Here is a 53,058-nt window from a genome sequence, read left to right as displayed (position 1 = left end):
CTCATAAAGTGGGGGATAAAAGACCTAAATAAGCTATATGAGCATAGGTACTTAAGTTATTGAACCGCCGTGTACGGAACCGTATGCACGGTGGTGTGAGAGGTCGACTAGCCAATTAATGGCTAGTCTCCTACTCGATTATATACCAATTTAACAAAAGGTTTGCGAATGAATGGAACGTATTGAAATTATTTACGTTGTTTATCTTAAAAGGATAATGTGATTATTATTTCTAATTTTTCCCACGATTTAAAGTAATAATAGGAATGAGACATAGAAACTTGGGAATACTAAGAGATTAGTTGAGAGTTTTATACATATAATTATAATATTAATAGTCATTGTTATTATCGGAGTTATAACAATATTTAAGACTTTAAACAAAGCTTATTTGTTGTAAAAAATTCGGGAGTGAATTAGGATGAATAAATGGAAAGTCGCCTTCTTTGTTTTAGCGGGTGCTATCATAGCTGTAATAACATCGTTAATAATATTGGCGACTTCACCGACTGAAGATGTACCACTTCCTCCTGTCAAAGATGCAAAGGGAAGTGTGCTCTTAGTAGAAACTACAACTAAGGATTTTGAAAAGCTCGCTTTAAAATATTTACGTGAAGCATTAAACACAGAAACTTTACCTGTCGCCATAACAATGGACGATCAGATTTCTATTTTCAGTGAAATTATAGCATTAGGGGTTTCATTTCCTATTCAAATCGATTTTGAACCAATCGTTAATGAAAATGGTAATTTACATTTAAAATATTCTAAAATAAATGTAGGAAAGATTGATTTAAAGCCATCCATGGTTTTAGTATTGTTAGAGGAAACGGTTGAATTTCCAGAATGGGTAGTTATTCGACCTAGTGAAGAAGAGATTTTTGTAGATCTTTCACAGCTAACTGTTGCTGACGGATCAAAAGTTCGTGCGAAAGAAATAGATTTACGGAATGACCGTATTTTACTAGAGGTTATAGTACCGAACGATTAGGAGGGGATAATATGACAAAACAAATTGCTACATTTGCTGGAGGCTGTTTTTGGTGTATGGTAAAGCCTTTTGACCAAATGGAAGGGATTGAAAAAGTGATCTCTGGTTATACAGGTGGACATGTTGAAAACCCTACATATGAACAAGTTTGTTCGGAGACTACTGGTCATTTAGAAGCCGTACAAATCACATTTGATTCTGATATTTATCCATATGAGAGATTAGTGGAGTTATATTGGACTTTAATTGATCCAACAGATCCTGGTGGCCAATTTTATGATCGTGGTGAATCCTATACTACTGCTATCTTTTATCATGATGATGAACAAAAACGAATTGCGGAAGAATCGAAAGAACGATTAGAGAAGTCTGGTAAATTCAATAAACCAATCGCTGTGAAAATACTTCCAGCAAAACCTTTCTATCCAGCAGAAGAATACCATCAACAGTATTATAAAAAAAATCCATTACATTATGATCGATATCATATCGGATCTGGTAGAGCTGCATTCATTCAACAACATTGGGGGAATAACAATGAATAAAGAAGAGCGTTTGAAACAGTTATCACAGATGCAATATTATGTAACACAACAAAATGGCACAGAACCACCATATCAAAATGAATACGACCAACATTTTGAAGAAGGAATTTATGTTGATATCGTATCCGGAAAACCATTATTTAGTTCGAAAGATAAGTTCGATGCAGGGTGCGGATGGCCGAGTTTTGCAAAGCCTATTGAAAACGAAGAAATTGAAGAACGATTCGATACTTCACATGGAATGAGAAGAGTGGAAGTTCGAAGTAAAACTGCAGATTCTCATTTAGGCCACGTATTTCCAGATGGACCACGTGAATTAGGTGGATTACGATACTGTATTAATTCCGCTTCTTTACGTTTTATCCCAAAAGAAAAATTAGAAGAAGAAGGTTACGGTGAATACTTGAAAGTATTTGAATAAATCTAATCGAGTAGGCTGTCAAGAAAGAGTATCTTTCGTGGCGGCCTTTATCTTTCAGTAGTGTTCTTTATGGATTTTATTACAAGGAGAATTGAATATGGAAAAAAGTTTTTATGAATTTGTTCTAACCTTTAGAGGTGGAGATTGGTCAGATCAAAAATCGAGATTTGCAGAAAGTGCTTTTAATGACCACGGCTTTCCAAAAACGAGTACATCCTTCGAAGAATTATCTAGCTACATAGAAATACAAGCAGATGAGTTTTTATCAACCTCTGCTTTTGATGAATTATGGGATATTTACAGATTGAAGTATCAGAAATAAATCCGTTCACAAAATATAATTAGTGCAAATATTAAAATGTTTAGGATTGCACAAACATTTAAAAAAAAGTATATTGTAAAATGAGAGAAAATCTTTCAAATAAGAAAACACTTAGAATTCTATGAAGTCTACAAAAGAAATTTAACAACGAAAGAAAGAGGGATTCAATGAGTATTCATATAAATGCAAAGCAAGGTGAAATTGCAGACATTATCTTATTACCTGGAGATCCATTACGTGCAAAATATATTGCTGAAACATTTTTAGAAGATGTAACGATTTACAATGAAGTTCGAAATATGTTCGGCTATACAGGTACTTATAAAGGAAGACGAGTTTCTGTTCAAGGGACAGGTATGGGTGTTCCATCTATCTCAATTTATGTAACGGAGTTAATGCAAGAATATGGTGTTCAAAAATTAATCCGTGTTGGGACATGCGGTGCCATTCAAAAAGACGTAAAAGTAAGAGACGTTATTTTAGCACAAGGTGCAACAACAGATTCAAAGATGAATGAAATTATCTTTAACGGAATCGACTATGCTCCAATTGCTGATTTTGATTTACTTTTAAAAGCTTACAATGCAGGAGTAGCTGCTGGTCTAAACCTTAAAGTCGGAAATGTTATGACAGCAGATATGTTCTACTCTGATGAAAATCAAAATGAAAAACTAGCCCAATACGGCGTACTTGCTGTTGAAATGGAATCTGCTGCTCTTTATACACTTGCTGCAAAATTTGGACGACAAGCACTTTCTGTTCTTACAGTTTCTGATCATATCATTACTGGAGAAGTTACAACATCTGAAGAAAGACAGACTACATTCAACGATATGATTGTTGTTGCTCTTGAAGCTGCAATCCAAGACTAAAAGTCAATTTCTTTTAATTTCAATATTGAATGTAATGGTGCTAACACTATTGAATAGTCTAGAGTACAAGACTGTCTATTAATTGGCAGTCTTTTCTTTTCGTAATTAAATGAAACTGTTAAGATGAAAATAACGTCTTTGTTGTTAAGTGTAAATGAGAGTGGTGAAGAAAGATGGATGAACAAAATCAACAAAATCAACAAAATCAAAATAGTCAAGTGTCATTAGAGAATGATAGAGAAAAAGTAGAAAAACATGACAAACCTGCGAAAAACTATTTACGTATAAAACCATTCACGTTCATTATGATTATGTTTTTAACGATAATATTTACTGCAGGATTAACTATTTTCGCTTTAACTTTTGGTGAAGAAAAAGTGGTTGAAGTTGTTGAAACAAAACCTCAAGTTGAACGAGAAGAATTTAAGAAATTATATGAAGCATATGATGAATTGAAAGAAAAGTATTATATTGAAGTTGACGATGAAACGATTATTTATGGTGCTATTAACGGAATGTTCGATGCACTAGAAGATCCGTACACAGACTATATGAACAAAGAAGAAGCAGCGCAGTTTAATTCGGACTTATCATCTAGCTTTGAAGGAATTGGCGCTGAAATTCAAGAAAAAAACGGAAATATCGTCGTAGTTTCTCCTATAAAAAATTCACCTGCAGAAAAGGCTGGGATTCTTCCAGAAGATATCATCTTAATGGTTGATGGTGAAAGTATTCAAGGAATGAGTGCTTCTGAGGCTGTATTATTAATTCGAGGAGAAAAAGGTACACCTGTTACATTAACGATTCAACGTGGTGATAGTGAAACGTTGCAAGAAATTACAATTGTTCGAGATGAGATTCCTATTGAAACGGTTTATGGTGAAATGGGTGAAGATAAAATTGCTAAAATCCAACTCACTTCATTTAGTGAAAAAACGTTTGAAGACTTGAAGAAATTACTCGAACAGTTTGAAAAGGATGGAATGAAGAGCATTATATTAGATGTTCGACAAAATCCGGGTGGTTATTTATCCACTGCACTTGATATAGCTAATTTATTTATTGAAAAAGGAAAACCAATCGTTCAAGTACAAGGACGCGAAGGTGAACCTGAGGTAATTTTAGCTGACGGTGGTAAGAAGTATAACCTTCCAATCATTGTATTAATTGATAATGGTAGTGCTTCTTCTTCTGAAATTTTAGCAGGTGCATTAAAAGAATCTGGTAATGCTAAACTTGTTGGTTTAACTTCTTTTGGTAAAGGAACAGTTCAAACAATTAGTACTTTACCGGATGGGTCAAATTTAAAATATACAACAGGTAAATGGTTAACACCAAATGGGAATTGGATCAATGAAACTGGAATTAAGCCAGATTTCGAAATACAATACCCTGAATATGCGAAGTTAACATATATTGACCCTAAAACTGAGTTAACAGTTGGTACTGTTTCTACAACAGTAAGTAATGCTGAAAAAATGTTAGAAGTATTAGGATATACTGTTGGAACAGTTGATAATGAGTTTGATGAAGATACTGAATCTGCTGTAAAAGAATTCCAAGCAGATCAAAAATTAGATCAAACAGGTACAATTGTTGGCGATACAACTTATGCAATTATGGAGGCTTTAAGACAAAAGATTCAAAATGAAGACCCTCATTTATTAAAAGCTAATGAATTGTTACAGCAGCAAACTACTACTGAAACCGAATAATAACTAGTAAATTAAGAGCTGATTTGTTCATATGAACTACATCAGCTCTTTCTTCATAAAAGGAGTTTATTGAAAAATGAAAGATGTATTTTTATTTAGTGGATTTTTAGGAAGCGGTAAAACATCCATGTTAACAGATGTGATTAGACAGTTAAAAGAAAAAGGAATCAAACCAGCTGTTATAATGAATGAATTTGGAAAATTAAATTTTGATTCACAGGCGGTTGATGACGAAGTTCCATTAAAAGAAATGTTAGAAGGTTGCATTTGCTGTTCAGGGAGTGAAAAAACGGAAGCACAAATACAATCATTACTGGCAAATGAACAGTTTGATGTTCTCATAATCGAGACGACTGGCGTTGCCCATCCAGTAGAAGCACTAGATGCTGTTTATTCTCCATTATTCGCAGATCAACTTAACATTAAAGGTATTGTAACTGTAGTTGATAGCAAACTTTGGTTAGACCGAAACACTTTGTCTCCACAAGTAAGAAGCTTATTTTTTGAACAAATTCGACATGCCCATCTATTATTAGCTAATAAAATTGATTTGTTAAATGAGTCCGAACAAGCGAAAATTGTCTACGAAATTCAGCAAGTAAATCCTAATGCGTTTTTATTACAAACAACAAATGGACGTGTTCCACTCAAACTACTAGAACAATTACAATCAACTGTTAGAAAAGAGCAGGGAGACATTCATTCAGCTAAAATAGGTATACATTTACATTTAAGTTCACGTTTAGTTGAATTCAAAGAACATTTTACACAGCAACAATTTGAAGAATGGGTCCGACTCATTGCCAAGTACAGTATACCGTATGAAAGGTTATGTACCGATTAAGGGCATGAAAAATCCGATGTTATTTCAATACGCATACGGTTTAGTTCAATGGTTGCCTGAATATATTAAAATGCAACCTCAGATTGTGATCATTGGTGAAAATATTGATCAAATTTCAATAATCGGCGAAAAAACGATGTAATATTGCTGTAATAATGTTAAAGAGGTTGAATTTTTAATTATCCATTAATGGATGTTGCTGAAGCAAAATCAGCTGATATGGCGAGCAATAATTACTTCTCTCATACAAGTCCTACATATGGAAGTCCTTTCGATCAAATAAAAGCAGCAGGCATTAATTACCGTGCTGCAGGTGAAAATATTGCTCAAGGTCAACGTACACCACAGCAAGTAGTCCAAGCATGGATGCAATCTCCTGGACACCGTCAAAACATCTTAAATGCAAACTACACACATATTGGTGTTGGTTTCGTCGAGGATGGATACTACTGGACACAACAATTTATACAACTATAAAAATGATGTATGCCCTTAAGTAGTTCTTGCTACTGGGGCATTTTTTAGTTGAAGTATTTACCTTCTTTTCTATTTATATCTGCATAAGATATGTTAAAATCGGAAAGAAAGTGGCATCATTTAATGTTGTACTTTCGCATAGATAACTATTGTGGATTTATTAATTATCCAGGAAAACAATCATCCGATAAATTTAAAAAATTGAATGTGTAACTTAAAAATTTAAGTTTTTACATAAGATAGGAGAATAACTGTGAAACAAAAATCGATTATACTAACTGGTGGCGGAACTGCAGGTCATGTTTCGTTAAATCAAGCAATCATTCCTTCCCTATTAAAAGAAGGCTACGATGTGCATTATATAGGCTCTCACGATGGAATAGAGAAAGAATTGATTACAGGAAGTTTCCCAGATGTACCTTACCATGGTATATCAAGTGGTAAGCTTCGCAGATATTTTTCGATGAAAAACTTTACAGATCCATTTAAAGTGTTAGCTGGTATTTTGCAAGCACAGTCAATTATTCGAAAAGTTAAACCGACTATGATTTTTTCAAAAGGTGGATTTGTTTCGGTACCTGTAGTCATTGCGGCAAAAATGGCGAAAATTCCGGTAGTAATTCATGAGTCTGACGTAACACCTGGTTTAGCCAATAAAATTGCATTACCATTTGCTTCACACGTTTTTACAATATTTGAGGATACGCTTAAATATTTACCAAGTGAGAAAGCAACTTGTACTGGGTCCATCGTAAGACAAGAATTATTCGAAGGAAAAAAAGATAGAGGGCTTCGTAAATGCGGATTCGAAGATGATAAACAAGTACTCCTAGTTATGGGAGGAAGTCAAGGATCAGTAGTATTAAATGATGCACTTCGAAGTAACTTACCGGAATTACTTGTGAACTTTAATATTATCCATCTTTGTGGGAAAGGAAACGTAGATCAGACTTTAACGAGTTTAAAAGGTTATAAACAATTTGAGTATGTCACAAATGATCTATCTGACCTGTTACATGCTTCAGATTATATCGTATCTAGAGCGGGGTCTAATTCAATTTATGAATTTTTAGCATTAAAAAAACCAATGTTACTTATTCCATTATCTGCTGCTAAAAGTCGTGGCGATCAAATATTGAATGCCAATATTTTCAAAAAGCAAGGATTTGCTTTAGTTCTAGAAGAGGAAGAGTTAACAAAAAATACATTTTTAAAGTCAATTCAAAGACTTGTAGATCAAAATCCGAAAATTATTCAATCAATGACAAATGCAGAAAGTCCAAAAACTCCAGATGAAATGGTGAAATTAATTTTACAATATGAAAAATAAAAGAAGTCGACAAAACTTATCGTTTTAAGTTTTGTCGACTTTTTATATATGGTTGAATTCATTACATTGCTTGTTCTTCTTCCACATTATTTTCATGGGCAGTAACAAGGTAGAATAAGTCCTTTGGAATTCTAAATAAATCAAACTTTGTCTCACCAGAATTAATCTCTTCATAAAGAGCTTGATGTGTCTCACTTGCTTCAATCACATAAGGTAATTTTAAGGAGGCGCGTTTTGATTTTTCGTTTCCTTTTCGAATTCTTAAAAACACTGTATGAATATTGTGTTGGAAGAAAAGTTCAGTTAAAAATTCCTTTTTAGCAGTTTGGTTGTATCCCATACCTTGATATGGAACACCGATCCAAGTTCCTAAAAACCCTGCACCATCTTCAATATCATATAAATTAATTGTTCCAATTGGCTGACCATAATCATCAATAATTGTTCTCGAAATGGTTAAACCTAATTGTTCCTCTTCTATTAGCTGTTTCGTCATAAATAAATACTCTTCTGCTGATGAAGCCTTTTGTCTTACGTATGGGAATACAGACGGATGACTCATTAGTTGGTATAATTCATGTGTTTCTGATAGATCTCGGTGTTTTAACATGTTTACGCCTCCTTTTAGGGTAGTTGCTATTAAAAGCTTAGTCACAAGGCAACAGTTTCTTAGAAAAAGGACCTAAAAAAAACTAGGCGATCAACTATGGAGCAAATACAGTATCCATCGTTTCCCTAGGTTTTCTAACTTCAGTTAGTATGACATACATAGAAAATAGTAATTGGTATGATATTTTTTATTATTACTAATACCAAATAATTTACATATCAAAGCAGCAAAAATAAGTATTTTGTAGAAGTATCATATAATAAAGAAATATCATCTTGCAATAGTAAAGATATTAAATAAATGTGAAATCTTTGTTAACGTGTGTAAACATTGTAAAATTAAATAATTGCAAGAGTTAGTTGATTCACAGTTTTTTAACAATTATGATAGAAGATATTAATTAGAGGAGTGATGTTGTATGGAAAGAACGTTTTTAAAAGTCCATGGTTCTGGAAATACATTTTATTTATATGAGAGCGAACAGGAAAACGAGTTTGATTGGGTAAAACTTACAAAATGGTTATGCCAAGAATCAAATGAAGGTGGAGCAGACGGATTATTACTCGTTTTACCTTCCAATGTAGCAGATGCAAAAATGAGAGTAATCAATGCAGATGGTTCAGAAGCGTCTATGTGTGGTAATGGATTACGCTGTGTGGCAAGGCATGTTTGTGAAAAGCTAGATAAAGAAGCAGCGGTTATCGAAACTATGAAGGCAAACTTGAATGTAAGGAGAGAAGAACCTATTTATGGTTCAATCCCTACATATGCAGTGGAAATCTCACCAATATCATTCCAATTAGATACTTTGCCAATGGAGTATAAAAATCAAACTGAAATTAGTCATCAGATCATTAATGAGTTTTCAAACGAAATAAAATATACAGCGGTATCAGTTCCTAATCCACATCTAATAGGTATTGTAGATCAGGAGTATATTACAATTAATCAACATCAACTAAAATTAGCTCAGTATTTAAACGGGGAAAATGAATATTGTTCAGATGGCATAAACGTAAGTTATGCATACCCAATGAAAAATGACACTATTTTCGTTAGAACATATGAACGTGGAGTTGGATTTACAAATGCTTGTGGAACTGCTATGACTGCCTCTGCATTAGTAGCAAAAATCTATGGCTATGTGGACAATGAAACGGTGACTGTTTTCAATCCAGGTGGTTTTGTAAAATGTAAAGTCATTGAGAAAAACGGTCAATATGACTTAACTTTAATTGGAAATGCAACAATTACTGCTAAATATAAAATTGATATTTCAAAAAACGATTTCAAATGGATTAGTAAAGAAGAGACCGATGAACAATTACAATATGAAAATTGTATTCAAATTGTTAAAAAGGAGACGGCTTCTTTTATCTCACATTAATAAAGTAGGTTTAGAGGTTTTTAATCGTCAAAAAGTCACATTATAAGTTAAACTTATTCTGTGGCTTTTTTGGTGGATTTCACTTAAAAAGTGCAAAACATAATTTAATCGATCCTAAATGCTTGAAGGTGAGACGATGACGAAAAGAATATTAATAGTAGAAGATGAAAAAACTATTTCACGTTTTATCGAACTAGAATTGCGTCATGAGCAATTTGATGTTGCATTAGCTTTTGACGGAAGAGAAGGACTAAATAAAGCAATAAATGAAAGTTTCGATTGCATTCTTCTAGATGTCATGTTACCGAAATTAAATGGAATTGAAGTTTGTAGAAGAATTCGTGCTCAATCAGATGTGCCAATCATATTATTAACAGCGCGAGATGAAGTAATGGACCGAGTAGCAGGTTTAGATGCAGGAGCAGATGACTATATAGTGAAACCATTTGCAATAGAAGAATTACTTGCTAGAATTCGCTCTATACTAAGAAGAGTAAAGAAAATAGATACACAAGATGACCTTATTCAAGTACGTGATATTTCGATTAATACAAATTCATATGAAGTATTTTTTGAAAGAAATAAGCTCGATCTAACAAAGACTGAATATGATTTATTGAAATTGTTATGTGAGAACAAAAATAGAGTATGCACTCGTGAAATGATTTTACAATCTGTTTGGGGTTATGAATCAGAAGTTGAAACAAATGTAGTAGATGTATATGTTCGACATCTTCGTTCCAAATTGAAAACAGACGGTGAACCAATTATTGAAACTGTGCGCGGTGTCGGCTATGTGGTGAGAGAATGAGGATTCGAGAATATATTCTAAACCTTTCTTTAAAAAAGAAATGGACTTTTTTAACTGCTCTCATTATTTCAATTAGTTATGCCGCTATTTGTAGTGTTATCTATGTTGCACTTAATACCTGGTTATATAATAATGAACAAAATAATGCCATTCGAACTGTAGATGATTTAACATCCTTATTTGAATCACAAGGTGGTTCAATTACAATAAGAGAATTTCAACAAAATACGGGCTTGATGAAATCGATCGTCAATCAGAATCAAACGGTTAGAATCTTTAATATGGACGGCTATGAAGTATTAAGAATTAACGATCAATCTTCAAAAGCAAATATTCCTATAACTAATGAGGATTTAAAAAATACAGCTGTATTTAAAGCGAAAATAGATGGACAATCTAGTATTGTCGTAAGTCGTATTGTTCAAATAGGTTTATTCCAAGGTTATATGCAATTGATTCATCCACTTCAGTCGTTTGAATCCATGATGCAATATATGTTAACAGCTATGTTAATCGCAGGAATTGGTGCCATACTAATAGCTGGCTTAATAAGTTCTTATTTATCAAATTTATTGATGAGACCATTAGAAGATTTGCGTGACTCTATGGTGACGGTGAAGGAAAAAGGGTTTGAGGAACAAATAAAATTCAATTATTCTGCAGATGATGAAATTGGTGATCTACTTAAAATATATTTATCGATGATGGATGAGCTACAACAATCATTTGCTAAGCAACAGCAATTTGTTTCAGATGCTTCCCATGAATTAAGAACTCCAATTCAAGCGATTGAAGGTCATTTATCGCTCATTAAAAGATGGGGAAAAGATGACCCTGAGGTATTTGAAGAATCTTTAAATACATCCATATCTGAAGTACAAAGAATGAAAAAAATGATTGAAGAACTTCTTGATTTAGCTCGAAGAGAAAAACGTGATGAATATGCCTATGCGAATGTGGACAAGGTCCTAAATTCAGTGAAAAATGAAGTTCAAATTGTAAACAGTAATGCTTCAATATTAATACAATATATTGGTGAAGCCAAATTAGCACATATTACTGAAAATGCATTTGCTCAAATAGTTCGCAACATTATTGAAAATGGGATTCGCTATAATATAAATGAGCCAATAATCGATATTAAAGTTAACTACCTACCAGAACATATTATCCTAACGATTAAAGATAATGGAATAGGTATTAAAGAAGAACATCTGAATAAAATTTTCGACCGTTTTTATAGAGTTGATGATTCGAGAGAAAATACAGGGGGAGGTACAGGACTTGGCTTAAGTATTACAAAGATGTTAGCAGAAAAATATCAAGTCAAAATTGATGTTTCAAGTGTATTCGGAGAGGGTACAATTTTTACGTTAAGAATTCCTATTTAATGATTAAACTATTAAAAGGAGCTACTTTTCCTTACTTAGGAAAAAATTATGTAGTTTTTACTAAAAAGAGTTGTATTTTTTTAGAAGAGTAGTAAGATTGAAGTGGAAAATAACGTTCACCATTTTGAAACAATTCCATTTCATTATCAGATTGATAACAATTATAAATTGTTGAGATATGGTGAAATTTGTTATAACTATTAGAGAACAATGGAATTGCCATGTGGCAAATTTGGAGGTTATTCTCATGTCGAACAATGTATTAACATCTAGTTCCCCTTGGTCCATATTTGCCGGACCAAACTTAGGTTATGTAATGGAACAATATGATTTATACCAAACATCACCTGAGCAAGTTGATCCGGAACTAGTTGCTTTATTCCAACAATTTGGTTCGCCGATTGTGGAAGATGGCTATACAGCTACTGAGGGAGTAGTAGCTAACGTACAGCCAGGTAATATGTCAAAAATATTTGCAGCTGTGCAATTAGCAGATGCAATTCGTTCTTTTGGACATTTAGCCGCAGATATTTATCCATTAAAGGATCGTAAATTAGATACGACTAAAATAGAAGCAAGTTATTATGGTCTAACAGAGGCAGATTTAGTAGCAATCCCTGCATCACTATTCTTTACAGTTCCTCCTGTAAACGTTTCCAACGGAAAACAAGCAGTGGATTTTTTACGTTCAATTTATACAGATAAAATCGGATTTGAATTTTCTCATGTTGAAGATAAAAACGAACGTGAATGGATTCAAGCAAAAATTGAATCTGGTTCTTTAAAACAAAGTTTAAATACAGAAGAGAAAAAGGCGATTTTAGAAAGATTAACTCGCGTTGAAAACTTTGAAAAATTTATTCATAAAACATTTGTTGGTCAAAAACGTTTCTCAATTGAAGGGTTAGATACTTTAGTTATACTTCTTGATGAAATCGTTAAAATGGCTGAAAAACAAAAAATGAATCAAGTGCAAATGGGTATGGCCCATCGTGGACGTTTAAACGTGTTAACTCATGTTGTAAATAAACCATATGACATGATGTTCGCTGACTTCGCACACGTACCAAATGATTACTTCTTCCCAGAAGATGGTTCACTTGAAATTACAAAAGGTTGGACTGGTGATGTTAAGTATCATATGGGTGCTACTTATACACATAAATCTGGTCTAAAAGTGAAATTAGCTTATAACCCATCTCACTTAGAGGTTGTTAGTCCAGTAGTAACTGGTGCAACTCGTGCAGCACAAGAAGATACAACATCTAAACCAGGTTACCCAACTTATGATCCAAAGAAAGCATTATCTGTTCTTGTGCATGGTGATGCTGCATTTGCAGGTGAAGGTATCGTACAAGAAACGTTCAACTATGCAAATACAAAAGGCTTTAGTACTGGAGGATCTATTCATATTATCTCTAACAATATGATCGGATTTACAACAGAACATTACGATTCACGTTCGACTCGTTATTCATCTGACTTAGCAAAAGGGTATGGTATCCCTGTTATTCACGTAAATGCAGATGATCCTGAAGCAGTAGCACAAGTTGCTAGATTTGCTTTTGAATATCGTGAAATCTTCGGTAAAGATGTATTAATTGATTTAATCGGTTACCGTCGTTTTGGACACAATGAAACAGATGATCCAACTGTAACAAATCCATTAACTTACTTAATTGTTTCAAAACACCCAACAGTTCGTGCACTTTACGGTGAAAAACTTACAAGTGAAGGTGTTGTAACTTCCGATGAAGTGAAGAAACTTGATGCAGATGTTTATGCTCAAATGCAAGCTTCTTACGATCATGTGAAACAAGTTGGCGAAGAAAAAGGTCACTTTGAAATTTCAATGCCAGAAGAAGTTAAAACTGGATACCCAGCTGTAGATACATCAGTTCCAAAAGAAGATTTACTACAAATTAACAATGAATTATTAGCATGGCCAGAAACTTTCGAGCCACAAAACAAACTTGCTAAAATTCTTAAAAAACGCATAGAAGCTGTTGAGACTGGTAAAATCGATTGGGGGCATGCTGAAACGTTAGCATTTGCTGCTACATTACGTGACGGAAACCCAGTACGAATTACAGGTCAAGATGCAGAACGTGGAACATTCTCACAACGCCATCTAGTATTACATGATAAAACTACTGGTGCAGAATTCGTTCCTTTACACAACGTATCTGGTTCAAAAGCAACATTTGCAGTGCATAACTCACCATTAACTGAAACTGCAATTATTGGATTTGAATATGGTTACAATTTAGAACACAACAAAGCTTTAACAATTTGGGAAGGTCAATTCGGTGACTTCGCTAATATGGCTCAAGTGATGTTTGATAACTTTATTTCTTCATCACGTTCTAAATGGGGTCAAAAATCTGGATTAGTTATTCTTTTACCAACAGGTATGGAAGGTCAAGGTCCAGAACACTCTTCAGCACGTATTGAACGTTATTTACAATCATCTGCTGAAAATAACTGGATCGTTGCGAACTGTTCAAATGCTGGAAACTACTTCCACTTATTACGTCGTCAAGCAAAAATGTTAGGTACTGAAGCAGTGCGTCCATTAGTTGTGGGTACTCCAAAGTCACTTCTTCGTCATCCTTTAGCAGCAGCGACAATTGAAGACCTATCTGAAGGTAGCTTCCAAGAAGTAATTGAGCAACCAGGCTTAGGTAAAAACGTTAAAAAAGTTGAACGTATTCTAATTGGTTCTGGTCGAGTTACAATTGACTTAGCAGAACATGTAAATGATGGAGAAGGTTTCGACGATACACATATTTTACGTGTTGAACAACTATATCCATTCCCATCTGAAAAACTTTCTGAAATTATTTCAAGATACCCTAATGTAAAAGAAATTAGATGGGTACAAGAGGAACCTAAAAACCAAGGTCCTTGGAAATATGCATTAGAATATTTACTAGAAATTGCTGATGGTAAGAAATTAAAATACGTAGGACGTCCAGAAATGGCATCAACTTCTGAAGGTGATGCGGACTCTCACAAAGTAGCTCAAGCTAAAGTAATCCAAGATGCATTTGCAAAATAAATATTTGATTGATAGTCGTGTACTACTATTGATAGTAGTGAAAATGTATGTTTAAAAAACATACATGATATATAAAGGAGGATATGATTGTGGCTGAAATTAAAGTCCCTGAATTAGCAGAATCGATTACAGAAGGAACAATTGCCCAATGGGTTAAAAAAGTTGGAGATCGCGTTGAAAAAGGCGAATTCATCGTTGAACTAGAAACTGATAAAGTAAATGCTGAAATTATCTCAGAAGAAGCAGGGGTACTTACACAAGTTCTTGCAGCTGAAGGTGATACAGTATTAGTAGGTCAAGTAATTGCTGTTGTAGAAGCTGGAGAAGGTGCAGCACCAACACCACAAGCAGCTGAAGCTCCAAAAGCTGAAGCAGCACCAGCAGCTCCTGCAGCATCACAAGCACCTGCTATAACACCAGTTGTTGAAGTAACTTCAAATGACCGCGTAGTAGCTTCACCTGCTGCACGTAAATTAGCACGTGAAAAAGGTATTGACTTAAGTGCTATTTCACCAGTTGACCCACAAGGTCGCGTAAGAGTTCAAGACGTAGCAGCTCATGGAACTGCACCAGTAGCAGTAGCAGCAGCACCAGCAGCTCCAGTGGCTCCTGTTGCAACGACAAATGGTCCAGTTGTATTCACTCCAGCTGCTCAAACAGACCGTGTAACAATTGAAAAAATGAGCCGTCGTCGTCAAACGATTGCAAAACGTTTACTAGAAGTTAAACAATCTACTGCAATGTTAACAACGTTTAATGAAATCGACATGACTAACATTATGGCGTTACGTAAACGTAAACAAGAAGAATTCGTGAAAGCTAACGATATTAAATTAGGATTCATGTCATTCTTCACAAAAGCTGTAGTAGCAGCACTTAAAAAATACCCATATGTTAATGCTCAAATCGTTGGTGATGAAATTCACTTAAACAACTTCTTTGATATCGGTATCGCTGTTTCTACAGAAGAAGGATTAGTTGTTCCAGTTGTACGTGATGCTAATGCTAAAAACTTTGCTGAAATCGAAAAAGATATTGCAAACTTAGCTAAAAAAGCTCGCGATAAAAAATTAGGTTTAAATGACATGGCTGGTGGATCATTCACTATTACAAATGGTGGAGTATTCGGTTCATTAATGTCTACACCAATTATGAACGGTACTCAAGCCGGCATTCTAGGTATGCACTCTATTGTAAACCGTCCAGTTGCTGTTAACGGTGAAGTTCAAATCCGTCCAATGATGTACGTTGCATTATCTTATGACCACAGAATTATCGATGGTAAAGATTCAGTTGGATTCTTAAAAACAGTTAAAGAATTAATCGAAAATCCAGAAGATTTATTATTAAATTCATAATTTTGTTTTAGCTCTAGCAGATTTAATGATCTCGCTAGAGCTTTTCACTTTAGAACTTACTGAAAATTGTGTAATTATATCTATTGAGAATATTCAAACAATATACTATTCTGATATTTTAGATATTTATTTGATAACTTACCTATTGACATAATGTGTGCTCTGACGTAACATTTGATTATAACTAAATATTAACCTCACTTGTTTTCATGTGAGGTAGAGGCGCGATATTTATTAGTTTTTCATTGAGTTCGAGCAAACGATGACATGAAAAAGAAGGAGATATCGCCGAAGTGTAAAGTAAGCTCAATGCTTTATGCTGGGTCTGTAGTGAATAACTGCAGGACTGTCTCAAGTATAGTTTCCCAACGTACTTGAGTTGTGCTATCTCTAAACGGGAATAATTGAGGATTTGGGTATATTACATACACGCGACCTAGAATCTTCTAGGTCGTTTTTTCATATATACCTATAACCATTTAAAAAGGAGAGAAAGAATATGAAAAAAAATCTACTGTTAATGTTAACCACACTTTTTGCAATTCTAGTTTTAGCAGCTTGTGGTTCTGCTGATCAAGGTTCGACTGATGAAACATCTGAAGAGAAAGAAGTTTTTAAAGTTGGTTTAGAAGCTGCATATCCTCCGTTTAACTGGACTCAAAAAGATGATTCAAATGGGGCTGTAAAAATTGAAGGTTCTGACGAATATGCTGGTGGATACGACGTTGAAATTGCAAAACGTGTAGCTGAAGCATTAGGAAAAGAATTAGTTATTGTTAAAACAGATTGGGAAGGTTTAATCCCTGCATTACAAACAAATGTAATCGACGCTGTTATTGCTGGTATGAGTCCAACTGATGAACGTAAGCAAGCAATCGATTTTTCTGATAACTACTACTTAAGTGAATTTGTAATCGTAACAAAAGCAGATGGTAAATATGCAAACGCAAAAACATTAGCTGATTTTGCTGGTGCTAAAGTTACTTCTCAAATGGGTACAACAAATTATAATGTAATTGACCAAATTCCAAATGTACAAAAAGAAGTTGCAATGAACAACTTTACAGAAATGCGCGTTGCATTAGACACTGGTGTAATTGACGCTTATGTTGCTGAAAGACCAGAAGCGATTTCATCAACTGCTGCAAATTCTAAATTTGTATTTATTGAATTAGAAGATGGTTTTGAAATTAGCGAAGCAGATGCTGCTGTTGCAATTGGTCTTCGTAAAGGTGAAACAAATATCGAAAAAATTAATGCTGCATTAGCTGAAATTTCTGAAGAAGAAAGACAACAACTAATGGATGCTGCTATTCAAAACCAACCAGCAGAATAATTTATACTTAAATTATTTGTAGTCTATAGACACTGACTATTTTTTATAGTCAGTGTCCACTTTAATACAACAGTATGTTGTAAGGAGGATATTTATGAGTTTTGAGTCTATACTCTCAATTTTAGAGCATAATTGGCCAGGTTATTTAAAAGGTGCATATATTACATTGTTAATTGCAATCTTTAGTACAATTATTGGTGCTCTCATCGGACTATTTATTGGAGTCATGCATACGATACCATTACGTAAAAAATCCTTTAAATCATTTTTACTAAAAATCGTTAACTTTGTTTTATCGGTTTATGTAGAAATATTCCGTGGTACACCAATGATTGTACAAGCGATGGTTGTATTCTATGGAATTGCTGCATACGGATTTGTTATGGATCGCTTTGTAGCTGCTATTTTAGTAGTTTCATTAAATACTGGTGCATATATGGCTGAATATGTGCGTGGTGGTATTGTTTCGATTGACAAAGGTCAATATGAAGCTGCTGAGACAATTGGTATGAGTCATTTCCAAACAATGGTTCATGTTATATTGCCACAGGTAATAAGAAATATTTTACCTGCTACAGGGAACCAATTAATTATGAACATTAAAGACTCTGCTGTATTAAGTGTAATTAGTGTAACGGAATTATTCTTTGTTACTCAAACAATTGCAAGTATTAACTACAAAACAGCAGAAACTTATTTAATTGCCTGTGTGATTTATTTAATTATGACAATTGCTGCTTCACAATTATTACGTTTATTTGAAAAGAAATTAGATGGTCCAAAAGACTACAATTTCCAACCAGATAAAAGGGTCGCGTAAGGGGGAATTATGAATGGAAAAAGTCATAGATATTAAACACTTAAACAAATCATTTGGAAACCATGAAGTATTACGCGATGTAAATTTTTCAGTTGCTAAAGGAGAAGTAGTTTGCTTAATCGGATCATCTGGTTCTGGTAAATCCACTCTATTACGCTGTATAAATTTACTAGAAACTCCTTCTGGTGGGGAAATTATTTATAAAGGTGAAAACATATTAGACAAAAATCATGATATTAGAAAATACCGTACTCATTTAGGTATGGTGTTCCAAAATTTCAATTTGTTTAATAATCATAATGTGTTAAAAAACTGTGTTGTAGGACAACAAAAGGTATTAAAACGTTCTAAAGCAGACGCAGAACGTAATGCATTAAAATATTTAAAATTAGTAGGTATGGACAAATATACGAATGCAAAGCCAAGTCAATTATCAGGTGGTCAAAAACAACGTGTTGCTATTGCACGTGCACTAGCGATGGACCCTGATGTAATGTTATTCGATGAACCTACATCTGCGTTAGATCCTGAAATGGTTGGCGAGGTACTAAAAGTAATGCGTCAACTAGCTGAAGAAGGGAATACGATGTTAATCGTAACCCACGAAATGGAATTCGCAAAAGAAGTTTCAGATCGAATTGTATTTATGGACAAAGGTGTAATCGTAGAAGAAGGACCACCAAGCCAAGTACTTGTAAATCCACAGCACGATCGTACAAAAGAATTCTTAAAGCGTACATTAAAATAATTGCTTGATTAAGACAAATTCCTAAGAAAATAGGGAATTTGTCTTTTTTTATATTTCTTACACTTTTTAACAACTTCTTCGTCTATAGTATTAGAAAAGGGGGATCTTTGTGGAGGATTTATATATTAAATATAATCGAACGATTCGATAAGTATTTGAAATTATTGGAACCAATAAAAATTGAAAATACGATACCCTATATGAATGATCCGATAATAGCAGAATTATTATTTATGTATGATAATGGTAAAGTAGGGCATTATAAAATGTTCGATGAAGAAACCTTTTATAATATCAATACAAAACAATGGTTTACCATAAATAGTAGAATAGCTGATGACGAGACAAGATTTATTTTTATGAGTTCCTTTGCCTATTCTCCATCAACAATTCAATCATTCCTTTTATTAGCTTTAATAATTGGTATGGTAATATCTAATCCAATAATCAGGAGAATGTATCTAATAAGAAAAATAGTGTATTTTGAAAAAAGTAATGTAGCAAAATACATCTATTATAGTTTAATCATTTCTTTGATTATGTTTACATTATTAATAGGCATTTACAAATGGGTAATTCACATTTTTTGGATTTTATTATTATTTATTCTTATCGGTTTATTTATTATTTATCTTGAAAAGAAATATGGGGATCGTAATGCAAATTTCAATAGTTTATTATTTTCAACAATCTTTTTGATCTGTATATTAATTAATATAATATTAATGATAAAATAAAGGGAATACTATAAATCCTTAACTTCTTGAATTCCATTCAGCGATTACAATAAATACTATGGCAAATACAATTGCAATAATTAATAACCAGGTTGAAATTCCTCCGAAAGACATAAGTTATCACCTCTTTTGGATAATAGTACCATGAAAATTTGCATGTTTCAAAGTTGAAAATATAGATATAAATTCACAAATAATTGAATATCGTATAAAATATAATAGAGAATACATTATACACGTAAATAGTAAAAGTGAGGTAAATTTAATGTTAAATTTAAAGTGGAAAGATGCACCAACGATCCGAACGGTGAAATGTGTTAATACAAATGCTGAAAAATACCTTGTATCAAATGTGTTAACTGTTGGTAAAGAGTATGAAGTGAAAAATGAAACAGAAGAATTTATCTTTGTAGTCGACAACACAGGAAAAGTCGGCGGATATTATAAAGATTACTTTGAATCTGTACAATAATTAATGAACGCGACTGTCAGCTAAAGGCTGATTGTCGTGTTTTTAATTCTATGAGGTTGATGGGGAACTGGAATTACTAGGTAGGGCAATTCTGTCAAAAAGAAGGGTGAATCCGACACATAGTGAGGCCATTCTGTCACAAAGTAGATCCAATCCGCGTACATCACAAAAAAGGGTTATACTGTCACAAAATAGAGCGAATCAAACACAAAGTAGAGTGATTCGGACACAAAGTAGGGCGATTAAGACACAAAGTATCTCTAACACACACAATAAAAAATAGAACAGCATCATCCGAGATACTGTCCCATTTTTGCTTCAATTTCTGCATGTTGTGTATTACTTTCTGCCTGAACTCTTAATGTTTCTTCTATAGATTCAATCAATTGTAGTTGAGTTTGTTTAAACGTATCAATATCTGTATGAGTGATAGATTTATGTCGTTTGGAATCTTTTGCTGTAGCTTCAATCATTTTAGCATTTTTTCTAAGCATATCATCAGAGATATCCATTAATTTTTGACCAGTCATATTTAGTCGTCTTTGATTGTTCATGTTTACTAATATGGAGATTTGCGTTTGCCACAAAGGAATTGTTGTTAAAACGGATGATTGAATTTTTTCCACTAACAATCGATTTGTTTGTTGTATTAATCGAATTTGTGGTGCCGATTGGATAGAAACTTCACGGGATAATTGTAAGTCGTAAATCCGTTTATCTAGCCATTCAATCGCTTGTAAAAAATCATTTAGTTTCTGTTTACTAATAAGGTCATTCTTTTCAAGTGCTTCTTGCTGCAAAGTTGTTAGCTGGTTAATCATATCTTGTTTCTTAAGCTGAGCAGCAGCAATGTAAATATTAATGTTATGGTAGTATTCTTCGTTCAATTTGTATAACTCTTCTAACATAGCAATATCTGAGAGTAATCCTTTTTGTGCATGTAGTAATTGAATACTTAAACGGTCAATTTGTACACTAAGTCTTTTGAAATGAGATATTTGTTCTTGAATAGTAGAATTTGCACGTTTAAACAACTTCGAAAAGAAGCCTTTATTCTCGATCAATGAATCTGGATCTATTTTTTCAAGTTGTTCCATCAGCTTAAAAAGTACATCGCGAATAGGAGATGTATCATTTCGCTGTACTTGAACAAGTAAATTGTTTGTAAAATGTTTTAGTTTATGTTGTGCTTCTATTCCAAATTGCAGTATAGCATTATACTGTGTAGCATTGATCGTACTAGCTAAGTACAATGCATTTTGTTGATTCTCTTCTGATAATGTTGAAAAAATAGAAGGTAATTGATCGTTCGATACAATCTCTCCATTTGCACCATCAAAAAAAGAGCTCGTACTATTCAGTATAGAATTTTGATGTGAGCTCTTCTCTTGTGTCATTCATGGTCACCTCTATAATTAATATGCTTTCGATTTTTTTCATTTTCTAACTTTGCATAATCGATTTCCATTCTTAACTGTTCTAAATCGGATTCTAATGCCGATTTTAAATCATTTTCCATCGTTTCATGAAGATTTTTCAATGTTTTACGTGTATCTTCAAGAGCTAATTGAATTTCCATATCCTTAAGCTGTTGTTGAGTAAGTAGTGTATATTTACTAGTTAACTCTACCGCGGAAGGTAAATGAGAATAAAAGAAATCTTGTACAGAGTAAAATTTATAAGGATTTGTTTGTACAATGTTTAATATTCTACGTGCTAATTTCGTCATTTCATTTAAAATTTTAAAAGAAGTGATTGATCGAACTTTAATATATTGCTGAGTTAAAGAAAAAATATGGCTTCTTGCTAATTTTAGCTGTTTTTCAATATGATTTAGTTCGGATCGCGTTAAACCAAGCTCCTTACTTTTCTTCGATTTTTGGATAAATTTAATCGCTTTATTACTTACATAATATGTCAATATCGTAATGATCGGCACAAGTACTGGGCCTAAATCAAAATTCAACACAGTTAAGGTAAAAACAGTTAAACTTATTAAAAAGCTAAATGCATGACGCGTTACAAAATTCATTGCTCCTAACATAATCGTACCCCCTTAATACTATAGTTTTAAATACGTTTGTCTTGAGGAAAAGTTTCATAAATGGTCTGTTATAATTCATATATATGTTACAACTTTTGGCCGTTCATATGAAATGTTTCGTAACCAATAAAATTTTGGAATTTTTTATGAACAATACAAAATACGAGCAAATCATTTAAAAATAGTTTAGATTATAAACAATATTTTATCAAAACCGTGTGTTGAAATAAAACTATTATGAGTGATTCTAAACGTAATAATGTAATTGAAAAGGGATTGATGATATGAGTAAATATAAAATAATATATATGAAAGCAGATTATGAACCTTGGTGGCAATTTGAAGATTGGCAGGATCATATAGTGTCAACAGACATTTATGATAACCAAGAAACATTTGAAGCAGCATTAGCTGAAAAACTAGAAATATTTCGAGAAAAATATCCTAATGAAAAATTAAAAGATGAAAAATATTATGCCTTCTGGTCAGATGAAGAACGTGAATATTGTGTAGCCTGTGAAGATGATATTCAAGTCTATCATGGTATTATTATTGAAAAGGATAATGAGTGAAATAAAACATTCAATTTGCAGAAAAAATTGAAAATTTAACACAATATTGAATATTTTAGTTTGACAAGGTGTAAAATGATGGTATAATGAGAATAACAATAAAATTGCTTGACCGGATACAAATGATTCACATATTACAAAGAGTGATCGGTGTTATGTCGGTGCTCTGTGTAATATGTGTTTTTTTTATACGGTAAATGGTGAATTATTGTTAACTTTAATTTTTTTTGGAGGTTTTTTCAAATGAAACAAGGTACAGTAAAATGGTTTAACTCAGAAAAAGGTTTTGGATTCATCGAAGTTGAAGGCGAAAACGACGTATTCGTACACTTCTCTGCTATCCAAGGAGAAGGTTTCAAAACTCTTGACGAAGGTCAAAAAGTGGAATTCGAAGTTGTAGATGGCAACCGCGGACCACAAGCTGCTAACGTTGTAAAACTTTAATTTTTATAAATTAAACTTATAATCGTTAATACAGAGGCATTCATATTTGAATGCCTCTTTTACATTTATTTTGTTGAATCGATTTTTTCTAATGTAGAAGTGACAATATAATCATCTTCGCCTTCAATATGCATAATGGCTTCACGTTTTACTTCACCGAATCCCTCTACGAAATACTTTCGATTAATAAAATCTTCTGTCTCTTCCTCTAAAACAAATACATCTTCAAATGTTTGATAAGGTGTTTCAAGGGTCGTTTCAATTTCGGCAATTTTCCATTTCCCTATTTCTGTTCCAACTTCAATTGGTCCATTTAAATAAGATTCGATTAAAGGAAGATTATTAAGTTCATCTACTGAAGGATATTGAACTTCTGAAGGAAGACCTTCAATTGGTTCTTCATACACTTTATCGATTTTATCGTACTCATCCATTACTCTGTAAATTTTTAGCATCGCAAGGCCACCATTATCCTCAACTATTGATACATAACGGTCAGATAACCACTTTGTATAAACTGTGTAAGTTGCAAATTCATTGCCATCACCTAAAAAGTGGGCAGTGGAACCATCAGGCAAAAAGAAGTTTGAATAATCAACATCATTTTCCGTTACTTCATCTGATTCGTCTTCTGATTCATTTGAATTGTTTAATGTTTCAGATGATGATTCGCCTGGTGGGTGGTTTGTATCTGAAGTGTTTACTTGATCATTTGTACAACCTACTAAAAAGAGAAAAGTTAAAATAAATAGTAGTTGTTTCATTTTTCAATACCTCCTTTAATATGACGTATTTTTGAAAAAACGTCGCATTATATTCAAGTGTTTACATAATATTATTATGTAAACTAAAATTTTACAATAATAAAACGGTAGGGGAATTCTACCGTTTTTCATTTATTTAATACCTTGAGCTTCTTTCCACTCTAGGAATTCATCATATGTTAATTGTTTGTCTAAGATTGATCCGTCTTCTTGAATTTCAATTACACGGTTTGCAATCGTTTGGATAAATTGGTGGTCATGAGATGTAAAGATCATTGCGCCTTTGAATCGGATTAAACCTTCGTTTAATGCTTGAATCGATTCTAAGTCTAAATGGTTTGTTGGCTCATCTAATAATAATACGTTTGAGTTTGAAAGCATCATTTTAGATAACATACAACGAACTTTTTCTCCTCCAGATAAAACAGAAGGGGATTTCTTTACTTCTTCACCTGAGAATAACATACGGCCTAAGAATCCACGTAAGAAGCTTTCTGTTTCATCTTCAGGTGAATATTGACGTAGCCAGTCAACTAATGTTTTTTCAGAGCCAGTAAAGTATTTGTCATGATCATTTTCAAAATAACTTTGAGATGTAGTTACACCCCATTTGAATGTACCGCTATCAGCTTCACGTTGACCCATTAAAATATCCATTAAAGCCGTTTTTGCATGAGGATTTCCAAGAAGTACGATTTTATCTTCTTTGTTCATCATGAAACGAATATCTTTGAATAGAATTTCACCTTCTTGTGAAGCCGTTAAGCCATCAACAGTTAGCACGTCATTTCCGATTTCACGTCCAATTTGGAAGTTAATAAACGGATATTTACGGCTAGATGGGCGAATATCATCAAGTTCGATTTTATCAAGCATTTTTTTACGAGAAGTTGCTTGTTTTGATTTCGATGCGTTAGCACTGAAACGAGCAATGAATTCTTGTAATTCTTTAATTTTCTCTTCTTTTTTCTTGTTTTGTTCTGAAGCCATTTTTAATGCTAATTGAGATGACTCATACCAGAAATCGTAGTTACCAACATATAATTGGATTTTACCAAAGTCAAGGTCCGCAATATGCGTACATACTTTGTTTAAGAAGTGACGGTCATGGGATACAACGATTACAGTGTTTTCAAAGTTAATTAAGAACTCTTCTAACCATTGAATTGCTTTTAAATCTAAATGGTTCGTAGGCTCGTCAAGGAGTAATACATCAGGCTTTCCAAATAAAGCTTGAGCAAGTAATACTTTAACTTTCTCAGAACCTTCTAAGTCTTTCATTTGCATATAGTGTAATTCATCACCAATACCAAGACCATTTAATAGGGTAGCAGCTTCTGAATCAGCTTCCCAACCGTTTAAATCTGCAAATTCACCTTCAAGTTCAGCTGCACGCATTCCATCCTCATCAGAGAAATCTTCTTTCATGTAAATTGCATCTTTTTCCGTTTTCACTTCATATAGACGTTTGTTACCCATAATAACTGTATCAAGAACAGTGAATTCATCATATTCAAAGTGATTTTGTTTCAACACTGATAAACGTTCGTCTTTACCCATTGAAACATGACCTTCTTGTGGTTCAATTTCACCAGATAAAATTTTTAAAAAAGTAGATTTACCTGCACCATTTGCGCCGATTAGACCATAACAGTTACCAGGTGTAAATTTAATATTTACATCTTCAAATAGTTTACGATCACCATATCGAAGACCCACATTACTTACTTGAATCATGTAAGTACCTCCTTAAATGTCTATTTCTTATAAGTATAAAAATTCCTAATAATTGGAGTTTCTCTTATATACACATAATTACTATTATATCATGTATTTTGTAGAAATAAAACAATATCAATTGTTACCAAATTGCCCATTAGAATATGTTTCAATGGGTTTTCATAAAATGATTTCTACTTACTTATGAAATAACTTCTATTAAATTTCATAAGTACTAAAACGTAAAAATTGGCGACTTTTCTAAAAGTCGCCATGTTGTTATTTCCAATATTCGTTTATGAATTCATCTCGACCCGAAATTTTACGATCTTCTTTATAATGTTCTGGTTCTTTTTTATAGTAATCTTGATGATAATCTTCTGCTACGTAAAATTCACTTGCTTTTAAAATTTCTGTTACAATTGGTTTATTGAATTTTTTGCTTTCTGCAAGCTTCACTTTCGATTCTTCAGCAATTGCTTTCTGCTCATCAGTATGATAGAAGATAGCTGTTCGATATTGATCGCCTCTATCATGGAATTGTCCTCCAGCATCTGTAGGGTCAATTTGCATCCAGAAGATCTCTAATAATTTCTCATATGGGAATATGTTTTCATCAAATTCGATTTGTACTACTTCGTAATGTCCAGTAGTTCCTGTCTTTACTTGTTCGTAGCTTGGATTTTCAATAAATCCACCCATATAACCAGAAGTAACTTTATGTATTCCATCCCATTGGTCAAATGGTTTTACCATACACCAAAAACATCCACCTGCAAACGTTGCTTTTTCCAAAAAATTTCCTCCTCTATGATTAAAACCGATAGAATTGTATCATGCTAAATTTGAGCGTATACAAAGATTCAATCTCATATTATTTATATAATAATAATAGTATAAAACATTTCAACATAAAAGATATAATAGTTGAACTAGAGAATTGGGGGTTCATGTATGGAAGAAAATCTACCTCTTGAAACGAGAAGTTCGAGAAAAACTCAAAAGAAAAAATTAAGAATAGGAAGAGTCATACTTCTATCATTTTTGTTGCTAATTGTTATTGCAGCCGTTTATATCTTTTTAGAATATAGAGTAGGACTTGAAATAGCAGAAGAAACGAATTTACCTGAGGAACCGTTTGTAGCAGATGCACCGACTGAAAATATTACAAACTATTTAATCATTGGTATTGATAGTAGGGGCGAAGAAAAATCTAGATCGGATACGATGATGGTTTTATCTAGAAACCATTCTACGAATGAATTAAAACTAGTCTCGTTTATGCGAGATATTTATGCAGACATTCCAAATTATCAATCTTATAAGTTGAATACAGCTTACTTCTTAGGTGGAGTTCAACTACTAAAGGACACATTATCCACTATGTTTGAGATTCCAATTCATCACTATGCAGTAATCGATTTTAAAAGTTTTGAATCATTGATTGATATACTTGCTCCTGAAGGTATTGAAATCAATGTGGAAAAAGATATGTCTGCATATATTGGGGTATCTTTAACGCAAGGTGAACAAAAATTGAATGGTAAGGAATTATTAGGCTATGCACGTTTTCGACATGATGAACTTGGAGATTTCGGACGAGTGGAACGCCAACAAAAAGTGATTGATGCTGTAAAAGATGAATTATTATCTGCTAAAAACGTGTTGAAACTACCAAGAATAATTGGAGCTTTACATGGCTATGTATCGACGGATATGACTACATCAGAAGAAATTAATACAGTCATCTCTATGGCTCTTGGTGGTAAAGTGGAAATAGAAAAAATGACTATACCCGTAGAAGGGACATATCGATACGGTGAATACCAGCATGCCGGATCAGTAATTGAAATTGATAAAGAGCTAAATAAACAATATTTACATGAATTTATCAATCTAGAGAGTCAGTAAAGTGAAATTGATAGAAATAAAATGATAGAATAGGGTTAGTTGAATAGTTTTGCGAGGTGGTTTTTTGGAAAGAGAAAAAGAAACAAAAAATGGGGATCTAACTGTTAGGGAACGATCCCAGTTTTTTTCTACTAAGTTTATCCGATTTTTAGGTGGAAGAAATTTATTATTTACACTGATTTCCTTACTATTATTAGGCTGCATTATTTTTGTATTTGATAAAGTTAGTTTTATATTTTATCCATTACAAGTCTTATTTAATGTGGTCATTTTACCGGGAGTATTAGCTATCATTGCTTATTATTTACTAAAACCATTTGTTAACATTTTAGTAAATTGGAAAGTACCTCGCGTTTTAGCCATTTTCATTTTGTATTTAATTGTGATCGGATTAATTACTTTACTTATTGTGGCGGTTTATCCATTTTTACGAGATCAATTTAAAAATTTAATTAATGAGTTTCCGATTTATTTTGTATCAGTGACAGACACAGTTGTTACATTTTTAAATAATTCTGGTTTCAACGATTTATTTAAAGAATATAATTTTGATTATAATAAGGTAATTACCGATATTACGAACAATATTGCTTCGACAGTTCAAGGGACATTTTCTAATGTCGCAAAAACCGTTGCAACTGGGATAACTGGTTTTGTTTCTACTTTAACAAGTATTGTATTGTCCCTAGTAACCGTTCCGTTTATATTGTTTTACTTGTTATATGAAGGGGAGAAATTACCTAAATTTATTTTAAGTATATTACCACCCCGCGCAAGAGATGAAGCAAAACAAGTGATGAAGGAAGTAGACAAACAAGTAAGTTCATACATACAAGGGCAAATTCTCGTATCAATTTGTATTGGGGTCATGATGACAATTGGCTTCTTAATTATTGGATTACCATATGCCTTTGTATTAGGATTCTTAGCAATGATTACGAGTGTCGTACCATATTTAGGTCCAGCAATTGCGATTACACCTGCAATTATCATTGCAATCGTAAATTCACCATTCATGTTAATTGGATTAGTCATAGTTTGGACGATTGTTCAATTAATTGAAGGAAAACTGATTACACCAAACATTATGGGAAAATCTTTATCGATTCACCCGATTACCATTATCTTTGTATTACTGACTATGGGATCATTATTTGGAGTAGCAGGTGTTATTCTAGGTATACCTGGGTATGCCATTTTAAAAGTTATCGTAACACACATTTATCGTTCAATTAAAAAGCGATACAATCGTTACGAGCCAGATCCTACTCAGAAGTTTGAAATTTAGTATAAAGTCATATAATCCATAAAATAAAGTGGATGTTTTCCTTTATTCGGTAACATCCACTTTATTTTTTATATTGAAAGTGATTTTAAGTTTTCTAATGCTTTTTTTAGAAGGTCTGCTGGTTGAACTAATGCGAGTCGCACATAACCTTCACCTTCAGTTCCAAATTCTGTGCCAGGAACCACGATCACTCCAACTTGTTCGATTAATGTAAATGCAAAAGAAACACTATCCATCTCATACGGATACTTCGCCCAAACAAACATCCCACCATCAGATGGAGCAATTTGCCAACCCAGTTCTTGCAAACCTGTAGTTAAAACTTGATGACGTTCTTTGAAAATGGTACGTAATTGAGCTGTTATTTCTTCCGCATGATCAAGAGCTAAAGCTGCAGTTGATTGAATTGGATCAAAAATACCAAAGTCCAAATTTGATTTTAACTGACCAATTATTTTTATCATTTCAGCATTTCCTACAATGTAAGCAACACGAGCGCCAGCAAGGCTAAAGCTTTTTGAAAGGGAGTTAATTTCTAACCCAACTTCTTTTGCACCAGGTGCAGCAAAAAATGTAATTGGGCGATCTCCAGAAAAATAAAACTCAGAGTAAGCTGCATCGTGTAAAACAATAATATTATACTTCTTAGCAAATTCAACAACTTCTGTAAAATATTCGATAGAAGGAGAAGCAGGAACTGGATTTCCAGGCATATTAATAATAAGTAGCTTTGCTTTATGTGCAATCTCTTCAGGAATAGCACCAAGATTTGGAACAAATCCTCTTTCCTCGTCAAGAGGTACATAATAGCTTGTCGCACCTGCAAGTTTTATGCCCGCATCATAAGCAACATAGGATGGGTTCGTAGTTAATACAATATCTCCAGGGTCACAGAACGCAACCGGTAAATGTACAAGTCCTTCTTGTGATCCAATTGTTTGAATGACTTCCGTTTCTGGATTTAACTCTACATGATTCACTCTTTTGTAATAGTTTGCTACTGCTTCTTTAAACTGATTAGAAGCTGTTAAAGTATAGCCGTATGATGATGGGAGTAGGCTTAATTTAGATAAATGTTCACGTAGCATTTCATGTGGCGGTAAGTCTGGGCTACCTAAGCTTAAGTCAATTAATTCAAAACCTTTTTCTTCCTGTTGTTTTTTTGCAAAACTTTTTAACTGAGAGAATATTGCCGGTTTATATAAAGACATTTTTTTTGATGGAATAATATTCAAGTCTTAAACACTCCTTAAAGAGAATTATGTATACAGTTCAATTTTAACATATCAATACAATATTATTCTCTAATTCTATTGAAAATTTCGTCTACTAATAGACTCTTTATTGGAGTTAGAAACTTGGAAATATTAAAATAAAATAAAAAACGGATGTGGTCATATGATGATTCACTCATTAAGTGGACCAAGTGGCTCTGGGAAAAGTACGAGTGCATTACAGTTCGCTCATGAACATGGAATCGAAGCAATTATTGATGATGGAATCCTTGTCATTAAAGGTGAAAGGGTAGCTGGTACATCAGCAAAATATGAGAGAAATACGATTAAGGCTATTCGAAGAGCAATTTTTGAAGATGAAGAACATAAAAAAGAAGTTCAAGAAGCGATTAAGGAATATGACGTTCAATCGATATTAATTATTGGTACATCTGATAAAATGACGAAAAAAATTGCTCAAAAATTAGAATTGGGTGACATTAATTCATTCCATTACATTGAAGAGATTCGTTCTAATAAGGATATCCAAATTGCAAAGTTTGTAAGAGGAACTCAAGGAATGCACGTCATGCCTATCCCTTATAAACAGGTAGAACAAAACATATTTAAGCGAATGATTCATAGAGGGTTTGAAATCTTTTCGAAAAATAAAGAAAAATTAGGGGAGACAACAATTGTTCGTCCTGTTTTTCATCAACAAACGATTGATATTTCGCAAAAGGTATATGTGGACTTATTAGAATATATTTTGGAAAATTACAAAGGGATAGCGAAAGTTGATTCCTTTCATTTTACGTTAAAACAGTTAATACCCTCTATTTATATAGTTATCTATATCCCATACCCTGTAGATTATTTTGTAGTTGGAAAAATAGAGGAGTTACAACAATATATAAGTCATCAATTTTTAAAGCATTTTGAGTTTCAACCAGGCGAGATTCATGTATACGTAAAAGGTGTAAGTGTAGTGTATGCATTATAGCCTAATTTAGTTAAGTAGAATGGCATAAAGTAGGGCTATTGGATATGGAATCTCCAATAGCCCTATATAATTTATTTTCGAGTGAATTTTGGTTGCCTTTTCTCGACAAATGCGCGGACACCTTCTGGAAAATCATTTGGGTCAACAAATGGAGTTGATCCATCCCATAATACTGGTGCAGAATCGAGGCATTCTTTTACAGAGTTTTTGATCGCAAGTAATGAAGCCGGTGACATTCCTGCTACTAATTTCCCCATACGGATTGAAAAGCGAGTTAAATCTTTTTCAGCGACTAAATAATTTAATAAACCTGCTTTATAAGCTTCTTCAGCTTTATACATACGACCAGTAAAGACAAAATCTTTTGTAGCAGAAGGACCGACTAAATCGACAAGTCGTTTTGCAAATTTATTGTTAATGGTAATTCCTAACTTACCAACTGGAATCCCCATTTTCGCTTTATCCGATCCAATACGAATATCACAAGCGAGTGCTAATTCAAGACCAGCTCCCATTGCAGGACCGTTAATAACGCCGATGACAGGGATAGGAAGATTTTCAATCGTTGAAATAGTTTTCTCCATATGAACGAATGCTTCCTCTGCTTTTTCTAACGAAATGGAGTTAAATTCCTTTATATCAGAACCTGCTGTAAAGTTTTCTCCAGATCCTCTTAATAGAAGTACTTTATTTTTGGGATTCTTTAGAGTATGCATAGAAATTTTAGCAAGCTGATCCCACATGTTTTGGGTTAAAGCATTTTTCAATTGTGGTCGATGAATCGTAATAATTGCGAGTCCAGCTGTTTCTTGATAGATTATTTTCGCATCTTCCTCTTCTAACCGCATAGTACGAACTTGCATACGAACATCCCCTTTTTTTATTGTTAATATCATTATATCCTACAATTAAATTCATACATATAATATTAGGAAGTTTCCTTTGAATTGTTATGACATATTAGAATAATCGGATTATTTTATGCTAAAACCTACCAAAAGCTGTAATATGTATTGTAGGTCATTATATAATGATAAGGTATGTTATTCGTTATGAGAGTTGGGGGGAACTAAATCAATGGATTATCTTGTTATCATTTTGTTAGTAATTGGAATAATCATATTATGGAAACTAACTAAGAAACTACTTTCTTTAGCATTAATTGTTGTATTAATCTATTTCATCTATATTAATTTTGACTCTATAAAAGCAGCAATACCAATTGAATGGTAAATATTTATTGGTTTCAATTGTAGATTTTCGATCGAATAGTTTAGTAAGATAACAGAAATGACTAGTAATAAGTGGGGATAAAATGGAACTACTAAATGTAAAAGATACGAGCTTAATATTAGAAGGTGGAACTTTTAGAACGGTTTTTACTTCAGGAATTTTAGATGCCTTTTTGGATCATGAAATCATGATGCCTTATATTGTGGGAATTTCAGCAGGTGCTATTAACGCATGTTCATATGTTTCAGAGCAAAAGGAACGTACTTTTCGGGTTTTAACGAATTATCGTCATGATAAGCGCTATATGGGATTTCGTAACTTTTTGAAGGAGAAAAGCTTGTTTGGGTTAAATTTTGCTTATGATGTGGTACCTAACCAATTAGATTTGTTTGATTGGGAAACATTCCAATCTTACAAGGGAACAGTTCAGTTTGGAGTTACGAATGCGAAAACAGGACAAGTCGAATATATGAATGCTTTAGAAATGGATAAAAGTTGTACATTATTAAGAGCAACTTGTGCAATCCCAGTTCTATTTCCTGAAATCAAACTAGGTGATGAACCTTATTTTGATGGTGGACTAGCTGACCCAATTCCTATTAGAAAAGCAATAGAAGATGGATATGAAAAACATATATTAATCTTAACAAGACCAAAAGGATATCGTAAACATACTGATCGCCAAAGTAAATTTACGATGAAACTTTTAAGTTCTAAATATCCTAATTTAGTAGATACGATGAAGAAACGTGTCATTCGTTACAATGAAACAATGCGTTTTATCGAACAATTAGAAGAACAAGGTAAAGCATTTATTTTTCGGCCTGAGAAACCAATTCAAAGCTTAGAAAAAGACGTAAACGTAATGCGGAAAAATTATGATCTAGGCTATCAGCAAGCGGTTGAAAAAATGGATCAGTTAAAGCAATTTTTAAATCTGTAATACGTTATAAAGGATAGATGTCTTCCTAAATGTTGGGAGACATCTTTTTTTATTGTACTTAAAGAAAGGATATTGACATCATCTAATTACTGTTATATATTAAATTAACAAAAATAAAACTGTTATAGTACAAACTTATGGAGGGTGATTTAGATGACAATTTATAAAATGGGCTATGATTATTACGTATTAAAATGTGTAGAATTTGGAGTTGATCCGATTAACTTTTATTATTACTGTTCACTTTTATCCAAAGAACAATTGGATCACTACAACCAACAGGCTCAAATTGTGAAAGGGTCATAAAATTGAAAAAAATACGAAATAATTTATAAAACCTTACTAATTTTGTTAAAAATTAGTAAGGTTTTTCTGTTAAAAATAAAACAAAAATAGCATAATTCTGACTTTTCCTACATTTTTCGTCACAATTCTTGTGACTTGTATTGTAAATTTATACATAATAAATTATTATTATTAAAAAAATGATAGAACCAAATGCCTACCACGATGCTTCTCAAAATTAGAGTATGGAGGGTTTCCCTTTGACAAATCCACCAGTTAGTTTACAAACGATAATTTCAGAATTATCCTATAACGAATTAAAAGATATAAAAGCAGCACTTGATGAATCTGTAATATTGGCTGTTACGGATTCTAGAGGTAATATTACTGAGGTAAATGAACTATTTTGTGAAATTTCAAAATACACTCGTGAAGAATTAATCGGACAAAATCATCGAATATTAAACTCCGGTTATCATCCAAAGTCATTTTTCAAAGAAATGTGGCAAACAATCGGTACAGGAAATACCTGGCATGGTCAAATTTGTAATCGTGCAAAAGACGGATCTATATATTGGGTACAAACAACGATCGTTCCATTTTTAAATGAAAAAGGGAAACCGTATCAGTATATTTCAATTCGAACGGATATTACTGCACAAAAAAACATTTCCATCATTACACATTACGCCAACCATGATGAGTTAACTGGCTTACCAAACAGAAGGAATTTATCACAAAGGTTAAATCAAAAAATTGAAGAGTCTAAAAAAAATAATTCGAAATTTTCCCTGTTTTACCTTGATGTGAATCGATTCCGTCAGGTGAATGATTCCCTTGGACATAATGTTGGGGATTTATTTTTATATGAAGTGGCTGAGCGTTTGAAATCGATCGATGAACAAGGCAACTCATTTTTCCGTTTAAATGGAGACGAATTTGTATACATACTCGATGACACAACTCAAATTAAAGAAACGGCAGAAAAAATTATTAGCTTATTTAAAAAGCCGTTTCATTTTGTTAATTACGAATTTTTTTCAAGTATTAGTATGGGGATTAGTGTTTACCCTGAGCATGGTATGGATATAGAACAATTATTAGTTAGCGCTGATATGGCCTTATATAGTGCTAAGAAGAATAAAGGTAACCAATATTCTATTTACCAGGTCAAAATGAAAGGCCTTAACGATAAAGGCTTAATGATGGAATCAAAATTATATAATGCTATTAAGGAAAATACATTAGAATTATATTATCAACCAAAAATGGATATCCGTACGGATAGGTTGGTTGGAATGGAAGCATTGCTGAGATGGAAAGATCCTGAATTAGGGTTTATCCCGCCAGATCAATTTATTCCTTTTGCTGAAGATTGTAATTTAATTAGTGAGATAGGGGAATGGGTGTTAAGAAATGCATCACATCAAATCAACAAATGGAATGAAAAATATAAAGTCGATTTAAAAGTTGCCGTTAACATATCACCGATTCATTTCCAAGAGACTAATTTTATTGAACGTCTACAAAGTATCATTCAAGAGACAAAAGTTGACCCGAAAAATTTAGAAATTGAAATTACTGAAATGAGTATGATGAATTATAACCAACATCTAATTGATAAAATTAAAAGTATTAAACAATTAGGAATAACAATTTCAGTAGATGATTTTGGTACAGGTTATAGCTCCCTTGGGTATTTGAAAGAATTTCCTGTAGATGCTCTAAAGATTGATCGTTCCTTCATCGTGAATATGCAAGATGGGAAGTCTGGTGTAGCTATGGTTTCGGCTATTATCACACTTGCACATGCATTAAATCTTGAAGTTGTTGCTGAGGGTGTAGAAAGTTTAGTAGAATTAGAAATATTAAAAGCTCATAATTGTGAATACGTTCAAGGCTATCTATATAGTAAACCGTTGTCAACGGAAGAGTTTTCAAAAAAGATAGAACAATATTTACTATAAAAGAAAAGAGGTTTACCTCCAAGTTGTTCGTCACAGCATTGGGGAAACCTCTTTTACTATTCTTCTAGTAGACTTTGGATTTTTTCGTATTCTTCATCACCTACTGATTGGTGATATTGATACAGTAAATCACTATCAACCTTTAAAGTATCTTTATAATTTAAATATAGTTGTTCAGTCAAGTGTCGGATGATTAATGGGACTGGCTTGGAATGATTAAATCGATTCATATATGTCTCGATAAATTCCTCAGAAACCTCGCACCATAAATTTTGACCTAATGCATCAAATTCAACATACTTTAATAGAGCGATTAAAAAATCATCGGTTAAATACGGATTATATAAGCAGGTAGCTTTCCAGTCTATGATTTCTCGGTAGCGATGTAACCAATGCGGCTCCAACACAGCACTTAGTAATGAGATTTGAAGTGGTGAATAAGATTTTATCAATTGATCCATTTCTTTATTGGAAAGTTTTTTAAATCCTAAATCGTCATAGATTTGGCTGGCTAAGGACGGAATTCCTTTTACTAAATGTTCACTACCGTACCACTTATATGGTCCACGATCAAATTCAAAAAACTGTAATTCAAGAACTTCTTCTTCATCTTCAGAATCTTCATCTAGCAAATCAATATAACCGTATTCGCTAAAATAAGTTTCATCTTCGATAAAAGTATCAGTTTCATGCTCAAAGTGTGAATTGATCGTAACGTTTTGTCGTTTCAATTCATCTACTATATATTTTTTAAATGAAGCAGAAAGTCTTGAAAGGACTGGGTAATTATATTGTAATGTAGAAACGTCCACTTTATCTAAATTGTGGATCAAATATTGTTCAGATAATTGGTCACAAGCATAACAAACATAAGAAAAATCGACATATTGAAGGTATTCTTCAAAATCAGTTGGGTGTAATCGAACTAACTGATAACGAAAATAACAATATTCTTCAATAAATTTCTTTGTATATGTCGGATTTGACTCTAGAATTTGTTCCAAATCCTTATCATCAATGATTGGTCCTACATAGGATGGAATTGATTTCACATGAAAGTCTTCAGGAAAATCAATTTTATTTATATATTTTTTTGGATTGAAGTTGTTTTTACGATTAGCATGAGTTTTAAAACTATAAGATCCAATTGATCCGCGCTCATCTAGTAAGATGTAGGCAAGTTCTTGTTTTTGGTCACGAGTTAGCTTTACGTTCTTCGGAAATTTCACAGAGGCAAAATATTTTCCATTTGCCATATCATAGAAAAACTTGTAATCACCCTCGGGCGTGAATTCCGTTTGAGTATTGTAATTTTTTCTCCAATACAGAAGAGCACCGTTAATGGGGGGATAGTTCGAAAATTCTATATTCGCGATGGAAAATATATTATGTGAAAGCGAATCATCATAAACCGCTTTAATAAATTCAATATTTTTAATTTTTAGCATTTGAAACCTCCACTTAAAACTATTATATACATTTTGGCAAAAAACAGTAGTGAAAAGTTTGATTGTTTTAAAGAAAGAGAGAATTAAACAATGGAAAAATGGCGATAAATAGTTTACTTAATGTTATTATAGTCAACTTTTACTTGAATGAGATGATGGAAATACGTATGAGTATCGTATTCTAAAAACAAAAATAAAAGTACGTATTAAATTGAGTCTATTCCACTACTTAGAATGCAGATGGGTAATACACATATTTAACTACAATTTTCATAAAAAGAAAACAAGAGTAACCATTATATGCATAAAAACTGTAAAATGATTGATTTATAAAAATAGCCTTAAGAGTGTACTCTCTTAAGGCATTTATATATATTGACGTTGATTATTGCAAAAAGTTTTGTATTTTTTTAATTATCGTTTTTCCCGTTATTCCCATTATTGTTCTTTTTCTTTTCATTGTTTGAGGAATTAGGGTTGCCATTGTTTCCATTTCCTTTATTAGAAGAATTATTTTCATTTTTCTTTTCTTTTGAATTGTTAGAATTAGAATTACCTTTTTCATTTTGAGTATTGGAATTGGATTGATTTTCATTTTTGTTAGAATTATTTTGTTTATTAGAAGAGTTGTTTTCGTTTTTCTTCCCCTTATTATCTTTGGTTGTATCATTGTTTTGTTTTTTTGAGTTATTATTCGAGTTATTGTTGTTATTCTTTTTGATCTTCTGTTTGGAATCATTTGACTTTACAGGCTTTTCATTTTTCACTGTTTCAATCGTTTTTTCTATATCTTCTTTCGCTTTAGTTTGCTCTTGGTTTGTATATTTTGTCGTAATGGAAATTTCCTCGTAATCGGGTGTGATTTCTTCAACAGCTTTTAATAGAGCTTCCTTAAGAGGGAGGCCATTTAATTCTTCAATGTTTATGGGCTTCTCTTCATTCAAGTTAGTTACGGAAATAACTTTACCGTCTTCATTAACACCTAACTCCAGTTCTTCACCTACTTGAACATATGCATAGGCGCTGTTTGTATTTGGAAATAATGCAGTGAAAAAGAATATAAGTAATGCTGCTGCAACAAGTACTGGTCCAACGATCAAACTCTTCTTTTTCTTTTGGGAAAGGGAAGAGGTAGTCAACAAACGGAATTCTACTTCATCGCCGATATCTACGTTCGACACCAAAGGAAGACCGCGAAGAAATTCACCTTCTGCAGTCATGAAAATCATATAGTTTTTGTTAATTTTGCAAAGAATACCTTTATAAGTATGCATTATATGATTTCTCCTTTTACATAGTCTTTTAAATACATAAAGTCACTGTTTAATAATAAGACGACGGCGATGATATATTTCCGATTACGTTCAATCGTTTTTCTAGATACTTCAACTAAAGATTCAATTTCTTTAATAGGTAATTTTTTATTTGCCATCAAGTATTCATAAAACTCCTCATGCTCAGCCACAATTTGAGCAATATGAATTGCGTTTTTACGAGCATCAGCATGTTTAGGAGAAGAATTAGATAAATCCTCGAATGATAAATTGAACTGTTTTAACAGTCCACTGTATAAAGAAAGTTCTTCTTTTCTTGAAGCAGCACGTTGACTTTCTTGATATGTATGTACTGATTTTTCATTAAATAAATAATGTTGTTCAGAGGATTCTTCACCAATTGGTTCAAGTGTTAATAATTCCTCTTTTTTAGAAGCCTCTTTTCGAATAAAGTCAATCAATCTTCTTTTGATAATCAAGTGTGCAAAAGTTTGAAATGATGTATCTTCTTCCGGATTATAGTTCATGATTGCTTCATGAAAACCAAGAATTGTCACACTGAATTCTTCATCGTGCTCATCAATTGGACGTTTACAAATAAAGGAAGCTGTTTTTTTCATAAAAGGAATACTCACAAAAAGGAGGTCATTCATAACCTCCTCATTGCCTGTTTTTGCCTCTATAGCAAGTTCATTCATATTTAATTTTGATTTAAATAGTCCTTGTATAATAGACAAAAACATTTTGTAACCTCCGTTCTCACATTTCCAGTCTTCTGATTTTATATGGAATGAAGGAAAATGAAAAGGATTTTTTATTAAAGTTGGTTAGATTAGATAGTAGTTAGTTGGTTAGTTATTTTTAATTATTTATTAATGATGTTAATAGTAGTTTTTAGATTAAATCATGTAAGATAAGTTATTCTTTATCTTTTCCATTCTTTTTAACTTCTTTATTTTTTTCTTTTAAAGCCTTGTTTTCAGCTTTGTGTTCTTCTTTCAAAGCTTTCATTTCTGCTTTATGTTCTTCTTGTAAAGCTTTCACTTCCGTGTTTTGTTCTGCTTTTAAAGATTTTTTATCAGTGTTTTGTTGCACTTCTGTTTCTTTAGAAGAAGTTTGGTTCTCCGCTTTTACAATTGTTTCTGAAACAACTTTTGGTTGTTCTTGTAGTACGGGTTGAATTGTTTCTCCAGGATTTTTAATTCCGATTAATTCTAGTTTAACTTGAATTTCAGCTTTTGTTTCTGTAGAAATTTTAGTTTCACCATATTTTGCTTCAAATTTAGCAATTGCTTTTAAAGCATTTTTTAAGATTGCTTGTTTTGCATTTTCACTACCTGCATTTTCATAGGCTTGTTTCAGTGCAGCTAAGTTGCCAGCAGTATAGCCTTCTGGAATTTCAGGGAATTCGTTATCTTTTGTTACTTCTTTTGCAGATTCCGTTTCCTCATCTTGATCTTCTGTTGTAACTTCAAATTCTTCGATAGTTGTGTCTTCATTTGTAGACTCTTCAGTTGTTTCTTCTACTAACGATTCAGGAGAAGTTGTTTCATCTTCGATAGTTGTTTCTTCTGATTCGTTATTAGAAGGTACTAATGTAACTACTGGTTCGATTTCAGTTGCAGTTGTTACATCAGCTGCAGTTTCATCCTCTGAATTAAAGATTGCTTCATTTGCCCATGCATAGCTTGAACCTGCCACTGTTAATCCAGCTACTAATAAAGCTGCTGTTGTTTTCTTAAATTTCTTCATTGTAAGTCACCTCATAGATAGATTTTTTGTCCTATTTTTTTCGGACACTATATTATTCGAAATGGAATATTTTTTGTGGGGGTAGTGATAAAAAAAATTATTTTTATCTTTATGAACAGAAAAAGTGATGAAAAGTGAGAAATATCAAAGTTAATTATTAATAGGAAGAAAAATAAGTAGTATGCAAATGTTATTCAGATGCAAATATATCAAAATAATAATGATTGAAAATTCTAATTTTTGTAACAATTCACTTTAAAATGGGGATTTTTAATATTATAATTGTTGAGATTCTTGTAATATAAATATCGTTAAACTTTAGAGTACCTACTTTAAATATTTGTCTTGAATAATATTAGTCAAAATATAAACATTAATTGTAAAAACATGAAACTATATCCAAAATTGTGCGACTAATTTTTGAGGTAATTTTGATTTGCGGAGGATTAAAAGAGCCATTATATAAATGGTCAATCTTCAATTATTAGAGTTATAGATTTTGAATAAAAAAATTGCAATTAGTGACGTTGGAGGATGCCTATGTGGAAGTTGTTAAAAACCAATCTCGTTATTGAAAAATCTAGTAAAAAGAATATTTTTGCCTTTATTTTTATCGCCTTATTTATTTTTGGATTGGCTCTATATATGGAGAATGAGGATGTTGGTAACTTAGCAGCTCAAAAAACTAGTGAGCAACAAAATGTACTTTCAGCTTTAAGTCAGTATCCAGATATGGATGCTAGTCCAAATGGTGATAGTAGTGAAATTTATAAAAATCTTAACGAACAGCAGCGTTTAATAGCACTACAAAGAATTGCAGCAAATTTAAACAAACCTGATTTATTTGCTGATTCGGCAATAGATTTATCAAATGCTAGGGAAAAGGCTTTTCAGGATGAAGATTATGGTGATGTAGCGGAATTTTTACCAACTTATAATGAAAACAAACTAGAAACTATTTTTTATGAGAAATTAATATCTTTAGATATTCCTATTTTTACAGATAATCTCACATACTATCAATTTCTTATTTTCTTATTTGGTATATTAGGGTCGGTCTGGTTTATTTTTGTAGCCTTTTATACTTGTGGAATCATGATTGATGATTTTAAACATACGTCATTAATTAAAGGTTATCCAATATCTTTTGACAAATACGTTGCTGCAAAAGGTATTTCCACTATGTCTATTATTCTAGTATTTATTTTAGAGATATTTCTCTGTAGTTTACCTCTCATTTATTTTAGAGGACTTGGAGATCCAAACTATCCTGTAGCGGTATTTGATGGCAACTATGAGATCTACTCTATTACAAAATATATTGGGATTTCAGTACTATACATGATTTTTATTGCAATATTTGTCATTCTTTTATCTATTATTTTAAATGTACTATTAAAAAATATGTATTTAACGTTATTCGTTGAAATGTTCTTATTTGCCTTACCATTGCTTTTTCCTAGATTGGTTAGTTTAATACCATTTAATCCATTTAACTATATTAATTTTACAGATCTATTAGATGGAAAGAGTCTTGAATTAGCTCATCCAGTTGGCTTAAATAGTACCCATGGGCTTATATACATTGGGATCAGTATTGTGATCTTAATTGTAATAGCGAATGTGTTTTTATCCACAGGTAAGTTAAAGAGAGTATAAGGGGTGAGAATATGAAGGCATATTTTAAATTTGAATTATCGCAATTTATAAAGAATAAAAAAAATATCGCAATCTATGTAATATTAATATTTTTAGCTTGTTTTTATGCTTTTAACATAGCACCATCATATAAACCGATTGAAAAAGTTGATGCAAAAGAAATAGAAGCTAGATTTACATCAAGAGAGGCCTTTGTTTTAAAATTTTTAAATGATCCGAACCGTTTTCAAGGAATGGCTAGTAGTGGTTTATTTATATATCCGAAGTGGATTGAACTTGATAAAAAACGATTAGAAGCTTTAAATGAAAACAAACTGAAACAATATGCTAGTGTGACTTCCAAATGGTACATTTACTCGAATGAAATGACTTATAAAGGTAATATGTTTTACTATAGCCCTGGCTATTATACCCATGGTAATTTGTATGCTATGGAGGACGGGTATTATGGATATTCATATTCAGCAAGTCGATATGCTGGATATGCGGAAGGAACACCAAAACTTTCAATAAATGTATTTGAAGAAAGAACAGCATTACAGACCTTACAGCGTTTATTCGAATCATACTTACCGATGATTTTGATGATTTGTTGTATATTTTTATCTGTAGATATTGTTTTAAAAGATCGATGGAATCCGTCTTTATTAACAGGGTTTCCAATTTCTGATTGGAAGAAGCTATTGGTTAAAGGTTTTGTAGCACTAATAGGAAGCGTCTGTGCCTTCATACCTATATCAATAGGATTATTATTCATAGGTATAAGTTATGGATTTGGAGATTTTCAGTTACCTGTAGCAGTTTATTCGTTTGTAGGGGAACCATCCTATTTTAAAAAAGGTGAATTTCTCAATACGACAATGGGAATGTATTTATTACAAAACTTTATATTACTAACTTTATTGTTTGCTTTAATTATTTCTTTAGTGTTATTGGCAAGTATGATCATTAGAAATGAGTTTGCTATCTTAGTAGTAGGGGCAATTTTTATTTTCAATGAAATTTTCTACTTTAAACGAGGAATTGGATTCTTTGAAGAAGTTGAAAATTATCCAACAAATTATGTACAAGTAGGACAAATCCTATCTGGTTATCGAAACTATATATACAATTCTAGCGCACTTACTTTTGATAAGGGAGTATATGTATTAGGAATAAGTACAGGTATCCTAATATTACTTATTTTCGTCATTAGTAAATTTAAACGATATAAATTAGTCTAGTCTGGAAAAGAGGAGGTTAGTTATGTTAGAACTAAGAAATATTAATGTCCAATTTAGTGGTAGAACAATCTTAAAAGATGTCAATGAAACATTTCATCCTGGTGAAATTATAGGACTAGTTGCACCGAATGGTACTGGGAAATCGACCCTTATGAATGTGATTATGAATTACGTGAAACCAAATAGTGGAAAAGTAGTCGTAAATGAAAAATTACAATATAAAACAAAAAAAGATGAAGTGAAAATTCATGAGATTATTTCAATGATGCCTGATCAAAGTGACTTATATAATCATCTAACTGGAATCGAACATTTAAATGTTTATTGTTCTATGTGGAATAGTGATTCTGATTTAATTGATAAAACAATTAAAGCTCTTGGTATGGAGTCTTATGTGAAAAAGAAAACGGGCACTTATTCATTAGGTATGAGACAGCGACTTTGCTTTGCAATGCAAATTGTATCAAATACTCCGATTATGTTAATGGATGAAGTGATGAATGGATTAGACCCAAATAATGTAAATATCATTTCTAACATTCTATTAAAAAAGAGAGAAGAAGGGAAGATTATTATTATTGCTTCCCACTTACTTGATAATTTAGAGCAGATTTCTGATCGTGTTTTTCTATTCAAAGAAGGAAGTTTAGTAAATGCTGCGACAGTTTCAAATGGTGTTGGGAAAAGTGATATTTCCACAGTGCGTGTAAAAGGGCTATCAAATATAGCGAATGAAATGTTATTGAATCAATTCCCTGGAATTAATGTGTTACCTTTACCAAATGATATTACTTTAATTGACGTTAGTAGTTTTTCAGTGGAAGAATTAACGCAAATGGTCGTATTTTTAACTGATAATAAATATACAGACTTTAGTTTTGGAAATGTTACTTTAGGTGATTTATACTCTATGTTTTATTTAAAAGATACTGCTGAGCTAACATCTTCAGCAAATGCAGCTCTACATGAGGAATATATCCGATTAAAACAGGAGCTTGAAATTGTGAAAAAGGCAATGACAATCGTTGCTAGAAAATAATCATGCACAAATAGAAATTGATTTAAGAACACAGGTTTATATTCCTGTGTTCTTTATATTTTTAAATTGAAAGTATTAACTGATACAACATGTATATTGCCATGATCCATATAATAATAGCCGAAAGTTGGTTCATCCGTTTTAATAGATTGCCATTCGTATCAAGTTGTCCGACCTTTCTACCAGCTATAGCTAGTGAAAAGAACCATATCCAAGATACCGCAATACAAGATAATGTGAAAATCCATTTTTCAATTCCTGAATATACTAAAGAGCTAGTTCCTATAACCCCGATTGTATCTAAGATCGCATGTGGATTTAATAGGGAAACGGATGTGGCAAATAAAATCTGTTTTTTTGCTGTAAAAGGTGTGGATTGTTGTTCGTTTTGTAATTGAGGTGTTTCTTTCCACATGAGGAACCCCATATAAAGTAAAAAGAGAAAACCTACTAAATACATAAAAGTATGAAGCCAACCAAAACTTAAGAGGATAATAGAAACTCCTGCGACGGCGATTGAAATTAGAATCGTATCACAAATCCCAGCTGTAATAACTGCAGGGATGGCGTTTGAAAACTTTTTATGTGTTGCACCTTGATTGAAAATAAAAACATTTTGTACACCCAAAGGTAAAATTAATCCAAAGGCAAGTACAATTCCATGTATTAATGCTTCCATGATTACACTCTCCTATTCTCTAATAGGATAAAGTAAATTAACTAATTTGTCTTGAGATAATTTGATTCCTTCAGTTGTTACTTGTTAAATTCTAAATTGTTTTACAATTTATAGGTGATAAAGATTATAATGAATTCAATAGTAGTAATTTTAAGGGGGTAATTAAAGATGATTGAACTTCAATATTTTGAACAGAAGGATTTTAAGCAACTGATAGAGTGGATTGATTCGCCTAAATTGTTACTTCAATGGAGTGGTCCAACATTCGAGTATCCAATGACTGAATCTCAATTAGAAAAGTATATTGAACATACTAATCACGCTCAGGCTGAAACTTTCGTTTATAAAGTGGTAGATCAAGAGAGTGGTTCGGTGATTGGTCACATCTCATTAGGAAGGATTGATACACGAAACAAATCAGCAAGAATCGGAAAAGTATTAGTAGGGGATCCAAATGCAAGGGGAAAAGGAATAGGCGAACAAATGATTCGGGAAGTCCTAAAAATTGCGTTTGATGAACTTCATTTACATAGAGTTACCTTAGGTGTATATGACTTTAATCAATCAGCCATTGTATGTTATGAAAAAGTTGGATTTAAAAAAGAAGGTTTATTAAGAGATTCAAGCAAATTTGGTGATGTATATTGGAGCCAATGGGAAATGAGCATTTTAGAGGATGAATGGAAAGAAAATCATATTTAACTTTTGAGGTGATTAGGTGGAGAAATTTAATAAAATATCACCGATCGTAGCAGCACATCAATTTATCAGTGACTTTTTTCCAAATTGCGATGGCGCATTATTAGCGGGTAGTGTTGTGCGCGGAGAAGCAACAGAAACATCTGATCTTGATATTGTTGTTTTTGATATTGACATCACGTCATCATATAGGGAGTCATTGATCTATTGCGGTTGGCCGATTGAGGTGTTTGTACATAATTTATCTTCCTATAGACATTTTTTTGAATTGGATATCGAGAGAGCCAGACCATCATTACCGCGGATGGTTTCAGAAGGTTTAGTCTTGAGAGACGAAGGGATAGTAGATTCGATTAAAAAGGAAGCTACCAATCTATTAGAGCTGGGACCAAAAGAATGGTCAGAAGAAACGATTAATGTTAAACGGTATTTTATAACAGATGCATTAGATGATTTTAAATGCTGTTCAAATAGATCAGAGGGGATATTCATAGCGAATACACTCGCTGAATTACTAAGCGAATTTGTTTTAAGAACAAACCGTAGATGGATTGGAGCTTCAAAGTGGGTTTATCGTGCTTTAAGAGAATACAATGAAGATTTCGCCAATCAATTTGTCGAATCGTTTGAATTGTTTTATAGAACGGATGACAAAACGCAAATTCTTCAATTAGCTGATCATATATTAGAACCTTATGGCGGGAAGTTATTTGATGGATTTTCGTTAGGGAAGTGATAAGTGTTTTATTACACGGATTAATAGTGTGCTGTGTATAAATTTAAAAGTCTCAATTAAATGTAAAACCATTGTTAGAAGATAATTTTCGTAACAATGGTTTTTATTTTGGGGACATATTTTATTAGAGATGAAAGCTTAAAACAATATTTATGAGATGCAATAAGTTAGAGGATTGAGAAGATATCGAAAACTATATTTTTGATTTTGATGGAACTTTGGCTGATTCTAAACAATGTAGTATTTTAGCAACACAGGATGCATTTTTGAAAATGAATTTAGAAAAACCTGATCAGAAGATTATAGAATATTACATGGGAATTCCTATAAAACAATCGTTTAAGGAAATATCAAATCATGAACTCGATGATAAGAGTTTTGCGCGGAAATTACAAGTATTTAGAGAATCATACAAGGAATTCGAAAATGAATAGGGTGATCATGTTTATAGAAGTTGCGCGGCATTAATCAGTTGGGATTAATGCTTTTTTAACTTCTTGAGTATTAATACATAAAACCTATACTCGCTGAATTCAAAATAAACTTTAAGCGTTGAAATAATAATGGTTAATATCGAATAATTTGTAAATGCGGTTGACAAATTGATAATATTAATGTAATAAAATGCATAAATTTGCGAACACTTGTCGAATGTTATGGTTGGAGATTTTAATATAAGGAAAAATATTTGATTAACAGAACAAATGTTCTTATAATGTGATTAACCTATAATTATATCCATATCTGTAATGATTATTGAAATGGAGTGGTTGTATATGGTTAGAAGAAATAAGGACTATAGTGACGAAGAAATAATTGAAATGTATTTAAGTGGCATATCTGTTAAAGAGATAGCTGATAAGGTTGGGATCACACCATCAGGAGTTAGCTATATAAGGAAAAAACATGGCATAGACGCAATTCGTTCCTCAGGTCAACCAAGAAAACATAAAGTGAATGAAGACTTTTTCAAAGTTTGGTCCTATGAAATGGCTTGGGTATTAGGTTTGTTTGTAACAGATGGTACTATTAATAAATCTGTACATTCAATTACGTTTGCTCAAAAAGACGAAAGAATATTAAAATTAATAGCAAAGTATATGGAGGCTGATTATGTAATTTCTTCAACGTATAAAACAAAATCGACACCTTCATTATTGATCAATTCTCGTGAAATTAAGAAAGACTTAGAGGCCATGGGTATAACAAAAAATAAATCATTAACTTTAGAATTTCCATCAGTTCCAGAAGAGTATTTACCTTCATTTATTAGAGGGGTGATAGATGGAGATGGCTGGATTCAAGATCGTGGCTATGTTATGAATATCACAACTGCTAGTGCTGATTTTGCAGCTGGGCTACAAAAAGTGTTTGAAAACTGGGGTCTAAGGAATGAAATATCAACTCAAACAACACTTTCAAATAAAGAGATTTACCGAGTATGGGTAAAAGGTAAAAACGACTTAATTAAATTAGCTAACATTATATATCAAAATTGCGGTGAAAATTTTATCGAAACTAAAAGAACAAGGCTTAGCAAATGGATTAAAGATCAGGAGATGAAATATGATGTGGAAATTGCATAATGGAAAGTTAATTCACACAAAAGACGATACAAGAGTTAGATATAAAACAAGAATCAGTAAAGCTATGATAGATGAATTAAACATAATGGCAAACGAACACAATACACATATTGGATATTTACTTGAATCTGGATTTGAATATATTTTAAAAGAAAAAGATATATTTTATGATAAAAAGAAACGTCCAAAAGATCGAGTGGAATTCAGAACAACTTGCGATAAAGAAATTATTGAAAAACTACGCAATTTCGCAAAGGATAATAAACTAAATTTAAATGATGTAATTGAAGCAAGTATTTCATATATACAAATTGATAAAGTAAAAAAAGCGGATCATCGGTATAGAATTGAAAGGTGATCCTTCAATTTTAAATTTACAAATTGGGACACGGACGTAACATAAATTATCAATAGTTATATCTCAACAATAAAGAATGCTTATAATATTGAGACAGAATCCGAAATTTTGGATCAGAATACCATTTCAGCTTCTGTGTAAAATTTATCTATACGATCCTGATTCCAAATTCCTTTCGTCAGCAAATTTCGATTGTATTTGATATTTTATTCAGTATTTATATTCACGAGTTGTTTTAACTCTATATCTAATAATCTTTAAGTCTAAAATTTTGAATTAATTCTATAACAAGATACTATTCAATTAGAATCAATTACAATTCCAATAAAATAAATTCTATAATAAATATTACTTTTTATGTAAATTAATATTATTGTCAATACTTAAAACTGCTCCATTTTTCTACCTCATACACCCGACTATCACAGCGTTTGTTCATACAAATGATTATATTTTATCGTTTATTCGCTATAATTCTCTTAAAAACATATTTTTGAAAATATTTTTTAAATTTATTTTTTTGAAAACTATTGCAATTTTGTGAACAAATTAATAGAATGTAAATTGTAAAGTCTAAATCTAGAATTTTACAAACATAAAGCAGCAAAAATAATCAAAAAATGGGGGTATGTTCATGGCAGCTAATCAAAAAGCGATTGATTATGACAAAATTGCCGAATTGGAATCGTTTAAAAAGTTAACGAAGAAGAAAAATAAATTCTTATGGACGTTAACGGCAATATTCCTAACAGTATATATGCTACTACCGATTCTAACTTCTTACACAAACATCCTACACCAAAAGGCAATTGGTGATGTAACTTGGGTGTGGATCTACTCAGCTGGATTGTTCATTATGACTTGGGGTTTTGCACATTTCTATGTATCGAGAGCTAGTAAGTTCGATAAAGAAGCAAAAGAAGTTATTGATGAATATGGTGGAGGTGCTAGCAAATGAATAATGTAAGTCCTATCGTTATCACCATGTTCTTAGCAATTGTAGGTTTAACATTAGTTATTACATGGTGGGCTTCAAAAAGAACTAGTACTGCTAGTGACTTCTACACTGCTGGTGGAGGTTTAAAAGGTTGGCAAAACGGTTTAGCCATCTCTGGTGACTATTTATCTGCTGCTTCATTCTTAGGTATTGCAGGTGCTGTAGCGTTAACAGGTTTCGATGGATTCTACTTCTCTCTTGGTTACTTAGTAGCTTACTTAGTGGTTTTATACATTGTTGCTGAACCATTACGTAACCTTGGAAAATTCACTTTGGCAGATATGATTACTGCTCGTTTTAATACAGCAAAAGTTCGTGGTACAGCTGCTTTAAGTTCAATCGTTATTGTATTATTCTATATGATTGCACAGTTAGTTGGTGCAGGTGCACTTATTCAATTATTATTAGGTATCGATTATTGGATTGCAGTTTTACTAGTAGGCGTAATGATGACGATCTACGTACTATTCGGTGGTATGACTGCTACATCTTGGGTACAAATTATTAAAGCTTGTTTACTTATGTTAGGTACAGTAATTATTTCATTCTTAGTATTATCTAAATTTAACTTCAACATTTTAACAATGTTCGAACATATGAAAACTGCTACTCCAGCTGGAGAAGCTTACTTAAATCCAGGATTAAAATATACAAATGGAATTGACACTATTTCAATGTTAATCGCGTTAGTATTAGGTACTGCTGGTCTTCCACATATCTTAATGCGTTTCTTCACAGTTAAAGACGCGAAAACAGCTCGTTCTTCTGTAATCTGGGCTACTTGGATCGTAGGATTATTCTATGTATTAACAATTTTCTTAGGATTTGGTGCTGCTGCTTTCGTAGGAGCAGATGTAATTGTTGAAGCAAATGCTGCTGGTAACATGGCTGCCCCACTTCTTGCACAAGCTTTAGGTGGAGACGTATTATTCTCATTCGTTTGTGCGGTTGCATTCGCAACAATTTTAGCAGTAGTTGCAGGTTTAGTACTTTCAGGTGCTTCTGCATTATCTCATGATATTTATGGACAAATTATTAAAAAAGGTAAAATTACTGAAAAAGAAGCAGTTAAAGCTGCTCGTATCGGTTCACTAATTATCTCTGTAGTTTCAATCGTTTTAGCTTTAGGAGCTCAAACATTAAACGTTGCGTTCTTAGTATCATTAGCATTCTGTATCGCTGCTTCTTCAAACCTACCAGTAATTATCTACACAATTTATTGGAAGCGTTTCAATACAGCTGGTGCAGTAACAGCTATGTTAACAGGTTTAATCTCTGCATTAATCCTTGTTGCTGTTTCTCCAAACGTTTGGAATCCAGTTGCTGGTAAAGCAATCTTTGTTGGTGATCCACTTGTATTCTTAACAAACCCAGCAATCGTTTCAGTTCCACTTGGTTTCTTAGGTGGATTCATTGGAACATTACTTTCTAAAGAAGTGGATGCTAAGAAATACCGTGAAGTTGAAGTTAAAGCTCAAACAGGTATTTCAGTACATGATGTTTCTCACTAATTAATAATAAAAAATCCTTGAGTTCAATACTCAAGGATTTTTTCAATATTCCCCTTCCCTTTTTTCCAGTTATCGATTATATTCATATACAATACATTATGGAGGTGCTTATTCATGAGTAAATCTAGCGCAAAAAAGAAGCGAGATAAATTACTCCAAGCTCAAGGCAAGGATGTTACTAAATCTAGAAACAGTGTTTGTTTTTCAACACATGTGAGAAAGACTAAAACCAAAAGAGAATCAATGAATCAAACATTTAGGAAGTATCGATCACGCTATGATGATTTCGATACTTCTTTCTTTTTCGTTAAAATGACAATCGTAGCTAAAATACATAGAGTACCAAGCCAATCGATCCATCCAAAGGAAACACCAAGGAATAGTACAGCTGTTAGAGCTGCTGATAAAGGTTCCGCACAGGCTAGTAAACTCGTTTCAGAAGCTGATAAATATTTTAAACTATGTAAATAACTATAAAATGCTATAACAGTACCACATACGACTACGAATAAAAACGCGAAATTTGTCGAGAAATACCATTCGCCCTCGAACAACCAAGGTGGATGAATAAAACTAAATACAATACCACCAACAATCATTCCCCATCCAACGACTATTAAAGAACCCCATCTTTTCAACAGTTGAATCGGTTGTATCGTGTAAAAAGCTAATCCAAAAGCTGATACAATACCCCAAAAAAGCCCTTCTTTGGAGATGGCTAAACTATTAATATTTCCATGTGTCACAAGTAAGAAAGTTCCAAGTAGCGCAAACATTACTGCTGTTAATTCTTTAACAGTTGGCCAACGCTTTGCTAACAGAATGAAATAGCTTGTTACAAGAGCCGGCCCTAAATATTGAAGTACAGTTGCTGTTGCAGCATTTGAAAAAGTAATTGTTGCAAGGTATGTATATTGAGCACCAATCATTCCTAAAGCACCAAAAACAAGGATTCTGAATATATCTGCTTTCTGACGCCATATATCAAAAATACGGCTGCCTTCTTTTTTATAAGCTAGTAAAATTAATAACAAACCTGCAGTTAATAATCGAACAGTAGTTAACCATTCTGTATTAAAATGTAATGTCTGAAATAAGTATTGTGATACCGTACCAGATATTCCCCAGAATATTGCAGCCATTAAAACTAAAAGTATCCCTTTGCTGCGATCATTTAATATCATTCAATATTTCCCCCAGTTATTTACCGAATGATTCTATGTTAGTACGATTGGTAATATATATCAACATAATTTGACAAAATTCAACGGGACTTAAGTAAATCACATAAGTCCCGCATACGAATTATTATTGAATTTCTTTTGGTAAAACTTTAACTAACAGAATTTCTCCGTCGTTTGCAACATCGATCTTTAACGATCCATTTGAATAGCGATCTGATTTTGAGAAGCTAGAAACATTTAATGTTTCCACAACTTGATTTTTAGTCGTAATGCTTATTACATCATCAGATTCCACAGCGATAACATCAAATATTCGGTGTGGATTTGCTTTTAGTTCTTTTAGAATGACAACTCCCCGTTTTGCACGCGAACTTACTTCAATTTCAGAAAGACTCATACGTTTAACAGCTCCGCGTTGTGTAATAACAAGTAAATCTTGTTCTTTATTCGGATCAATCGCATTTACTGAAACTAAATGGTCATTATCCTTTAGATTCATCCCTTTAACTCCACCTGTTTTTAAGCCTGTAACAGGAAGCTCTTCTATATCAAAACGAATTGAGTAACTTAGATAACTAGTTAATAACAATTCTTTTTCAGATGTAATGAGTGATACATGAATCATTTCATCATCGAATTTAATATTCATCGTTTTAATGGTCTTCGAGTACCTAGATACAGCGTATTCAGATAGTAAGGAGCGTTTTATCTGACCTTGTTTTGTTGCAGTTAAAATAAACGCATTTTCCTGTTTAATGTCTTCAATACCAATTACTTTAATGATTTCTTCTGAATCTTCCAATGGAACGATACTTGAAATATGTTGACCTAATTCTTTCCAACGTATATCAGGAAGCTCGTGCACTGGTTGGTAGATGTAATTCCCTTTGTTTGTAAATAATAAAAGATGATGCTGGGTATTCATCGTAGATTCGAATAATAAATAATCCGATTCTTTCATTGCAAAATCTTGACCATTTGAAGCTGCATGTGAACGTGTACTTGTACGTTTTATATAACCATCTTTCGTAACGGTTACAACGACATCTTCACTAGGAACTAATACATCGAGCGTGATTTTAATTTCCTCAATTTCAGCTTCAATATTCGATCTTCTAGGCTCTGAAAATTTCTTCTTAATTTCAAGTAGTTCTGTTTTGATTACTTTATTTAGTTTTTTCTCGTTATTAATAATTTCAGTAAGCTCCGCAATTGTTTTTTTCAATTGTTCTTCTTCAGCACGTAGTTCCGTTATATCTGTATTCGTTAAACGATATA

The 53,058-nt window shown here is 32.5% G+C and carries 51 protein-coding genes, 2 pseudogenes and 1 riboswitch (1 of these 54 cut by a window edge); of the genes and pseudogenes, 38 read left to right on the top strand and 15 right to left on the bottom strand.

What is annotated here, in order from left to right; all coding sequences use genetic code 11:
* Positions 1-421: 421 nt before the first annotated feature.
* From ACOQFO_RS10445 to ACOQFO_RS10405, 9 genes and pseudogenes are all read left to right on the top strand, one after another.
* Positions 422-991: a YpmS family protein gene (locus ACOQFO_RS10445; RefSeq protein WP_421689606.1), complete on the top strand. Its 570-nt coding sequence runs from the start codon at positions 422-424 to the stop codon at positions 989-991.
* Between the two features lie 11 nt (positions 992-1,002).
* Positions 1,003-1,536 (top strand): peptide-methionine (S)-S-oxide reductase MsrA, encoded by a 534-nt coding sequence (gene msrA, locus ACOQFO_RS10440; protein ID WP_421689605.1) that lies wholly within the window; start codon positions 1,003-1,005, stop codon positions 1,534-1,536.
* Positions 1,523-1,957 (top strand): peptide-methionine (R)-S-oxide reductase MsrB, encoded by a 435-nt coding sequence (gene msrB / locus ACOQFO_RS10435; RefSeq protein ID WP_421689610.1) that lies wholly within the window; start codon positions 1,523-1,525, stop codon positions 1,955-1,957. The genes msrA (ACOQFO_RS10440) and msrB overlap by 14 nt, the downstream gene beginning before the upstream one ends.
* A 97-nt stretch (positions 1,958-2,054) precedes the next feature.
* On the top strand, positions 2,055-2,279 hold the full coding sequence (locus ACOQFO_RS10430) for a YozE family protein (RefSeq protein WP_421689604.1): 225 nt from the start codon (positions 2,055-2,057) through the stop codon (positions 2,277-2,279).
* A gap of 167 nt (positions 2,280-2,446) precedes the next feature.
* Positions 2,447-3,151: a purine-nucleoside phosphorylase gene (gene deoD / locus ACOQFO_RS10425; protein ID WP_421689603.1), complete on the top strand. Its 705-nt coding sequence runs from the start codon at positions 2,447-2,449 to the stop codon at positions 3,149-3,151.
* A 173-nt stretch (positions 3,152-3,324) separates the two neighbouring features.
* A complete protein-coding gene (locus ACOQFO_RS10420; protein WP_421689602.1) occupies positions 3,325-4,866 on the top strand; it encodes a S41 family peptidase in 1,542 nt (513 codons plus the stop codon).
* 76 nt (positions 4,867-4,942) lie between these two features.
* Positions 4,943-5,852 (top strand): annotated as a pseudogene (locus tag ACOQFO_RS10415) (CobW family GTP-binding protein).
* A gap of 44 nt (positions 5,853-5,896) precedes the next feature.
* Positions 5,897-6,187, top strand: a pseudogene (locus ACOQFO_RS10410) (CAP domain-containing protein); the annotation flags it as partial.
* A gap of 253 nt (positions 6,188-6,440) precedes the next feature.
* Complete coding sequence (locus ACOQFO_RS10405) at positions 6,441-7,517, top strand: undecaprenyldiphospho-muramoylpentapeptide beta-N-acetylglucosaminyltransferase (RefSeq protein ID WP_421689601.1); 1,077 nt, start codon at positions 6,441-6,443, stop codon at positions 7,515-7,517.
* Between the two features lie 61 nt (positions 7,518-7,578).
* Here the strand turns inward: ACOQFO_RS10405 and ACOQFO_RS10400 are convergent, their stop codons facing one another.
* Complete coding sequence (locus tag ACOQFO_RS10400; protein WP_421689600.1) at positions 7,579-8,127, bottom strand: GNAT family N-acetyltransferase; 549 nt, start codon at positions 8,125-8,127, stop codon at positions 7,579-7,581.
* Between the two features lie 418 nt (positions 8,128-8,545).
* On the opposite strand from ACOQFO_RS10400, the gene dapF reads away from it, so the two are divergent.
* The 10 genes from dapF to ACOQFO_RS10350 all read left to right on the top strand — a co-directional run bounded on the left by dapF (position 8,546) and on the right by ACOQFO_RS10350 (position 20,248).
* Positions 8,546-9,514 carry a diaminopimelate epimerase gene (dapF, locus tag ACOQFO_RS10395; protein ID WP_421689599.1) on the top strand — a complete coding sequence of 323 codons (969 nt, stop codon included), beginning with the start codon at positions 8,546-8,548 and terminating at the stop codon, positions 9,512-9,514.
* Positions 9,515-9,650: 136 nt separating this feature from the next.
* Entirely contained in the window at positions 9,651-10,325 is a 675-nt protein-coding gene (locus tag ACOQFO_RS10390; RefSeq protein WP_421689598.1) for a response regulator transcription factor, read from the top strand.
* A complete protein-coding gene (locus ACOQFO_RS10385) occupies positions 10,322-11,716 on the top strand; it encodes a HAMP domain-containing sensor histidine kinase (RefSeq protein ID WP_421689597.1) in 1,395 nt (464 codons plus the stop codon). The genes ACOQFO_RS10390 and ACOQFO_RS10385 overlap by 4 nt, the downstream gene beginning before the upstream one ends.
* A gap of 247 nt (positions 11,717-11,963) precedes the next feature.
* Positions 11,964-14,777 carry a 2-oxoglutarate dehydrogenase E1 component gene (locus tag ACOQFO_RS10380; protein ID WP_421689596.1) on the top strand — a complete coding sequence of 938 codons (2,814 nt, stop codon included), beginning with the start codon at positions 11,964-11,966 and terminating at the stop codon, positions 14,775-14,777.
* 89 nt (positions 14,778-14,866) lie between these two features.
* Positions 14,867-16,135 carry a 2-oxoglutarate dehydrogenase complex dihydrolipoyllysine-residue succinyltransferase gene (gene odhB, locus ACOQFO_RS10375; protein WP_421689595.1) on the top strand — a complete coding sequence of 423 codons (1,269 nt, stop codon included), beginning with the start codon at positions 14,867-14,869 and terminating at the stop codon, positions 16,133-16,135.
* Between the two features lie 209 nt (positions 16,136-16,344).
* A riboswitch (Lysine riboswitch) is annotated at positions 16,345-16,530 on the top strand.
* A gap of 104 nt (positions 16,531-16,634) precedes the next feature.
* Positions 16,635-17,471, top strand: coding sequence for a transporter substrate-binding domain-containing protein (locus ACOQFO_RS10370; RefSeq protein ID WP_421689594.1), 837 nt, complete (start codon positions 16,635-16,637; stop codon positions 17,469-17,471).
* A gap of 94 nt (positions 17,472-17,565) precedes the next feature.
* Entirely contained in the window at positions 17,566-18,291 is a 726-nt protein-coding gene (locus ACOQFO_RS10365) for an amino acid ABC transporter permease (RefSeq protein ID WP_421689593.1), read from the top strand.
* A 13-nt stretch (positions 18,292-18,304) separates the two neighbouring features.
* Positions 18,305-19,039 (top strand): amino acid ABC transporter ATP-binding protein, encoded by a 735-nt coding sequence (locus ACOQFO_RS10360; protein ID WP_421689592.1) that lies wholly within the window; start codon positions 18,305-18,307, stop codon positions 19,037-19,039.
* Between the two features lie 107 nt (positions 19,040-19,146).
* Complete coding sequence (locus tag ACOQFO_RS10355) at positions 19,147-19,776, top strand: hypothetical protein (protein ID WP_421689591.1); 630 nt, start codon at positions 19,147-19,149, stop codon at positions 19,774-19,776.
* 265 nt (positions 19,777-20,041) lie between these two features.
* Positions 20,042-20,248 (top strand): DUF6501 family protein, encoded by a 207-nt coding sequence (locus tag ACOQFO_RS10350; protein ID WP_421689590.1) that lies wholly within the window; start codon positions 20,042-20,044, stop codon positions 20,246-20,248.
* Positions 20,249-20,538: 290 nt separating this feature from the next.
* On the opposite strand, the gene ACOQFO_RS10345 is transcribed toward ACOQFO_RS10350, so the two are convergent.
* A complete protein-coding gene (locus ACOQFO_RS10345; RefSeq protein ID WP_421689589.1) occupies positions 20,539-21,645 on the bottom strand; it encodes a toxic anion resistance protein in 1,107 nt (368 codons plus the stop codon).
* A complete protein-coding gene (locus ACOQFO_RS10340) occupies positions 21,642-22,292 on the bottom strand; it encodes a 5-bromo-4-chloroindolyl phosphate hydrolysis family protein (RefSeq protein WP_421689588.1) in 651 nt (216 codons plus the stop codon). Before ACOQFO_RS10340 ends, ACOQFO_RS10345 begins: the two co-directional genes overlap by 4 nt.
* Positions 22,293-22,576: 284 nt before the next feature.
* On the opposite strand from ACOQFO_RS10340, the gene ACOQFO_RS10335 reads away from it, so the two are divergent.
* A complete protein-coding gene (locus ACOQFO_RS10335) occupies positions 22,577-22,864 on the top strand; it encodes a DUF1033 family protein (protein ID WP_421689587.1) in 288 nt (95 codons plus the stop codon).
* A 243-nt stretch (positions 22,865-23,107) separates the two neighbouring features.
* The gene (locus ACOQFO_RS10330) at positions 23,108-23,308 is read left to right on the top strand and encodes a cold-shock protein (protein WP_036179813.1); all 201 of its coding nucleotides are present in this window, start codon (positions 23,108-23,110) and stop codon (positions 23,306-23,308) included.
* Between the two features lie 65 nt (positions 23,309-23,373).
* Here ACOQFO_RS10330 and ACOQFO_RS10325 read toward each other — a convergent pair whose 3' ends face one another.
* The 3 genes from ACOQFO_RS10325 to msrA (ACOQFO_RS10315) form a co-directional block, all read right to left on the bottom strand.
* Positions 23,374-24,072: a hypothetical protein gene (locus ACOQFO_RS10325; protein ID WP_421689586.1), complete on the bottom strand. Its 699-nt coding sequence runs from the start codon at positions 24,070-24,072 to the stop codon at positions 23,374-23,376.
* Between the two features lie 132 nt (positions 24,073-24,204).
* Entirely contained in the window at positions 24,205-25,809 is a 1,605-nt protein-coding gene (locus ACOQFO_RS10320; protein ID WP_421689585.1) for an ABC-F family ATP-binding cassette domain-containing protein, read from the bottom strand.
* A 261-nt stretch (positions 25,810-26,070) separates the two neighbouring features.
* Positions 26,071-26,586 carry a peptide-methionine (S)-S-oxide reductase MsrA gene (msrA, locus tag ACOQFO_RS10315; protein ID WP_421689584.1) on the bottom strand — a complete coding sequence of 172 codons (516 nt, stop codon included), beginning with the start codon at positions 26,584-26,586 and terminating at the stop codon, positions 26,071-26,073.
* A gap of 159 nt (positions 26,587-26,745) precedes the next feature.
* Here msrA (ACOQFO_RS10315) and ACOQFO_RS10310 point away from each other — a divergent pair, with 159 nt between their 5' ends.
* Together ACOQFO_RS10310 and ACOQFO_RS10305 are read left to right on the top strand one after the other, a co-directional pair.
* A complete protein-coding gene (locus tag ACOQFO_RS10310) occupies positions 26,746-27,702 on the top strand; it encodes an LCP family protein (protein ID WP_421689583.1) in 957 nt (318 codons plus the stop codon).
* A gap of 64 nt (positions 27,703-27,766) precedes the next feature.
* Entirely contained in the window at positions 27,767-28,990 is a 1,224-nt protein-coding gene (locus tag ACOQFO_RS10305; protein WP_421689582.1) for an AI-2E family transporter, read from the top strand.
* A gap of 68 nt (positions 28,991-29,058) precedes the next feature.
* Here ACOQFO_RS10305 and ACOQFO_RS10300 read toward each other — a convergent pair whose 3' ends face one another.
* Positions 29,059-30,225 (bottom strand): aminotransferase class I/II-fold pyridoxal phosphate-dependent enzyme, encoded by a 1,167-nt coding sequence (locus ACOQFO_RS10300; RefSeq protein ID WP_421689581.1) that lies wholly within the window; start codon positions 30,223-30,225, stop codon positions 29,059-29,061.
* A gap of 163 nt (positions 30,226-30,388) precedes the next feature.
* On the opposite strand from ACOQFO_RS10300, the gene ACOQFO_RS10295 reads away from it, so the two are divergent.
* Positions 30,389-31,207, top strand: coding sequence for an ATP-binding protein (locus ACOQFO_RS10295; protein WP_421689580.1), 819 nt, complete (start codon positions 30,389-30,391; stop codon positions 31,205-31,207).
* Between the two features lie 71 nt (positions 31,208-31,278).
* On the opposite strand, the gene ACOQFO_RS10290 is transcribed toward ACOQFO_RS10295, so the two are convergent.
* Positions 31,279-32,070 carry an enoyl-CoA hydratase/isomerase family protein gene (locus tag ACOQFO_RS10290; RefSeq protein ID WP_421689579.1) on the bottom strand — a complete coding sequence of 264 codons (792 nt, stop codon included), beginning with the start codon at positions 32,068-32,070 and terminating at the stop codon, positions 31,279-31,281.
* Positions 32,071-32,284: 214 nt separating this feature from the next.
* Here ACOQFO_RS10290 and ACOQFO_RS10285 point away from each other — a divergent pair, with 214 nt between their 5' ends.
* The 4 genes from ACOQFO_RS10285 to ACOQFO_RS10270 all read left to right on the top strand — a co-directional run bounded on the left by ACOQFO_RS10285 (position 32,285) and on the right by ACOQFO_RS10270 (position 35,635).
* Positions 32,285-32,440, top strand: coding sequence for a hypothetical protein (locus ACOQFO_RS10285; protein WP_421689578.1), 156 nt, complete (start codon positions 32,285-32,287; stop codon positions 32,438-32,440).
* Positions 32,441-32,522: 82 nt separating this feature from the next.
* Positions 32,523-33,383 (top strand): patatin-like phospholipase family protein, encoded by an 861-nt coding sequence (locus ACOQFO_RS10280; RefSeq protein WP_421689577.1) that lies wholly within the window; start codon positions 32,523-32,525, stop codon positions 33,381-33,383.
* A gap of 153 nt (positions 33,384-33,536) precedes the next feature.
* Positions 33,537-33,689, top strand: coding sequence for a transcriptional regulator (locus ACOQFO_RS10275; protein WP_421689576.1), 153 nt, complete (start codon positions 33,537-33,539; stop codon positions 33,687-33,689).
* Positions 33,690-33,928: 239 nt separating this feature from the next.
* Positions 33,929-35,635, top strand: a complete 1,707-nt coding sequence (locus ACOQFO_RS10270) for a putative bifunctional diguanylate cyclase/phosphodiesterase (protein ID WP_421689575.1) — start codon at positions 33,929-33,931, stop codon at positions 35,633-35,635.
* A gap of 56 nt (positions 35,636-35,691) precedes the next feature.
* Here ACOQFO_RS10270 and ACOQFO_RS10265 read toward each other — a convergent pair whose 3' ends face one another.
* The 4 genes from ACOQFO_RS10265 to ACOQFO_RS10250 all read right to left on the bottom strand — a co-directional run bounded on the left by ACOQFO_RS10265 (position 35,692) and on the right by ACOQFO_RS10250 (position 40,109).
* The gene (locus ACOQFO_RS10265) at positions 35,692-37,083 is read right to left on the bottom strand and encodes a nucleoside-diphosphate sugar epimerase (RefSeq protein ID WP_421689574.1); all 1,392 of its coding nucleotides are present in this window, start codon (positions 37,081-37,083) and stop codon (positions 35,692-35,694) included.
* 410 nt (positions 37,084-37,493) lie between these two features.
* A complete protein-coding gene (locus ACOQFO_RS10260) occupies positions 37,494-38,357 on the bottom strand; it encodes an anti-sigma factor domain-containing protein (RefSeq protein ID WP_421689573.1) in 864 nt (287 codons plus the stop codon).
* Entirely contained in the window at positions 38,357-39,100 is a 744-nt protein-coding gene (sigI, locus tag ACOQFO_RS10255; protein ID WP_421689572.1) for an RNA polymerase sigma-I factor, read from the bottom strand. Before sigI ends, ACOQFO_RS10260 begins: the two co-directional genes overlap by 1 nt.
* 175 nt (positions 39,101-39,275) lie before the next feature.
* Entirely contained in the window at positions 39,276-40,109 is an 834-nt protein-coding gene (locus tag ACOQFO_RS10250; protein WP_421689571.1) for a hypothetical protein, read from the bottom strand.
* Between the two features lie 540 nt (positions 40,110-40,649).
* Between ACOQFO_RS10250 and ACOQFO_RS10245 the strand changes: the two genes are divergently transcribed.
* Genes ACOQFO_RS10245 through ACOQFO_RS10235 form a run of 3 tightly spaced genes read left to right on the top strand, consistent with a single transcriptional unit; the run spans position 40,650 to position 44,030 of the window.
* Positions 40,650-41,768 (top strand): ABC transporter, encoded by a 1,119-nt coding sequence (locus ACOQFO_RS10245; RefSeq protein ID WP_421689570.1) that lies wholly within the window; start codon positions 40,650-40,652, stop codon positions 41,766-41,768.
* A gap of 11 nt (positions 41,769-41,779) precedes the next feature.
* On the top strand, positions 41,780-42,991 hold the full coding sequence (locus ACOQFO_RS10240) for an ABC transporter permease (protein WP_421689569.1): 1,212 nt from the start codon (positions 41,780-41,782) through the stop codon (positions 42,989-42,991).
* A 22-nt stretch (positions 42,992-43,013) separates the two neighbouring features.
* A complete protein-coding gene (locus tag ACOQFO_RS10235; protein ID WP_421689568.1) occupies positions 43,014-44,030 on the top strand; it encodes an ABC transporter ATP-binding protein in 1,017 nt (338 codons plus the stop codon).
* A 61-nt stretch (positions 44,031-44,091) separates the two neighbouring features.
* On the opposite strand, the gene ACOQFO_RS10230 is transcribed toward ACOQFO_RS10235, so the two are convergent.
* Positions 44,092-44,709: a LysE/ArgO family amino acid transporter gene (locus ACOQFO_RS10230; RefSeq protein WP_421689567.1), complete on the bottom strand. Its 618-nt coding sequence runs from the start codon at positions 44,707-44,709 to the stop codon at positions 44,092-44,094.
* 168 nt (positions 44,710-44,877) lie between these two features.
* Between ACOQFO_RS10230 and ACOQFO_RS10225 the strand changes: the two genes are divergently transcribed.
* The 7 genes from ACOQFO_RS10225 (at position 44,878) to ACOQFO_RS10195 (ending at position 50,596) form a co-directional block, all read left to right on the top strand.
* A complete protein-coding gene (locus tag ACOQFO_RS10225; protein ID WP_421689566.1) occupies positions 44,878-45,411 on the top strand; it encodes a GNAT family N-acetyltransferase in 534 nt (177 codons plus the stop codon).
* A gap of 16 nt (positions 45,412-45,427) precedes the next feature.
* The gene (locus ACOQFO_RS10220; RefSeq protein WP_421689565.1) at positions 45,428-46,144 is read left to right on the top strand and encodes a nucleotidyltransferase domain-containing protein; all 717 of its coding nucleotides are present in this window, start codon (positions 45,428-45,430) and stop codon (positions 46,142-46,144) included.
* A gap of 185 nt (positions 46,145-46,329) precedes the next feature.
* Complete coding sequence (locus ACOQFO_RS10215; protein WP_421689609.1) at positions 46,330-46,578, top strand: HAD hydrolase-like protein; 249 nt, start codon at positions 46,330-46,332, stop codon at positions 46,576-46,578.
* 342 nt (positions 46,579-46,920) lie between these two features.
* Positions 46,921-47,730 (top strand): LAGLIDADG family homing endonuclease, encoded by an 810-nt coding sequence (locus ACOQFO_RS10210; RefSeq protein ID WP_421689564.1) that lies wholly within the window; start codon positions 46,921-46,923, stop codon positions 47,728-47,730.
* Positions 47,714-48,088 carry an rRNA methyltransferase gene (locus tag ACOQFO_RS10205; protein ID WP_421689563.1) on the top strand — a complete coding sequence of 125 codons (375 nt, stop codon included), beginning with the start codon at positions 47,714-47,716 and terminating at the stop codon, positions 48,086-48,088. The genes ACOQFO_RS10210 and ACOQFO_RS10205 overlap by 17 nt, the downstream gene beginning before the upstream one ends.
* A gap of 634 nt (positions 48,089-48,722) precedes the next feature.
* Entirely contained in the window at positions 48,723-49,046 is a 324-nt protein-coding gene (locus tag ACOQFO_RS10200) for a DUF485 domain-containing protein (protein WP_421689562.1), read from the top strand.
* Positions 49,043-50,596, top strand: a complete 1,554-nt coding sequence (locus ACOQFO_RS10195) for a cation acetate symporter (RefSeq protein WP_421689561.1) — start codon at positions 49,043-49,045, stop codon at positions 50,594-50,596. The genes ACOQFO_RS10200 and ACOQFO_RS10195 overlap by 4 nt, the downstream gene beginning before the upstream one ends.
* Positions 50,597-50,871: 275 nt before the next feature.
* On the opposite strand, the gene ACOQFO_RS10190 is transcribed toward ACOQFO_RS10195, so the two are convergent.
* Together ACOQFO_RS10190 and parC are read right to left on the bottom strand one after the other, a co-directional pair.
* Complete coding sequence (locus tag ACOQFO_RS10190; protein WP_421689560.1) at positions 50,872-51,780, bottom strand: DMT family transporter; 909 nt, start codon at positions 51,778-51,780, stop codon at positions 50,872-50,874.
* 124 nt (positions 51,781-51,904) lie between these two features.
* Positions 51,905-53,058: the end of a DNA topoisomerase IV subunit A gene (parC, locus tag ACOQFO_RS10185; protein ID WP_421689559.1), read on the bottom strand. 1,279 nt of this gene lie beyond the right edge of the window; only the last 1,154 of its 2,433 coding nucleotides appear in the window; the start codon falls outside the window, past its right edge; the stop codon is at positions 51,905-51,907.

This window comes from Ureibacillus sp. MALMAid1270, assembly GCF_049202975.1.
In the GTDB taxonomy this organism is placed as follows: Bacteria; Bacillota; Bacilli; order Bacillales_A; family Planococcaceae; genus Ureibacillus.
Note: the sequence above shows the minus strand (reverse complement) of the source record. Positions and strands in the feature narration are given on the sequence as shown.

Coding starts and splice junctions, on each gene's coding strand:
- ACOQFO_RS10445 (WP_421689606.1), top strand. CDS start 422: ATGAATAAATGGAAAGTCGCCTTCTTTGTTTTAGCGGGTGCTATCATA.
- msrA (WP_421689605.1), top strand. CDS start 1,003: ATGACAAAACAAATTGCTACATTTGCTGGAGGCTGTTTTTGGTGTATG.
- ACOQFO_RS10430 (WP_421689604.1), top strand. CDS start 2,055: ATGGAAAAAAGTTTTTATGAATTTGTTCTAACCTTTAGAGGTGGAGAT.
- deoD (WP_421689603.1), top strand. CDS start 2,447: ATGAGTATTCATATAAATGCAAAGCAAGGTGAAATTGCAGACATTATC.
- ACOQFO_RS10420 (WP_421689602.1), top strand. CDS start 3,325: ATGGATGAACAAAATCAACAAAATCAACAAAATCAAAATAGTCAAGTG.
- ACOQFO_RS10400 (WP_421689600.1), bottom strand. CDS start 8,127: ATGTTAAAACACCGAGATCTATCAGAAACACATGAATTATACCAACTA.
- dapF (WP_421689599.1), top strand. CDS start 8,546: ATGGAAAGAACGTTTTTAAAAGTCCATGGTTCTGGAAATACATTTTAT.
- ACOQFO_RS10390 (WP_421689598.1), top strand. CDS start 9,651: ATGACGAAAAGAATATTAATAGTAGAAGATGAAAAAACTATTTCACGT.
- ACOQFO_RS10385 (WP_421689597.1), top strand. CDS start 10,322: ATGAGGATTCGAGAATATATTCTAAACCTTTCTTTAAAAAAGAAATGG.
- ACOQFO_RS10380 (WP_421689596.1), top strand. CDS start 11,964: ATGTCGAACAATGTATTAACATCTAGTTCCCCTTGGTCCATATTTGCC.
- ACOQFO_RS10370 (WP_421689594.1), top strand. CDS start 16,635: ATGAAAAAAAATCTACTGTTAATGTTAACCACACTTTTTGCAATTCTA.
- ACOQFO_RS10365 (WP_421689593.1), top strand. CDS start 17,566: ATGAGTTTTGAGTCTATACTCTCAATTTTAGAGCATAATTGGCCAGGT.
- ACOQFO_RS10360 (WP_421689592.1), top strand. CDS start 18,305: ATGGAAAAAGTCATAGATATTAAACACTTAAACAAATCATTTGGAAAC.
- ACOQFO_RS10350 (WP_421689590.1), top strand. CDS start 20,042: ATGTTAAATTTAAAGTGGAAAGATGCACCAACGATCCGAACGGTGAAA.
- ACOQFO_RS10345 (WP_421689589.1), bottom strand. CDS start 21,645: ATGACACAAGAGAAGAGCTCACATCAAAATTCTATACTGAATAGTACG.
- ACOQFO_RS10340 (WP_421689588.1), bottom strand. CDS start 22,292: ATGTTAGGAGCAATGAATTTTGTAACGCGTCATGCATTTAGCTTTTTA.
- ACOQFO_RS10335 (WP_421689587.1), top strand. CDS start 22,577: ATGAGTAAATATAAAATAATATATATGAAAGCAGATTATGAACCTTGG.
- ACOQFO_RS10330 (WP_036179813.1), top strand. CDS start 23,108: ATGAAACAAGGTACAGTAAAATGGTTTAACTCAGAAAAAGGTTTTGGA.
- ACOQFO_RS10325 (WP_421689586.1), bottom strand. CDS start 24,072: ATGAAACAACTACTATTTATTTTAACTTTTCTCTTTTTAGTAGGTTGT.
- ACOQFO_RS10320 (WP_421689585.1), bottom strand. CDS start 25,809: ATGATTCAAGTAAGTAATGTGGGTCTTCGATATGGTGATCGTAAACTA.
- ACOQFO_RS10310 (WP_421689583.1), top strand. CDS start 26,746: ATGGAAGAAAATCTACCTCTTGAAACGAGAAGTTCGAGAAAAACTCAA.
- ACOQFO_RS10295 (WP_421689580.1), top strand. CDS start 30,389: ATGATGATTCACTCATTAAGTGGACCAAGTGGCTCTGGGAAAAGTACG.
- ACOQFO_RS10290 (WP_421689579.1), bottom strand. CDS start 32,070: ATGCAAGTTCGTACTATGCGGTTAGAAGAGGAAGATGCGAAAATAATC.
- ACOQFO_RS10285 (WP_421689578.1), top strand. CDS start 32,285: ATGGATTATCTTGTTATCATTTTGTTAGTAATTGGAATAATCATATTA.
- ACOQFO_RS10280 (WP_421689577.1), top strand. CDS start 32,523: ATGGAACTACTAAATGTAAAAGATACGAGCTTAATATTAGAAGGTGGA.
- ACOQFO_RS10275 (WP_421689576.1), top strand. CDS start 33,537: ATGACAATTTATAAAATGGGCTATGATTATTACGTATTAAAATGTGTA.
- ACOQFO_RS10265 (WP_421689574.1), bottom strand. CDS start 37,083: ATGCTAAAAATTAAAAATATTGAATTTATTAAAGCGGTTTATGATGAT.
- ACOQFO_RS10260 (WP_421689573.1), bottom strand. CDS start 38,357: ATGCATACTTATAAAGGTATTCTTTGCAAAATTAACAAAAACTATATG.
- sigI (WP_421689572.1), bottom strand. CDS start 39,100: ATGTTTTTGTCTATTATACAAGGACTATTTAAATCAAAATTAAATATG.
- ACOQFO_RS10250 (WP_421689571.1), bottom strand. CDS start 40,109: ATGAAGAAATTTAAGAAAACAACAGCAGCTTTATTAGTAGCTGGATTA.
- ACOQFO_RS10245 (WP_421689570.1), top strand. CDS start 40,650: ATGTGGAAGTTGTTAAAAACCAATCTCGTTATTGAAAAATCTAGTAAA.
- ACOQFO_RS10240 (WP_421689569.1), top strand. CDS start 41,780: ATGAAGGCATATTTTAAATTTGAATTATCGCAATTTATAAAGAATAAA.
- ACOQFO_RS10235 (WP_421689568.1), top strand. CDS start 43,014: ATGTTAGAACTAAGAAATATTAATGTCCAATTTAGTGGTAGAACAATC.
- ACOQFO_RS10230 (WP_421689567.1), bottom strand. CDS start 44,709: ATGGAAGCATTAATACATGGAATTGTACTTGCCTTTGGATTAATTTTA.
- ACOQFO_RS10225 (WP_421689566.1), top strand. CDS start 44,878: ATGATTGAACTTCAATATTTTGAACAGAAGGATTTTAAGCAACTGATA.
- ACOQFO_RS10210 (WP_421689564.1), top strand. CDS start 46,921: ATGGTTAGAAGAAATAAGGACTATAGTGACGAAGAAATAATTGAAATG.
- ACOQFO_RS10205 (WP_421689563.1), top strand. CDS start 47,714: ATGTGGAAATTGCATAATGGAAAGTTAATTCACACAAAAGACGATACA.
- ACOQFO_RS10200 (WP_421689562.1), top strand. CDS start 48,723: ATGGCAGCTAATCAAAAAGCGATTGATTATGACAAAATTGCCGAATTG.
- ACOQFO_RS10195 (WP_421689561.1), top strand. CDS start 49,043: ATGAATAATGTAAGTCCTATCGTTATCACCATGTTCTTAGCAATTGTA.
- ACOQFO_RS10190 (WP_421689560.1), bottom strand. CDS start 51,780: ATGATATTAAATGATCGCAGCAAAGGGATACTTTTAGTTTTAATGGCT.